49 protein-coding genes and 1 other annotated feature (1 of these 50 cut by a window edge) are annotated in these 57,671 nt (G+C 27.3%); of the genes, 39 read left to right on the top strand and 10 right to left on the bottom strand.

All coding sequences use genetic code 11. The features are described 5' to 3' along the window. Positions 1–749, top strand: the 3' portion of a protein-coding gene (locus NG904_RS01365) for an iron-containing alcohol dehydrogenase (protein ID WP_252229274.1). 415 nt of this gene lie to the left of the window's left edge; the window shows 749 of its 1,164 coding nt (coding positions 416–1,164); its start codon lies off the left edge, out of view; the stop codon is at positions 747–749. Between the two features lie 115 nt (positions 750–864). On the opposite strand, the gene NG904_RS01360 is transcribed toward NG904_RS01365, so the two are convergent. Beyond that, positions 865–1,263, bottom strand: a complete 399-nt coding sequence (locus NG904_RS01360) for a GtrA family protein (RefSeq protein ID WP_252213170.1) — start codon at positions 1,261–1,263, stop codon at positions 865–867. Positions 1,264–1,272: 9 nt separating this feature from the next. Next, positions 1,273–2,244, bottom strand: a complete 972-nt coding sequence (locus NG904_RS01355; protein WP_252213171.1) for a glycosyltransferase family 2 protein — start codon at positions 2,242–2,244, stop codon at positions 1,273–1,275. A gap of 234 nt (positions 2,245–2,478) precedes the next feature. Here NG904_RS01355 and NG904_RS01350 point away from each other — a divergent pair, with 234 nt between their 5' ends. From NG904_RS01350 to NG904_RS01325, 6 genes are all read left to right on the top strand, one after another. Then, positions 2,479–3,339 carry a S66 family peptidase gene (locus NG904_RS01350; protein WP_252229271.1) on the top strand — a complete coding sequence of 287 codons (861 nt, stop codon included), beginning with the start codon at positions 2,479–2,481 and terminating at the stop codon, positions 3,337–3,339. 211 nt (positions 3,340–3,550) lie between these two features. Beyond that, positions 3,551–3,907, top strand: coding sequence for a nucleotidyltransferase family protein (locus tag NG904_RS01345; protein WP_252213173.1), 357 nt, complete (start codon positions 3,551–3,553; stop codon positions 3,905–3,907). Between the two features lie 575 nt (positions 3,908–4,482). Beyond that, the gene (locus NG904_RS01340; protein WP_252229269.1) at positions 4,483–7,125 is read left to right on the top strand and encodes a valine--tRNA ligase; all 2,643 of its coding nucleotides are present in this window, start codon (positions 4,483–4,485) and stop codon (positions 7,123–7,125) included. Between the two features lie 364 nt (positions 7,126–7,489). Beyond that, entirely contained in the window at positions 7,490–7,810 is a 321-nt protein-coding gene (locus tag NG904_RS01335; protein ID WP_252213175.1) for a putative heavy metal-binding protein, read from the top strand. Between the two features lie 156 nt (positions 7,811–7,966). Next, complete coding sequence (locus tag NG904_RS01330; RefSeq protein ID WP_252229267.1) at positions 7,967–9,280, top strand: bifunctional folylpolyglutamate synthase/dihydrofolate synthase; 1,314 nt, start codon at positions 7,967–7,969, stop codon at positions 9,278–9,280. Positions 9,281–9,327: 47 nt separating this feature from the next. Beyond that, complete coding sequence (locus tag NG904_RS01325) at positions 9,328–11,292, top strand: HIRAN domain-containing protein (protein ID WP_252229265.1); 1,965 nt, start codon at positions 9,328–9,330, stop codon at positions 11,290–11,292. Positions 11,293–11,333: 41 nt separating this feature from the next. On the opposite strand, the gene NG904_RS01320 is transcribed toward NG904_RS01325, so the two are convergent. Next, complete coding sequence (locus NG904_RS01320) at positions 11,334–11,582, bottom strand: TIGR03905 family TSCPD domain-containing protein (RefSeq protein ID WP_252229263.1); 249 nt, start codon at positions 11,580–11,582, stop codon at positions 11,334–11,336. A gap of 164 nt (positions 11,583–11,746) precedes the next feature. Between NG904_RS01320 and NG904_RS01315 the strand changes: the two genes are divergently transcribed. After that, positions 11,747–12,640 carry a YncE family protein gene (locus NG904_RS01315; RefSeq protein ID WP_252229261.1) on the top strand — a complete coding sequence of 298 codons (894 nt, stop codon included), beginning with the start codon at positions 11,747–11,749 and terminating at the stop codon, positions 12,638–12,640. Here NG904_RS01315 and NG904_RS01310 read toward each other — a convergent pair. Continuing rightward, entirely contained in the window at positions 12,624–13,157 is a 534-nt protein-coding gene (locus NG904_RS01310; protein ID WP_252213180.1) for a DUF4364 family protein, read from the bottom strand. The two genes, NG904_RS01315 and NG904_RS01310, sit on opposite strands and share 17 nt — an antisense overlap. A 128-nt stretch (positions 13,158–13,285) precedes the next feature. Here NG904_RS01310 and NG904_RS01305 point away from each other — a divergent pair, with 128 nt between their 5' ends. After that, a complete protein-coding gene (locus NG904_RS01305) occupies positions 13,286–14,047 on the top strand; it encodes a polysaccharide deacetylase family protein (protein WP_252213181.1) in 762 nt (253 codons plus the stop codon). A 98-nt stretch (positions 14,048–14,145) separates the two neighbouring features. Continuing rightward, on the top strand, positions 14,146–14,796 hold the full coding sequence (locus NG904_RS01300) for a single-stranded DNA-binding protein (protein ID WP_252213182.1): 651 nt from the start codon (positions 14,146–14,148) through the stop codon (positions 14,794–14,796). 61 nt (positions 14,797–14,857) lie between these two features. On the opposite strand, the gene dapD is transcribed toward NG904_RS01300, so the two are convergent. Further along, on the bottom strand, positions 14,858–15,568 hold the full coding sequence (gene dapD / locus NG904_RS01295) for a 2,3,4,5-tetrahydropyridine-2,6-dicarboxylate N-acetyltransferase (protein ID WP_252213183.1): 711 nt from the start codon (positions 15,566–15,568) through the stop codon (positions 14,858–14,860). A gap of 239 nt (positions 15,569–15,807) precedes the next feature. On the opposite strand from dapD, the gene NG904_RS01290 reads away from it, so the two are divergent. The 7 genes from NG904_RS01290 (at position 15,808) to NG904_RS01260 (ending at position 25,332) form a co-directional block, all read left to right on the top strand. Then, positions 15,808–16,947 carry a pyridoxal phosphate-dependent aminotransferase gene (locus tag NG904_RS01290; RefSeq protein WP_252229259.1) on the top strand — a complete coding sequence of 380 codons (1,140 nt, stop codon included), beginning with the start codon at positions 15,808–15,810 and terminating at the stop codon, positions 16,945–16,947. Between the two features lie 426 nt (positions 16,948–17,373). Further along, on the top strand, positions 17,374–19,047 hold the full coding sequence (locus tag NG904_RS01285; protein ID WP_252229258.1) for a peptide ABC transporter substrate-binding protein: 1,674 nt from the start codon (positions 17,374–17,376) through the stop codon (positions 19,045–19,047). 553 nt (positions 19,048–19,600) lie between these two features. Then, positions 19,601–20,527, top strand: a complete 927-nt coding sequence (locus NG904_RS01280; protein WP_012424500.1) for an ABC transporter permease — start codon at positions 19,601–19,603, stop codon at positions 20,525–20,527. Positions 20,528–20,547: 20 nt separating this feature from the next. Further along, positions 20,548–21,492 carry an ABC transporter permease gene (locus NG904_RS01275; RefSeq protein WP_252213186.1) on the top strand — a complete coding sequence of 315 codons (945 nt, stop codon included), beginning with the start codon at positions 20,548–20,550 and terminating at the stop codon, positions 21,490–21,492. A gap of 12 nt (positions 21,493–21,504) precedes the next feature. After that, positions 21,505–22,515, top strand: coding sequence for an ABC transporter ATP-binding protein (locus NG904_RS01270; protein WP_252213187.1), 1,011 nt, complete (start codon positions 21,505–21,507; stop codon positions 22,513–22,515). Next, on the top strand, positions 22,515–23,495 hold the full coding sequence (locus NG904_RS01265) for an ABC transporter ATP-binding protein (protein ID WP_252229256.1): 981 nt from the start codon (positions 22,515–22,517) through the stop codon (positions 23,493–23,495). The genes NG904_RS01270 and NG904_RS01265 overlap by 1 nt, the downstream gene beginning before the upstream one ends. Before the next feature lie 193 nt (positions 23,496–23,688). Continuing rightward, positions 23,689–25,332: a peptide ABC transporter substrate-binding protein gene (locus NG904_RS01260; protein ID WP_252229254.1), complete on the top strand. Its 1,644-nt coding sequence runs from the start codon at positions 23,689–23,691 to the stop codon at positions 25,330–25,332. A 66-nt stretch (positions 25,333–25,398) separates the two neighbouring features. Here NG904_RS01260 and dapB read toward each other — a convergent pair whose 3' ends face one another. Genes dapB through NG904_RS01245 form a run of 3 tightly spaced genes read right to left on the bottom strand, consistent with a single transcriptional unit; the run spans position 25,399 to position 28,054 of the window. Continuing rightward, complete coding sequence (dapB, locus tag NG904_RS01255; RefSeq protein WP_252229252.1) at positions 25,399–26,157, bottom strand: 4-hydroxy-tetrahydrodipicolinate reductase; 759 nt, start codon at positions 26,155–26,157, stop codon at positions 25,399–25,401. 9 nt (positions 26,158–26,166) lie between these two features. Beyond that, positions 26,167–27,045 (bottom strand): 4-hydroxy-tetrahydrodipicolinate synthase, encoded by an 879-nt coding sequence (dapA, locus tag NG904_RS01250; protein ID WP_252229250.1) that lies wholly within the window; start codon positions 27,043–27,045, stop codon positions 26,167–26,169. A gap of 16 nt (positions 27,046–27,061) precedes the next feature. Next, positions 27,062–28,054, bottom strand: coding sequence for an aspartate-semialdehyde dehydrogenase (locus NG904_RS01245; RefSeq protein WP_252229248.1), 993 nt, complete (start codon positions 28,052–28,054; stop codon positions 27,062–27,064). Between the two features lie 272 nt (positions 28,055–28,326). Between NG904_RS01245 and NG904_RS01240 the strand changes: the two genes are divergently transcribed. From NG904_RS01240 to hslO, 3 genes are all read left to right on the top strand, one after another. Beyond that, entirely contained in the window at positions 28,327–28,596 is a 270-nt protein-coding gene (locus NG904_RS01240; protein WP_252229246.1) for an alpha/beta-type small acid-soluble spore protein, read from the top strand. Between the two features lie 161 nt (positions 28,597–28,757). After that, entirely contained in the window at positions 28,758–29,495 is a 738-nt protein-coding gene (locus NG904_RS01235; protein ID WP_252213196.1) for a class I SAM-dependent DNA methyltransferase, read from the top strand. 17 nt (positions 29,496–29,512) lie between these two features. Next, positions 29,513–30,397, top strand: a complete 885-nt coding sequence (gene hslO / locus NG904_RS01230) for an Hsp33 family molecular chaperone HslO (protein ID WP_252229244.1) — start codon at positions 29,513–29,515, stop codon at positions 30,395–30,397. Positions 30,398–30,564: 167 nt separating this feature from the next. Here hslO and NG904_RS01225 read toward each other — a convergent pair whose 3' ends face one another. Next, positions 30,565–31,269, bottom strand: coding sequence for a DUF6873 family GME fold protein (locus tag NG904_RS01225; RefSeq protein ID WP_252229242.1), 705 nt, complete (start codon positions 31,267–31,269; stop codon positions 30,565–30,567). Between the two features lie 152 nt (positions 31,270–31,421). Between NG904_RS01225 and ytxC the strand changes: the two genes are divergently transcribed. The 12 genes from ytxC (at position 31,422) to NG904_RS01165 (ending at position 44,702) form a co-directional block, all read left to right on the top strand. Further along, entirely contained in the window at positions 31,422–32,330 is a 909-nt protein-coding gene (gene ytxC / locus NG904_RS01220) for a putative sporulation protein YtxC (protein WP_252213201.1), read from the top strand. 156 nt (positions 32,331–32,486) lie between these two features. Continuing rightward, on the top strand, positions 32,487–33,008 hold the full coding sequence (gene infC, locus NG904_RS01215; protein ID WP_252213202.1) for a translation initiation factor IF-3: 522 nt from the start codon (positions 32,487–32,489) through the stop codon (positions 33,006–33,008). Positions 33,009–33,029: 21 nt separating this feature from the next. After that, positions 33,030–33,227 carry a 50S ribosomal protein L35 gene (gene rpmI, locus NG904_RS01210; RefSeq protein WP_003373773.1) on the top strand — a complete coding sequence of 66 codons (198 nt, stop codon included), beginning with the start codon at positions 33,030–33,032 and terminating at the stop codon, positions 33,225–33,227. A 28-nt stretch (positions 33,228–33,255) separates the two neighbouring features. Continuing rightward, a complete protein-coding gene (rplT, locus tag NG904_RS01205; protein WP_003369926.1) occupies positions 33,256–33,615 on the top strand; it encodes a 50S ribosomal protein L20 in 360 nt (119 codons plus the stop codon). A 148-nt stretch (positions 33,616–33,763) separates the two neighbouring features. Further along, positions 33,764–35,113, top strand: coding sequence for a TrkH family potassium uptake protein (locus tag NG904_RS01200; RefSeq protein ID WP_252229240.1), 1,350 nt, complete (start codon positions 33,764–33,766; stop codon positions 35,111–35,113). 13 nt (positions 35,114–35,126) lie between these two features. Beyond that, positions 35,127–35,795 carry a potassium channel family protein gene (locus NG904_RS01195; protein WP_252213204.1) on the top strand — a complete coding sequence of 223 codons (669 nt, stop codon included), beginning with the start codon at positions 35,127–35,129 and terminating at the stop codon, positions 35,793–35,795. Positions 35,796–35,838: 43 nt separating this feature from the next. After that, positions 35,839–36,618, top strand: coding sequence for a TrmH family RNA methyltransferase (locus tag NG904_RS01190; protein ID WP_252229237.1), 780 nt, complete (start codon positions 35,839–35,841; stop codon positions 36,616–36,618). Between the two features lie 56 nt (positions 36,619–36,674). After that, positions 36,675–36,897: a binding site (T-box leader), on the top strand. 52 nt (positions 36,898–36,949) lie between these two features. After that, the gene (gene pheS, locus NG904_RS01185; RefSeq protein ID WP_252229235.1) at positions 36,950–37,969 is read left to right on the top strand and encodes a phenylalanine--tRNA ligase subunit alpha; all 1,020 of its coding nucleotides are present in this window, start codon (positions 36,950–36,952) and stop codon (positions 37,967–37,969) included. 34 nt (positions 37,970–38,003) lie between these two features. Beyond that, the gene (gene pheT, locus NG904_RS01180; protein WP_252229233.1) at positions 38,004–40,379 is read left to right on the top strand and encodes a phenylalanine--tRNA ligase subunit beta; all 2,376 of its coding nucleotides are present in this window, start codon (positions 38,004–38,006) and stop codon (positions 40,377–40,379) included. A gap of 127 nt (positions 40,380–40,506) precedes the next feature. Beyond that, positions 40,507–41,424 (top strand): S66 peptidase family protein, encoded by a 918-nt coding sequence (locus NG904_RS01175; RefSeq protein ID WP_252213208.1) that lies wholly within the window; start codon positions 40,507–40,509, stop codon positions 41,422–41,424. 301 nt (positions 41,425–41,725) lie between these two features. After that, complete coding sequence (locus tag NG904_RS01170) at positions 41,726–42,667, top strand: ComEC/Rec2 family competence protein (RefSeq protein WP_252213209.1); 942 nt, start codon at positions 41,726–41,728, stop codon at positions 42,665–42,667. 340 nt (positions 42,668–43,007) lie between these two features. Beyond that, positions 43,008–44,702, top strand: a complete 1,695-nt coding sequence (locus NG904_RS01165) for a putative bifunctional diguanylate cyclase/phosphodiesterase (protein ID WP_252213210.1) — start codon at positions 43,008–43,010, stop codon at positions 44,700–44,702. 201 nt (positions 44,703–44,903) lie between these two features. Here NG904_RS01165 and NG904_RS01160 read toward each other — a convergent pair whose 3' ends face one another. Further along, positions 44,904–46,139 (bottom strand): MFS transporter, encoded by a 1,236-nt coding sequence (locus tag NG904_RS01160; protein ID WP_252229231.1) that lies wholly within the window; start codon positions 46,137–46,139, stop codon positions 44,904–44,906. A 213-nt stretch (positions 46,140–46,352) separates the two neighbouring features. On the opposite strand from NG904_RS01160, the gene NG904_RS01155 reads away from it, so the two are divergent. The 7 genes from NG904_RS01155 to NG904_RS01125 all read left to right on the top strand — a co-directional run bounded on the left by NG904_RS01155 (position 46,353) and on the right by NG904_RS01125 (position 57,484). Beyond that, a complete protein-coding gene (locus NG904_RS01155; RefSeq protein ID WP_252213212.1) occupies positions 46,353–46,499 on the top strand; it encodes a hypothetical protein in 147 nt (48 codons plus the stop codon). 303 nt (positions 46,500–46,802) lie between these two features. After that, positions 46,803–48,419 carry a cell division protein ZapA gene (gene zapA, locus NG904_RS01150; protein ID WP_252229228.1) on the top strand — a complete coding sequence of 539 codons (1,617 nt, stop codon included), beginning with the start codon at positions 46,803–46,805 and terminating at the stop codon, positions 48,417–48,419. Between the two features lie 154 nt (positions 48,420–48,573). Beyond that, a complete protein-coding gene (locus NG904_RS01145; RefSeq protein ID WP_252229226.1) occupies positions 48,574–50,919 on the top strand; it encodes a U32 family peptidase in 2,346 nt (781 codons plus the stop codon). Positions 50,920–50,932: 13 nt separating this feature from the next. Then, the gene (locus NG904_RS01140; protein ID WP_252229224.1) at positions 50,933–53,290 is read left to right on the top strand and encodes an endonuclease MutS2; all 2,358 of its coding nucleotides are present in this window, start codon (positions 50,933–50,935) and stop codon (positions 53,288–53,290) included. A gap of 374 nt (positions 53,291–53,664) precedes the next feature. Then, positions 53,665–54,402 (top strand): 2-thiouracil desulfurase family protein, encoded by a 738-nt coding sequence (locus tag NG904_RS01135; RefSeq protein ID WP_252229222.1) that lies wholly within the window; start codon positions 53,665–53,667, stop codon positions 54,400–54,402. A 166-nt stretch (positions 54,403–54,568) separates the two neighbouring features. Beyond that, complete coding sequence (locus tag NG904_RS01130) at positions 54,569–56,296, top strand: phospho-sugar mutase (protein WP_252229220.1); 1,728 nt, start codon at positions 54,569–54,571, stop codon at positions 56,294–56,296. Positions 56,297–56,395: 99 nt separating this feature from the next. Next, entirely contained in the window at positions 56,396–57,484 is a 1,089-nt protein-coding gene (locus tag NG904_RS01125) for a tetratricopeptide repeat protein (RefSeq protein WP_252213223.1), read from the top strand. Positions 57,485–57,671: the final 187 nt, after the last annotated feature.

Below are 57,671 nucleotides of genomic sequence, written 5' to 3'. Positions count from 1 at the left end.
TATCAGCAACAGGTTCAGAAATGGATCCATATGCAGTTATATCTGATATGAGCAAAAACCAAAAAATAGGTACAGGTCATGATAAGATGAAACCTAAAGTATCAATATTAGATCCAGAGTATACTTACTCTGTTCCTAAAAATCAAACAGCAGCAGGAACTGCAGACATTATGAGTCATATATTTGAAAATTATTTTAATAATACTAAAGGAGCATTTATCCAAGCAAGAACTGCGGAGGGACTACTTAAAGCATGTATGAAATATGGAAAAATAGCAATACAAGAGCCTAATAATTATGAAGCAAGAGCAAATTTAATGTGGGCATCTAGTTTGGCTATTAATGGTTTAATATCATATGGAACAGCTGGAGCATGGTCAGTACATCCAATGGAACATGAACTAAGCGCATTTTATGATATAACTCATGGAGTTGGTTTAGCGATTTTAACACCTCATTGGATGAGATATGTTTTAAATGATGATACGTTATATAAATTCGTTGAGTATGGAGTTAATGTGTGGAATATAGATGAGAGTTTAGATAAATATACTATAGCTAATACTGCAATAGATAAGACTGCAGAATTCTTTAAAGAATTAGGAATTCCATCAACATTAAGAGAAGTCGGAATTGGAGAAGAAAATTTTGAAATTATGGCACAAAAAGCAGTAAAATCAGGATTAGAATATGGATTTAAACCGCTTACGCCAAAAGATGTAGCGAACATTTATAAAGCTGCATTATAAATATTTATTTAAAACTTGCGTTAATAATTAAAAATAAAAAGACTGGTGTACAATGAATAAAAATTTATTGTACACCAGTCTTTTTGCATAATTTATATAAAAAAGATTTATATTATTAATGCTTAAATGCAAAAAATTTCATTAATACAAATGTTACAGGAACTCCGATTATAGCTGCTAAAACATAAGCTATAAGCTTGTGTAATCCCATCATGTTAAATACTATAAGAACAACTATATTTTGTATAATAAAATTTGGTATATATGAAATTGCAAATTTTATAAATTTATTAAAATCTAAAGCTTCTTTAAATGTAAAGAAACTGTTCAATAAATAAGATATAAATAATCCACAAATATATCCTACCACAAAAGCTATGTTCTCATTTAAAAAGCTTGAAAATATATATGAAAATACAACCCCAATAAATGTGTTTATAAGTCCTATAGTTACAAAAATAAAAAATTGTTTTGTAAAAAATGTATTTTTAAATTTTAGTATAAGCTTATCCAATATAGTCACCTACATATCAGTTTTATTTTCATCAGTTTTTATTAATTTATCAGCGATAATAAAACGAGGTCTTTGTTTTGTTTCATTATATATTTTCCCTATATATTCTCCAATTACTCCTAAAGATAAAAGTTGTATTCCACCAAGCATCCAAATAGATAAAGTTAATGAAGTCCAACCTGTAACTGTTTCACCTAAGAATTTAACTATAAGAGAATAAATTAAAGCTATAAAACTAACAAAAAATATAAAGAATCCTAATCCAGTAATTATTCTTATTGGTTTTATACTAAAAGATGTAATACCATCTAATGCAAAAGCAAGCATCTTTTTTAAAGGATATTTTGATTCGCCAGCAAATCTTTCATGACGTTCATATTCTACAATAGAGTATTTGTATCCGATTAAAGGAACAATACCTCTCAAGAATAAATTCACTTCTTTAAATTGACTTAATCCATCTAAAGCTCGTTTACTCATAAGTCTATAATCAGCATGATTGTACATAACATCTACACCAAGAGCATTCATAAATTTATAAAATCCTAAAGCAGTTGTTCTTTTAAAGAAAGTATCTGTTTGTCTAGATGATCTAACACCATAAACAACATCACTGCCTGAATAATATTCTTCAACAAATTTATCAATTACTTCAATATCATCTTGGAGATCAGCATCTAGTGATATTGTTATATCAGCATAATCTTTAGCAGTCATTAATCCAGCTAATAAAGCATTTTGATGTCCTTTATTTCTAGATAAATTTACTCCACTGAAAATTGGATTTTGAGCATGAAGCTCTTCAATTATATCCCATGTCTTATCTTTTGAACCATCATTAACAAATAAAATTTTACTATCATTTGATATAAAATCTTTATCTATCATGGAATTCATTTTTACTAATAATCTCTTTGCTGTTTCGTGTAATACAGCTTCTTCATTATAACAAGGAATTACCAAGTATAGGCAACCTTTCATATTATACTACCTCCAAATTGTCAATATATACGTTATGAAATATATGTACCAATGTTTCATAACGTATAAAAATACAAAAATCATTATAATCCATAATATTCAAATTGTAAACAAAACTCTGAGTTAAAGCAAGTGTATATAGGAAAAAACTTATCATTGACCATTAATAAATGAAAAAATATAATTAATTTAGATAAAGTATGTAACTTAAGAAAATATTAAAAGGAGAATTTTATGAAGTTATTAGATAAAGGTGATAAAGTTGGAATTATAGCATGTTCTAATGGGATTGATAAAAGCATGAAATTAAAGATTAACGAATTGGAAAGAATTTTAAAATCTATTGCTTTAAATGTTGTTTTTTCTAATACAATATATAAAAAATATTCTGTATTTAATGGAAGTGGAAAAGAGAGAGCTGATGAACTTATGAAATTTTTTGAAAATAGTGGCATAAAAGCTGTTTTTGATATTTCAGGTGGAGATTTAGCTAACGGAATCTTAGAATATTTAGATTTTAACACTATAAAGAAAAATCCTAAATTATTTTTTGGTTATAGTGATTTATCAGTAGTTATAAATGCATTGTATACTAAAAGTGATATAAAAACGTATCTTTATCAAATAAGAAATCTAATTGGAGATAATTCTGAAATTCAAATTAAGAACTTTAAAGAAACATTTATGGAAGGTAAAAAGAGTCTTTTTGATTTTAAATATGAATGGATACAAGGAAAATCTATTGAAGGAATAGTGGTAGGTGGAAATATACGTTGTTTTTTAAAACTTGCTGGAACAGATTATATGCCTAAATTTAAAGATAAAATTTTGTTATTAGAGAGTTTCAGTGGTGATGTGGCAAAGATGACTACATATTTAACTCATTACAAGCATTTAGGAGCATTTAAAGAGATAAAAGGCATAATACTAGGCAATTTTACAGAGATGGAAAATAATCAGTATAGACCTAGTATAATTGAATTAGTAAAAGAAATAGTAAGTGATGAGAATATGCCTATAATAAAAACAAGTGAAATTGGTCATGGCTCAGACTCAAAATGTGTTATTATAGGAAAGAATATATTATTAAAGTAATTAATATATTATTATTTGATTTAATGATAATTGTAGCTGCATTTAAGAATTTTAAGGTATTAGATTTTATGTAATGAATATAAGGAGAGAGGATTAAAATATTTGAAAATATTTACGCTTTATAATATTACAGGACTTGTTTTATTTACAATAGTCATTAAGTTGTTATAAAATAGTATAATAATTCAGAATTAAGATGGGATGAATTTAAATGAGAAATGATGTTGATTATTCACTAGATGAGAATTTAAGAAGCAGTATAATTAAAGCTAGAGATGTTATTTTAGATAAATTATATAATGCTAATGTATATCTTTTTGGTTCAATATCTAAAGGGAGATATTCAAAACAAAGTGACATAGATTTACTTGTTATAATTGACGAAAATAAATCAACTAAAGAATTAAGGTTATTAAGACATGAAATTGAAGATGCAATAGATGACATTAAGTTAGAAAAGGATGTAGATATTAAGTTATATAGTAAGATAAGGTATGATAAGCTTTGCAAAACACCATGTTTTGAGCAAGCAATACTTGAAGATTTAGTTAACATAGGAGGCTGGTAAAATGGTAAATAAGGATATGTTTTATTTTGCTGATATCGATGAACGCTTTATTATGGAATAAAATTTCATTAAACTACGATTATTGACAAAACATGACCATTAATATATTATAAAATAAAGAAAATACAAATTAATAATAAAGGCAATGAAAAAGAGGAGTAAAAACTGAAAGTATTATAAGGAAACTCGTTTTTATAAGATGAGAAGTACGGTTCTTTTAAGCTAAACTGTAGATTTAGAAAGAACAAAAAAGAGAGAGGGAATAGGTGAAAGCCCTTATATGGAAGGTTTTGAAGGTAGCTTTTGAGCTTCTTTGGTGAAATAACAGTAGCTAAAGACGGTTTTTCTAAATCGTTAACTAATTAAGAGTCCATTAAAGCATTATATGTGCTTATGTGGAAATAAAGGTGGTACCGCGAGTCTTCGTCCTTTTATGGATTGAGGGCTTTTTTTATTGCAGAAAAACAATAATTAATTAGCTTTAAATAATAGCTCTGTTTTAAATATATCAACACCATATTAAAACATAGTCTACAAACAACAAGAGCTAATTTAAATAATAGGGAGGAAAACAAATGTCAGAAACAAAAAATATTGCAACAACTTATGATCCAAAAGAATTTGAAGACAGAATTTATAAGACATGGGAGGAAAAAGGTTATTTTACTCCTGTAGTAGATAAAAATAAGAAGCCATTTACAATAATAATGCCACCACCAAACATAACTGGTGAATTACATTTAGGTCATGCATTTGATGATACTCTTCAAGATATGCTTATAAGATTTAAAAGAATGCAAGGTTATGCAGCACTATGGTTACCAGGTGAAGATCATGCATCTATAGCAACAGAAGTTAAAGTTGCTAATGAACTTGCTAAGCAAGGTTACAATAAAAAAGAAATGGGAAGAGAAGCATTCCTTGAAAAAGTTTGGGAATGGAGTGACGATTATAGAGCAAGAATAAGAAATCAAGTTAAAAAACTTGGAGTTTCTGCTGACTTTACAAGAGAAGCATTTACAATGGATGAAAATTTAAGTGCAGCTGTAAAGCATGTATTTGTTAAGCTTTATAATGAAGGTCTTATTTATCAAGGAAATAGAATAACTAACTGGTGTACTCATTGTCAAACAGCACTTTCTGATGCAGAAATTGAATATGAAGAACAAGCAGGTCACTTCTGGCACATCAACTATCCATTAGCTGATGGAAGTGGAGTTTTAGAAATTGCAACAACAAGACCTGAAACATTACTTGGAGATAGTGGTGTAGCTGTTAACCCTAACGATGAAAGATATAAACACCTTATTGGTAAAACTGTAATATTACCACTTGTAAATAGAGAAATTCCTATAGTTGGGGATGACTATGTTGATTTGGAATTTGGAACTGGTGCAGTTAAGATGACTCCAGCTCATGACCCTAATGACTTTGAAGTAGGAAAGAGACACAACCTTGAAATCATAAGAGTTATGGATGATAAAGGTATTATCAATGAAAAAGGTGGAAAATATAAAGGCTTAGATAGATACGAAGCTAGAAAATCTATAGTTAAAGATTTAGAGGAAGCAGGACTTCTAGTTAAAATTAAAGATCACTCTCATAATGTTGGTACGCATGACAGATGTGGTACTACAGTAGAACCAATAATATCTAAGCAATGGTATGTTAAGATGGAAGATTTAGCAAAACCTGCTATAGAAGTAATTAAGACTGGAAAAACTAAATTTGTTCCAGAAAGATTTGATAAGACATATTTCAACTGGATGGAAAACATTCAAGATTGGTGTATTTCAAGACAATTATGGTGGGGACATAGAATACCAGTTTACTACTGTAAAGATTGTGGTGAAATGATGGTACTTGAAGAAGCACCAACTAAATGCTGCAAATGTGGATCTACTAATATAGAACAAGATAATGATGTACTTGATACATGGTTTAGTTCAGCATTATGGCCTTTCTCAACATTAGGTTGGCCAAATAAAACAGAAGACTTAGAATATTTCTATCCAAACAATGTTTTAGTTACTGGACATGATATAATCTTCTTCTGGGTTGCTAGAATGATCTTCTCAGGACTTCATTGTATGGGAGAGACTCCATTTAATACTGTATTAATACATGGACTTATAAGAGATTCTCAAGGTAGAAAGATGAGTAAATCTTTAGGAAATGGTGTTAATCCATTAGATGTAATAAGTGAATATGGTGCGGATGCATTAAGATTTATGATTGCAACTGGTAATGCTCCAGGAAATGATATGAGATACTATCCTGAAAGAGTTGAAGCTTCAAGAAACTTTGCTAATAAGATTTGGAATGCTTCAAGATTTGTTATGATGAACCTTGATAAGGAAATCATGAATAAATACAAAGATTGCAAAGAATATTCATTAGCTGATAAATGGATATTATCAAAAATGAATACATTAGTTAAAGAAGTTACAGAAAATATGGATAAATATGAACTTGGAATTGCAATGCAAAAAGTTTATGATTTCATGTGGACTGAATTCTGTGATTGGTATATAGAACTTGTTAAACCAGTATTCTATGGTGAAGATGAAAAAGCTAAGGGAGTGGCATACAATGTATTAAATACTGTATTAGTTACAGGATTAAAATTATTACATCCAGCTATGCCATTTATAACAGAAGAAATCTTTACTCACTTAACAGATGAAGAAACAATTACAACATCTGTTTGGCCTGTATTTCATGAAGCTCTAGTAAATGCAGAATCTGAAAATGATATGGCATACATTATTGAAGCTATTAAGGGATTAAGAAATGTAAGAGCTGAAATGAATGTACCACCATCAAGAAAAGCTAAGGTTATTTGTTATATTGCAGAAGATGCAAAACAAGCATTTACAGCAGGTAAAGCTTACATGGAAAAATTAGCATCAGCTTCAGAAGTTGAATTCATAGCTGATAAATCAATTGTTCCAGAAAATGCAGTTTCATTAGTAGTTAAGGGTGGAGAATTATTCATACCATTACTTGATTTAGTAGATAAAGATAAAGAGCTTGAAAGACTAAATAAAGAACTTAAGAAACTAGAAGGCGAAATCGAAAGAATAGATAAGAAATTAGGAAATGCAGGATTCGTTGCTAAAGCTCCAGCCGCTGTTGTAGATGGAGAAAAAGCAAAGAGAGAAAAGTATGTTGAAATGCTTGATGCTGTTAAATTAAGAATTGAATCTTTAAATTAATTATATAATTAAGATGTGATTTTAATGAGAATTGTACACATATTTGAATGTGTGTACAATTCTTTTATTATATATGGAAAAGTATAGAATTTTTAAAGCATGAAAAGCAAATAAAATATAGTGAAAAGCAAATAAAAGGTGAGAATTAAAAGTTAAGAAAAAAATCATTGATGGAAGTTTTAGTGTCTAAAAAGTAGAAACAAGTAGATTTCACTAAAGGGGTAAAATAATAACTTTGTTATTTTAATCTTAAAATAATTTAAAAACATGGTTTAAGGTTAAATTATATATTATAATCATTTTAATAATAAATAGATAAAAGTTAATAATTACAAATAAAATTAAGTATAAAGGAGAGTTTTATATGATTATAACAACAACACCATCTATAGAAGGTAAAAATATTTTAGAATATAAAGGAGTTGTATTTGGAGAAGTAATCTCAGGTGTGAATTTTATAAAAGATTTTGCAGCTGGATTATCTAATTTCTTTGGGGGACGCTCTAACACTTATGAAGGTGAATTAATTGAGGCAAGAGAAAAGGCTATGAAGGAAATGGAAAATAGAGCTATACAAATGGGAGCTAATGCAGTAGTTGGAGTAGATATTGATTATGAAGTACTAGGAGCAGATAATGGAATGCTTATGGTAACAGCATCAGGTACTGCTGTTTATTGTGAATAATATTAGAAATTTTTAATATCACTAATATATATAAGTAAAGAGTAATTAAATAATTTAATATAATAAGTATATATTAAAAAAAGTAAAATAAATATTAATACAGTTGGTTATATAAGCTAAATAAGCAAATTTTACAGATAATTAAAGGGGAAGCAAATGAAAATGAATTATGAAGAAGCAATGAATTATATAAGTAGTGTAGGTAGGTTTGGATCTAATTATGGCTTAAAGAGAACTTATAGATTATTAGAGATATTAGGAAATCCTCAAAAAAAATTAAAATTAATTCATATAGCAGGAACTAATGGCAAGGGTTCTACAACTTCAATGATAACTTCAATTTTAATTGGCATGGGATATAAAGTTGGAATGTATACATCACCTTTTTTAGAAGAGTTTGAAGAAAGAATTCAAATTAATGGTGAAAATATACCTAAAGAGAAATTAACTTATTCAATTAATATAGTAAAAAAAGCTGTAGATAAAGTTATAGAAGAAGGATATGATCATCCAACTGAATTTGAAATTTTAACAACAGTTATGTACCTATACTATTATAATGAAAAAGTTGATTATGCTGTAATTGAAGTAGGACTTGGAGGCGAGTTAGACTCTACAAATGTAATAACTCCAATTGTTAGTGTCATTACATCAATTAGTTTTGATCATATGAATATTTTAGGGAATTCTTTATATGAAATTGCTATGCAAAAGGCTGGAATAATAAAGAAAGATATTCCAGTAGTAGTTTATCCTCAAAGTAATGAAGCTATGAAAGCGATAAAAGAAAAAGCTGAAATAGAAAAGAGTAAGGTTTATGAGATAGATAGTAAGAGTGGAACACTTTTAAAGATAACTTTTAATGAAAATTTATATCAAGAAGTTAAAATTAAGACTAGAAATAATTTATATGAAGTTAAATTACCATTAATGGGTGAACATCAAATTTTAAATTTAAGTGTGGCTTTAAATACAATAGAGGTATTATGTGAAAGAGAGGGATTAATAATTAATAAAGAGATAATGGAAAAATCTATTGAATCTGTAAAGTGGAAAGGTAGATTGGAAGTATTAAATAAAAATCCTTTAATTATAATTGATGGTGCTCATAATATAGAAGGCATAAAGATGCTAAGGAATAATATAGAAAAATACTTTAGATATAATAAGATTTATCTATTATTAGGAATTTTAGCAGATAAGCAAGTAGAAGATATGGTTAAAGAGATAACTAAAATAGCACATAAAATATATGCATTGACGCCTCATAGTGATAGAGCAGAACTGAATACAGAATTAAAAAGTGAGATATTAAAATATAATAAAAATACTATAGCTTTAGATAGTTATGAGCAAGCAATTAAGCAAGCATTGAACGAAGCAAAATCAGAAGATTTAATATTGATAAGTGGGTCATTATATATGATAGGGGATATGAGAAAAATAATAACACAAAAAATAAAGATATAGAAAAAGTTTTTATATGTTTTTTGTACTTAGAAGGGAATGAGAATTTAATGTTTGATTTTACTAATAAATGTGAAAAAACAACAATATATGAGGAATTAAATAAGTTTTATAGTAAAACCCCAGATTTACCATATAGTTATCAGGATTTTGAAATAACAGGATTAAGAGAGTTTAAGGTTTTATATAATAAAATAAAGCCATTAAAAAAAAATCAAAGAGTAAAATTAGCTAATGAGCTTATTGAGTTATTGGTAGATTATACAAAGGAAGATAAAGAAGAGATTTTTGAAAATATAAGAGGATATATGGCCCTTAATCCAATAAGTGATTATTATGAAGAATTTATAAAAAATTTTAGAGCATTTATAGAAGCTTTTATAGAATATAAAGAAGACTTAACTAATCTTTTGAAAAAATTAATACTAGAAAGTAATTCTCATGATGAAATAAAGCTTGGACTTATGATGTTATGTGTTCTAAAAATTGATGATATAGAGAAAGTATTGAAAGTATTATCAATCAATAATGAATATATTTTTTATGTAATACAAGTATATGAAACTATGAAAAATTCTAATGAAAGAGTATTTAATTTAGCTAAGCATTCTATAGGATATGGGAAAGCAATATGTATACATGAATTACAGCCTGTAAGTGATGAAATAATTGAATGGTTAATATTAGATGGATTAGAACAAAATTTTGGCTATTTGGAGTCATTAGAGTATACAATGTTATCAGTAAATCTTCTTAAGTTTTTAAAATCAGGGAGAATAAATAAAGATAATATTAAACTACTATCTAAGTCATTTGGTGAACTATTTTCAGAGTATACAATTAATAACATAGATAATGGTTTTAATGTATGCTTTGAATACTTTAAATTAGTTGATAAGTATGGATATGATATATATAGTTTATATGGGGTTATAAGTGGAATATATTCTATAGATACTTTTATATTTGAAGAATATGGTGATGATAGAGTCGATAGGATAACATCTTTAATACCACAGTATGAAAAACTTTCTAATTTTGCTGATGAAATATATATAAAAGATATTTGGAAAGATGTTATTTTAAAAGAGTTAAGTAATATAGATTTAGAAATTGAAGTTTTGATAGATGCAATGGAAAAAACCGAGTTTCAGATTTCTAACGAAGAATTTATAGGACTTATAGAAAGAGATCATATGAATCCAGCATTATATAGATATGGACTTGAAAAAGGAAATAAAGAATTAAAAGAATGTATATATAATATAGCATATGATAAACTTCCAATTATAAAAATTTTAAATAGAAATAAAGAAATTATAGATTTAGATGATCTTATAATTAAGCCAATGTATCATCTATGTTTCTATTTTTTAGTTAAGGGAATTAAATATAATGAATTTCCTGAAGAATATAAGAAAATAAATTTTGATGCTTTAAATGCTAGTTTGGTAGAAACTCGTAATAAAGCTATTAACAATCTTATGTTAATTAAAAATGAGTTTTCAGATGATGATAAAAAAATAATAGAACAGCAATTAATGGAAGAAACTTTAAAAAAATCATTAACATCTTTATTAGACAATTTGCCTAATAAAAAGAAAGAATATTTAGAATTAAATAAAGAGGAAATAATACCTCATGTTAAGGATATATATGTTATGTCAACATATATTGCAGATACTAAATATAGAGATTTAAGTGTTATAGATAATAATTACTTAGAAGATCAAATACTATATTTAATTAGAGAAAAAGATAGTAAATATGATGAAAATGCTATAAATATAGTTACAGGTAAGGGGTATGTATTAGGATATGTACCTAAATCGGATAGTTTAATGTTGAAAAATATGATTGATAATGGAAAATATTTTTATGGAGTAATTGAAAAGATAAGTGAAAATTTTGATAGAATTGATATTATGATTTATATGAGTTATAAAGATGTTATAGACGAAGTAACCAACACAATATCATTATTATATAATAAGAACGGAAAGTATTTACAATAGAAAAAAGGTGTATCGAATTTTTTACGATACACCTTTTCTTTTTAACAACTTACTTTCCATTCTATTAAGGCCTTAGCTAATTGATCAGGGCAAGAAGTTTCTTTAATTCCGCATTTAATTCCTCTTAATTTTTTAATTGCCATATCAACATCCATATTTTTAACTAATGCACCAATACCTAAAAGATTTCCTGCACAGCCACCAATGAAATTTACAGATTGTATTTTATTATCTTCAATTTCAATATTTATAGTAGTGGAACAAACACCTTGAGTTTTATATGAAAACATATTAACTTTCACTCTCCTTATTATTAATAAAAATAAACTAATGTTTTTATTATAGTAGTATTTTGTCAAGAAATAAAGATATTAGAAAAAAATAGTAGTACCATTAATATCTTTTGAGAATATATTATAAATACAAGAATGATTATCCAAGGGGGGAGAAAGAGATGAAAAAATCAATTATTATATGTAATACAGGATCAAATACATTAAGTAAAATTGATGTTGAAAATTTAGGGATTGAAACTTTGAATTTATCTCTAGAAGGGAAAGAGATAGGACCTCATGGATTGTCATTATACGATAAAAAAATCTTAGTAGCCAACAATTATAGTAATACTATATCATTAATAGATGCAGATAAATTTAAAGAAGAAGAAAATATATATATAGGAGCACATCCAAATGATTTAGCAATTTACAATAATAAGCTATATGTCTTATGCGGTGAAGCAAATTCTCTTATAATATATGACTTATTTAAAAGAGATATTGATTTAGAACTACCAATGGGAGTATTTCCTCATAGTATAGTATTTTTTCATGAAAAAAATAGAGCATTTATAAGTAATATGGGTGATGACACTATATCAATAATTGATTGTATTGAAAATAAAGAGATAAAAAGAATAAAGTGTAATAAATATCCGACTAAAATAGTCATATCTAATAACAGAAAGCATTTATATATATGTGAAAGTTATATAGGTTATGCTACAAGCGGAAGTATATCTATAATATCCTTAGAAGACTTATCTTTAAAAGCAACTATAAAAGTAGGGAATGGTCCAGTTGATTTTTGGGAAGAAGAAGGATATATTTATGTTTCTAATTTTGTAGAAGGATCCATTAGTGTTATTAATGTAAATAAATTAAAAGAAGAAAGTAAAATATTTATTTCAGGTATGCCAAGAGGAATTATTAAAGTTAATGAAAAAATTTTTGTTGGAGATTATCTAAATGGAAAATTGAAGGTTATTGATTTAAAAGGTAGGATGATAAAAAACATAGCAATAGGAAAAGAACCTAATGCTATGCTTTTAGTTAAGAATCTTCACTAAATAACATATTTATTATATTATTATAAATATTTGATGGATTATCTTTCCATTTATTGCAAAGGAGAATAGCTTGTTTTTTCGTTGGAACTGTTAGTTTTAATTCCATAAGCACACCTTCATTTTCTATAGCTTTTAGGTGTACTAAAAAATTATCATTATTATCAAGTGTATAATCACTATGTATAGTAAGCTCTTTTTTTATAAGTTCTAATTTTTCTGTTATATATTGTTGTACAATTGAAATCTTTGAAGGGGATATTCTATCTTTAAATAAAGTTAGAACAGTATCTCCTTTTTTTGTTAAGCATAATAATTTCTTATCATTATTCTCTTTGTAAACAACAAAATCAGCACTTTCTAATTCAGATAAATATTGTTGAAGTGTGAAGTAATTAATAAAATTATTTTGAAGTACTATTTCTGTTAACTGAGTATTAGATATCGGGTCTTTTATTGCTTTTAATACATAGAGTATTAATAATTTATTCTCCGCTAATTCTGCTGAACTTTCGTACATAAACTAAACCCCCATGATCGTTTAAATAATATATATATTATATCATAAAATATGATTTATTGAATATAGTTAATATTAATAATAATTAAGTAGAATGAAAAATTATAAAATATAAGGAGAGTTTAGGGATGAAATGGAGAAAAACACGGATATTTTTGGATTTAATTTTAATAATTATAGTAATTTTCATATCAATAGAGTCTAATAAAAATGTAAATGCTATTTGTGTAAATCTATATGAACATCCTATATATTCTGTTGATATAGAAGAAAAAGCAATTAGTCTAACTTTTGATATAAATTGGGCGGAAAAGGATAATCTTCAAAGCATATTACAAATATTAAATAAATACAATGTAAAAGGAACATTTTTTATAATGGGGGGATGGGTTGATTATAGTAGTGAAAACGTTGAAAAGTTAAAGAAAATTAAAGAAGGGGGGCATGAAATAGGTAATCATAGTTATAAACATCCTGATTTTGCAAAGATAAGTGAATTAAAAATAGAAGAACAGCTTAAAAAGACAGATGAAACTATAGAAAATAACATAGGAGAAAAAACTAAACTTTTTAGGTTTCCTAGTGGGTCATACAATAAACAAGCAATTCAAAAAGTAAAAAGTTTAGGGTATATTCCAATTCAATGGAATGCGGATTCTGTTGATTGGAAAGAATTAGGACAAGAAAGTGAGTATAATAGAGTTATGAAAGGGGTAGCGCCAGGAGCAATAGTACTTTTTCATAATAATGCAAAATATACTCCAAACAATTTGGAGAGAATTATAAAAGAGTTAAAAACTCAAGGATATGAATTTAAAACAGTAGGAAATCTAATATATTCTGATGAATATTATATAGACGAAAATGGTATTCAGCACAAAAATAAATAATAAAGATTGAAAATAAACCAGGATTTGTATTATAATGGTAATAAGTGCTAGTGGGAGTACTGTTTACCAAATTATTAACAGTAGAGAGAGGGGTAACAATGGATAATTTAATGTTAAATAACAAGATTTATCTAGAAGGTAAAATAGCATCTGGATTAGAATATAGCCATGAAATGTATGGGGAGGGTTTTTATACTTTTAATTTAGATGTTATGAGATTAAGTGATTCGGTTGATAGGTTAAATATAACTATATCAGAAAGATTAATTGCAAATATTGATTTAAGTATTGGAACAGAAGTTATTGTTGATGGTCAATTAAGATCATACAATAAATTTATAGATGGATCTAATAAACTTATACTTACTGTTTTTGCAAGAAATATAGAGCCATGTTTAGAAAGAAGTAAAAACCCAAATGAAATATTCTTAGATGGTTATATTTGCAAAGAACCAGTTTACAGAACAACACCTTTTGGCCGAGAAATTGCAGATGTATTACTTGCTGTAAATAGAGCATATAATAAATCTGATTATATTCCAACAATTGCATGGGGAAGAAACTCAAGATTTTGTCAAAGCTTAAATGTTGGAGATAATATAAGAGTATGGGGTAGAGTTCAAAGCAGAGAGTATCAAAAGAAAGTTTCTGATACTGAAACTATAAAGAAAATTGCTTATGAAGTATCTATATCAAAAATGGAAAAAGTAGAGGGTGACAATTCTTCAAACGAAGAAGGAGCAGTTTAAAATAATTAATATATAAATAAAAAGGGGATTTCTTAAATTAGAAATCCTCTTTTTATATGTATTATTTTCTTAAATCCTCTAATAATTGAGTTTTACCTTTTGTTTTATCATCAACTGATTTAATTATTTTTGCAGGAGAACCAGCAACAACAACGCCTTCAGGAACATCTTCTGCAACAACAGAACCAGCTGCAACAACAGAACCAGCACCAATTTTAACTCCTTCTAAAATAACAGAGTTAGCACCAATTAAAACATTGTCTCCTATTGTACAAGGCTCTTTACTTGGTGGTTCTAGGACACCAGCAACAACAGCGCCAGCACCAAGATGGACATTTTTACCTAGCTTACCACGAGCACCAATTACAGCGTTCATATCTACCATAGTACCATCACCTATCTCAGCACCAATGTTTATTACGGCACCCATCATTACTACAGCATTTTTTCCTATAGTTACTTTATCTCTAATAATAGCACCAGGCTCTATTCTAGCTTCCACTTCAAGTAAATCAAGCATAGGAATTGCGGAGTTTCTTCTATCATTTTCTAATCTAAAATGTTTTATAAGATGTTTATTATCTAATATGATTTTTGCTACTAAATCAGATTCTCCTATTAATATGTAAAAGCCATTTGCTCCATACCATTCAATATCATCCATTAAAGCATTGCTTAAATCTCCATTAACATATACTTTAACAGGAGTAGATTTTTTTGATTCTTTAATAAATCTAGCAATTTCATAAGGATCTGTTAAATTATAAGACAAGTATATCACCCTTTCATTAATTACAATTACTTTAATTATAATAAAAAAACAAGATAAATGAAAGAGAAACATTGAAAATAGAAAAGTTTGAATACTATTATTTAATAATGTAGAATGATTTATAAGAAAATAATAGATATACTATGTTATAGTATCAATATTTTAATAAATAATAATGTTAATATCAATGTTCATTTAAAACAGATCATAAAATAAAAGTAAAAAAAAGGAGAATAATGATGAATAATAGGGTAGAAAAAATACAAATTTCGGGAATAAGAAGATTTTATGAAAAAGTTCAAAAAGTTGAAGGTGCAATATCTTTAACAATAGGGCAACCGGATTTTAATGTTCCAATTGATATAAAAAAGGCAATGATAACTGCAATAGAAGAAGATAAAACTACATATACTTCTAATTCTGGTATTGAATCTTTAAGAGTGGAAATAAGCAAGTATTTAAAGAAGTTTAATATTAATTATAATAAGGAAGAAATATGTATAACAGTTGGTGGTAGCGAAGGGTTATATTCAGTATTATCTGCAGTTATTAATGAAGGTGATAAAATATTAATACCATCTCCTGCATATCCAGCTTATGAAAGCATATCTAATATAATAGGAGCTGATGTAGTAAATTATTCTTTAAATGATGATTTTACATTAAATATAGATGAAATTAAAAAAAATATAAAAGAACAAAATATTAAATACTTATTAATCTCATTTCCATCTAATCCCACTGGAGCAATACTATCTAAAGAAAACAGAGATGAATTAATAAAACTTATAAAAGAAACTAATATTACTGTAATAACAGATGAAATGTATTCAGCTATAATATTTGATGAATATTATTCTGTTGCTCAAGATGATGAAATATTAGAACAAGTTATATATGTAAGTGGATTTTCAAAAATATTTTCAATGACAGGACTTAGAATAGGATATTTTGCATGCAAAAGTGAATTTATGAAAGAAATAATAAAAGTACATCAATATGCTGTTTCTTGTGCTCCATCTATAGTACAATGGGGTGCTTTAGAAGGATTAAAAAAATCACTTGATGATGTAGAGAGGATGAGGAAATCTTTTGAACTAAGAAAAAAATATTGTATTAAAAGATTAAATGATATGGGGATAGAAGTTGTTGAACCTAAAGGAGCATTTTATATATTTCCATCAATTAAGAAATTTAATATGACATCAGAAGAATTCTGTACTAGACTTTTAAATGAAGAAAAGTTAGCTTGTGTTCCAGGAACGGCTTTTGGAAAATTAGGTGAAGGATATATGAGAATATCTTATTGCTATAGTAATGAAATTTTGTCACAAGCTTTTGACAGATTAGAAAAGTTTATAAAAAAGTTGTCTAAATGATTATCAACTATAGAATTTTTATGTTTATCGATAAGAAGAATAAATCTTAGTTTTATATATAGTTACTTATATATTTTGCTTGTAATTAAAAGCTTTAATAGAAATTGAAAAAATAGTTAAAAATATTCTAACGTCAAATATTCATTTAAAATATTTGACGTTTTTTCAAAATATACTAAATTATCAAAAAAAACTAAAAGAAATATCAAATATAAGTAAAAAAAAAATTAACAATATGATTTATTAATAAATTCGTATTATTAATGTGTTAATTAATAGCCTTGAAAAGAGAGTATTGTTTGACAAAAACATAAAATATTATATAATTTAATAAATATTAATAAATAAAAATTAAAAAATGATATTAGTGTGTTGCAATAAGTACGCTATTATGTCGTTTATAAAAATAAGGGGGATAATATAATTATGAAAAAGAACAAACTTAAAAAGTTATTTGCTGTAACTTTAGCTTTAACTTTAGGGATATCAGTTTTGGCAGGTTGTGGCAAATCATCTACGAATACAGCAAAAGCAGATGAACAAGTTATGACTTATAACTTGAATGCAGATCCTAAAACTTTAGACCCAGCATTAAATAATTCACTTGATGGGGGAATAATGCTAGTAAATACATTTGAAGGTCTATGTAAATTAGATGAAAATAATAAAGCTATTCCAGGAGTGGCAGAAAAATGGGATGTTTCAGATGATGGAACAGTATATACATTTCATTTAAGAGATAGTAAATGGTCAAATGGGGAACCTGTTACAGCTCAAGACTTTGAATATGCATGGAAGAGAGTATTAAATCCAAAGACAGCAGCTCTATATGCATATCAAATGAGCTATTTAAAAAATTCTGATGAATTTAATCAAAATAAAGATCTTAATAAAGATGGAAAAATATCAACAGCAGATGATGTTGGTGTTAAAGCTATTGACGATAAAACATTGCAAGTAACTTTACATGAGGCATGTCCGTACTTTTTAGAGTTAACATCATTTCCATGTTACTTCCCAGTTAATAAAGCATTAGTTGAATCAAATCCAACTTGGGCAAATACGGCTGAAACATATGTATCAAATGGTCCTTTTAAAATGACTAAATATGCTATAAAAGATGAAATAGTATTAGAAAAGAATGAAAATTATTATGATACAAAGGACGTTAAACTTGACAAGCTTAATGTGAAATTAGTTACAGAAGAAACTTCTGCTTGGGCAAGTTATCAATCAGGTGAGTTTGATATGGTAGATATTGTTCCATTATCTGAGGTTCAAACTGCTGTTCAAGATGGTAGTGCTAAAATATTTGAACAATTAGGAACTTATTTCTATTGTATCAATGTGTCTGAAAAAGCTAAAACTGTAAATCCAGAAGCAGCAAAAGCATTATCAGACGCAAAGGTAAGAAAAGCTTTAGCGTTAGCCATAGATAGACCTTCATTAGTTAAAAATGTAACTAAAGGAGAACAAATACCAGCTTATAGTTTTGTACCAGAAGGTATTTTAGATAAAGATGGAAAAGATTTTGCAAGTAAAGAGTATTTCAAACCAGAAGGTAATGTTGAAGAAGCTAAAAAATTATTAGCTGAAGCAGGATATCCAAATGGTGAAGGATTCCCAGCGATAGTATTGACATTTAATCCAGAAAAAGGAAATGGAACTACTGCTCAAGCTGTACAAGATATGTGGAAAAATAATTTAGGTATAAATGTAGAGCTTCAAAGTCAAGAATGGAAAGTATTCCAAACAACTAGAGATAATAAAGATTATTTAATTGCTAGACATGGATGGGTTGGAGACTATGTTGATCCTATGACATTCTTAGAAATGTGGATTAGTACTTCAGGACAAAATAATGCTGGATACAATAATCCTAAATACGATGAATTAATAAAGTCATCAAAGACAGAAAAAGATTCTGCTAAGAGATTAGAAATATTACATCAAGCAGAAAATATATTAATGGAAGATATGCCAATAATTCCAGTTTATTATGAAACTCAACCAAAGGGTGTAAAAGACTATGTGAAAGATGTTAGAGTTTCACCATTAGGATTTATATATTTTGATAAAGCTTATATAGACGGAAAGTAGTTTTATTATTGAAATTGCTTCAAATGTATATGGATTCTAATCTATATACATTCTGAAGCAATTTTTAATTCTTTAGGAGATTATAAAAATCTTAAATATAAAGATATCGTACATAATTTTTATTTGTTTATATATATTTGAGAAAAATAGTAGTTTATTATTTAACAATGTCGTTTTTATATAATTGCAATCTATTTTATTTTATATAATATCAATATTTTTAATGGAAATTAATTAGCAAAAAGCAATATTATTAACGATATATCAGTGAAAAACTATATATATTAATATAAAAATAAAAAAACAAGAAAATAAAATTACATTAATAAAAAAATATGTAAAAAAATATGTAATCAACATTTAAAAATACAAGTGTTTTTGAACGAAATACAGGCTTAGAGGAGGATAGAATATATGGAAAATATATATTAAATTATTAATTAATCAATAGAAATGGTTCTAATTTATTGACAAAAATTAATATTATTATATAATTATTAAATAAATTGATATGATTATAAATATCGAATTTTGTAAAAAGGGAGAGGGAAAAATGCTAAAATACATTGGAAAAAGATTATTAGCAAGTATATTAACAATATGGGTTGTCATAACTTTAACATTCTTCCTTATGAGACTTATGCCAGGTGGGCCTTTTGATAGTGAAAAATTAACACCTGAAATTAAAGCTAATATGGAAGCAAAATATGGAATGGACAAACCATTAGGAGAGCAATATGCATTGTATATGAAAAACCTAGTTAAAGGGGATCTTGGTGAATCAATGGTATTTAAAGGAAGAAGAGTATCAGAAACAATATCATATTCATTCCCAGCATCTGCAAAAATTGGTTTAGTGAGTGTGGCTTCATCAGTTCTTGTAGGAGTAGGATTAGGGATAGTAGCAGCATTAAAAAAAGGTACATGGGCAGATTCACTTATCATGCTCTTAGTTACTTTAGGAATTACTATACCAAGTTTTGTAATAGGAGCTGTATTAATTTATTTCTTAACTGTTGAGCTTAGATTATTACCAGCAACAGGATTTAGTAGTTGGAAGCACTATATAATGCCAGTAATAGCATTATCACTAGGATCAATGGCTTTTATTACAAGACTTACAAGAAACAAATTATTGGATGTGTTAAAATCTGATTATATAAGAACAGCAAAAGCTAAAGGATTAAGTAAAAGAAAAGTTATATTAAAACATGCACTTAGAAATTCATTAATACCAATAGTAACTTATGTTGGACCATTAATAGCAAGTATTTTAACTGGTAGTTTCGTTGTAGAAAAAATATTTGCAATTCCTGGATTAGGTAATGAATTTGTTCAATCAGTTACAAATAGAGATTACACTATGTTACTTGGAGTTACAGTATTTTTTTGTACTTTACTTATAATGTTCAACTTTATAGTTGATATTATGTATGTAGTAATTGATCCAAGAATAAAATTAGAAGATGCAGAAGTTTAGTAGGGAGGAGAAAAAAAGTTATGGAACAAGAAGTTAATTTAGAAAAGGACTTATTTACTCCTCTAACTGAAGAAGAAAAAAAGATAGAGGTTATTGTAAGACCAAGTATTGGTTATTGGAAAGACGCATGGAACAGACTTAAGAAGAATAAAATGGCTATAATATCTTTAATTGGAATAATAATTATTACAGCAGCAGCAATTTTAGTTCCTATGACATCACAATATACTTATGATTCAAATTCTTTATCTGCTGTTAATTTAAAACCATCAGCAGAACATTGGTTTGGAACAGATCAATTAGGTAGAGATATATTTGTAAGAGTATTTTTTGGTGCTAGATATTCATTAATGATAGGTGTAGCAGCAGCATTTATTAATTTATTTATAGGTGTATTATATGGTGGTATAGCAGGATTTTGCGGTGGAAAAATAGATAATTTAATGATGAGAATCGTTGATGTATTATATTCAATCCCATTAATAATATATGTAATCATTTTAATGACTATATTAAATAAACCAGGAAGTGGTGGTAGTGGTCTTTCAACTATTATATTAGCACTTTCAATATCTTATTGGATTGGAATGGCAAGAATAGTAAGAGGAGATGTTTTACAATTAAAACAACAAGAATTTGTTCTTGCAGCAAAAGCTTTAGGAGCATCTAATACTAGAATACTTATAAGACATTTAATACCAAACTGTATTGGATCAATAATGGTTACATTGACTTTGCTTATACCACAAGCGATATTTACAGAAGCATTTTTAAGCTTCATAGGATTAGGACTTGTTCCTCCTAAAGCATCTTTAGGAACTTTAGCTAATGAAGCAATGAAAGCAATATATCAATATCCTTATCAATTGCTATTCCCAGCATTAGCAATTTGCTTAATAATATTAGCATTTAATCTTTTCGGAGATGGATTAAGTGAAGCACTAGATCCTAAGAATAAGAGATAGGAGGAAGATATAATGGAAAGACTATTAGAAGTAAAAGATTTAAAAACTTCCTTTAAAACTAATGTAGGAGAAGTGCATGCAGTAAGAGGTGTTTCTTTTTACTTAGATAAAGGAGAAGCTTTAGGTATAGTTGGAGAATCAGGTTGTGGTAAAAGTGTTACTATGATGTCAATTATGAGATTACTTGCTGACAATGGAAAATTAGCAGGTGGAGAAATTGAATTTGATGGTAAAGATTTATCAAACATAAAAGAATCAGAAATGGAAAGTATAAGAGGAAATGATATTGGAATGATATTCCAAGATCCTATGACATCATTAAATCCTGTTTATACTATAGGAGATCAATTAACAGAACCATTAATGAAACATACTGGTATGAGTAGATCAGAAGCTAAACAAGAAGCTATAAAAATGCTTAAATTAGTAGGAATACCGAGCCCAGAAAAAAGAATAAAACAATATCCACATGAATTTTCAGGTGGTATGAGACAAAGAGCTATGATTGCAATGAGTTTAATTTGTGAACCAAAACTTATAATTGCTGATGAACCAACAACAGCATTAGATGTTACAATTCAAGCACAAATTTTAGATTTAATGAAGGAGTTAAAAGAAAAACTTAATACTTCTATTATATTAATTACTCATGATTTAGGAGTTGTTGCTGATCTTTGTTCAAGAATTAATGTAATGTATGGTGGAATTGTAGTTGAAACAGGTACTACAGAAGATATATTTTATAGAGGAAAACATCCTTATACTTGGGGTCTTTTACGAAGTGTACCAAATCCTAAGGAAAACTCTAAGGAAAAACTTAGACCAATTGAAGGACAACCACCAGATTTATTAAAACCACCAGTAGGATGTCCTTTTGCAGCTAGATGTGAATATGCAATGAAGGTTTGTCTTCAAAAACAACCTCCACAATTTGAAATAGGAGAAAATCATAAGGTATCATGCTGGCTATGCCATGAAAATGCTCCTAAAGTAGAGTCACCTATAAAGAGGAGGGAAGAATAATGGAAAAAGATAAAGAAGTAATTTTAGAAGTAAAAGATTTATGTAAATACTTCCCTGCTAGCAAAGGTTTATTCAGAGGAAAAAGTTATGTTAAAGCTGTTGATAGAGTTTCTTTTACAATAAATAAAGGGGAAACTTTAGGACTAGTAGGAGAATCAGGTTGTGGTAAAACAACTACAGGAAGAACAATATTAAAATTATACAATCCAACAGCAGGAAAGATAATTTTTAAAGGAAAAGATATTACTGATTACTCAGTAAAAGATATGATATCTTTAAGAAAAGATATGCAAATGATTTTCCAAGATCCATATGCATCATTAGATCCAAGAATGACAGTAGGGGATATTATAGGAGAAGCTATTGATATTCATGGATTATATAAAGGTGAAGAAAGAACTAATAGAATAAGAAGTCTTTTAACTAAAGTAGGTCTTGCTAGTGATCATATAAACAGATATCCACATGAATTTTCAGGTGGACAAAGGCAAAGAATAGGTATTGCTAGAGCATTGGCAGTTCAACCATCTTTAATTATATGTGATGAACCAATATCTGCACTTGATGTTTCAATTCAGGCTCAAGTTATAAATATGCTTGAAGAGCTTCAAGAAGAGTTAGGATTAACTTATCTTTTTATAGCACATGACCTTTCAATGGTTAAACATATATCAACTCATATTGGAGTTATGTATTTAGGTAGAATGGTTGAAAAAGGAGAAAGTAATGCAGTATACTCGGAGTCAATGCATCCATATACTCAAGCACTTCTTTCAGCAGTGCCAATACCTGACCCTGATGAAGCTAAGAATAATCAAAGAATAATATTAGAAGGAGATATACCATCTCCAATTGATCCACCTCCAGGATGTAGATTCCAAGGTAGATGTAGATATGCTAAACCAATTTGTAGTGAAATTGATCCTGAATTAAAAGAAGTTAAACCAGGACATTTTGTAGCATGTCATTTATATGATTAATAAATATCTTTAATTAGATAGTTATAATAAAATAGGATTATAAGTTTTCAGGTGAAGTTAAAAAGCTTCATCTGAAACTTAAAGTCCTTATCTAGGGTGCTGCAATCGTTATCTTTTTGCTTATTATGGAAATAAATAATGATTGTTAGTTTGCAAGATAAATTTGACAGAATTGTTAAGGGGGAAATTTTTAATGAAAACTAGTAAAATTAAAAAGTTGTGTGCAATAACATTGGCATTAACTTTAGGTTTTTCAACTTTAGTAGGCTGTGGCGGAGGAGCTAGTAATGATGCAAATGCTCAAGTTATGACTTATAACTTAAATGCAGATCCTAAAACTTTAGATCCAGCATTAAGTGAAGCTGTAGATAGTGGAACTATTATAGTTAATGCATTTGAAGGATTGTACAAATTAGATGAGAATAACAAGGCTATTCCTGGAATTGCCGACGGTTATGATGTCAAGGATGGAACAGTATATACTTTTCACTTAAGAGATGGTGTTAAATGGTCTAATGGTGAACCACTTACAGCACAAGATTTTGAATATTCTTGGAAAAGAGTGCTAAATCCAGAAACAGCTTCAGCATATGCATTCCAAATGCTATATATTAAAGGCGCAGAAGCTTACAATAAAGGAAAGGGAAGCGCAGAAGAAGTTGGGATTAAAGCAATTGATGATAAGACTTTAGAAGTAACATTAGCTGCTCCATGTTCATACTTTTTAGAATTAACAGCATTCCCTACTTATGCACCAGTAAATAAGGCCATAGTTGAAGCTAATAAAGATAGCTGGGCACTTAATGCTGAAACATATGTTTCAAATGGACCTTTTAAGATGACTAAATATGCAATGAAAGATGAAATTGTATTAGAAAAGAATGAAAATTATTATGATGCTGGAAATATAAAACTTGATAAATTAAATGTGAAATTAGTTACTGAAGATACATCTTCTTGGGCTAGTTTTAAAACAGGAGATTTTGATATGGTAGATATTGTACCAACAGCAGAAGTAGAAGGAGCCTTAGCAGATGGAAGTGCAAAAGGTTTTCCAATTTTAGCAACAGGATTTTATGTTATAAATGTTTCAGATTCAGTAAAATCAATAGATCCAAATGCTGCAAAGGCACTGCAAGATAAGAGAGTTAGAAAAGCTTTAAATCTTGCTATAGATAGAACTTCAATAGTTAAAAATATACAAAAAGTAGGATCTCCAGCAACTGGATTTATACCAGTAGGAATTAAAAATCCAGATGGATCAGATTTTGCAAGCAAAGAATATTTTAAAGCAGAAGGTAATGTAGAAGAAGCTAAGAAATTATTAGCAGAAGCTGGATATCCAAATGGTGAAGGTTTCCCTAATCTTGTAATGCTTATAAATCAAACTAATCCAAATGGTGATATTGCTCAAGCTATGCAAGACATGTGGAAGACTAATTTAGGAATTAATGTTGAACTTCAAAGTCAAGAATGGAAAGTATTCCAAACTACAAGAAATGCAAAACAATATGAACTTGGTTTCCATTCATGGAGTGGTGATTATGTAGATCCAATGACATTCTTAGATATGTGGGAAAGTACATCAGGACAAAACTGTGCAGGATATAATAATCCAGAATACGATAAGTTGATAAGAGATGCAAAAGTTGAACAAGATCAAACTAAGAGATTTGAAATGTTACACAAAGCAGAAGATATGTTAATGGAAGATATGTTTGTAATACCTTTAAATTATCAAGTTAAAGCTAAAGGTATAAAAGACTATGTAAAAGGTGTTAATGTTACACCACTAGGATTCATATACTTTGATAAGGCATATGTAGAAGGAAAATAAAATTTAAATAAAAAAGAGGAGATTTTCTAAAATCTCCTCTTTTTTTGAATTTAAATATCCAAAAAATTATTTAGTTATACCTATAACATCATCCATAGTGTATAAACCTGGATTTGATATATTACCCATGTATTCACAAGCTTTTAAAGCTCCGATAGCAAATACTTCTCTAGAAATCGCTTTATGAGATAATTCTATTACCTCTCCAACTCCAGCAAAGATTACATCGTGATCTCCAACTATAGAGCCACCTCTAATAGCATGAATTCCTATTTCATTCTCTTCTCTTTTAGATGCTCCAGAACGTCCATAAACGAATTTTGTTTCATCATTTATAGATTCCTTTATTGTATCTGCAAGTAAAACTGCAGTACCACTAGGAGAATCTACCTTTTGATTATGATGTTTTTCTATGATTTCAATATCATAATTACCATAAAGAAGAGGTGTTACTTTTCTTAATAGAGAATTTATTAAATTTATTCCAAGAGACATATTAGCAGAACGGAATAATGGAAGAGTTTTACTCTTTTCCTCTATTAAAGTTAAATCTTCATTAGAAAATCCAGTTGAACAGATTACTAAAGGTTTCTTAGTTTTTTCAGTTAGATTTAATAATCCTTTTAAAGCACCAGCTCTTGAGAAATCTAATAGTACATCATAATCTAGATCTAAGTCTTCAGGCGTTTCAAATATAGGATAAGATGTTTCATGAGGGAACTTATCTATACCAGCAATAATTTTTAAATTATTAAATTTGCTAGCACATTCAGTTATGACTTTACCCATTTTGCCACAGCAACCGTTTAATACTATTTTTATCATTTAATCACCTTATATTAATTTATTTTCCTTTAAAATAGTCTTTAATGTTTCTAAATTACTATCTTCCATTTCGCATAGTGGAAGTCTTAAAGAGCCAACTTCAAATCCCATAAGATTCATAGCTGTTTTTACAGGAATAGGATTTGTTTCTATAAATAAAGCATTTGTTAATTTCAATCTGTTTAATTGAATGTCTAAAGCTTCATTAAATTTTCCTTCTAAACACTTTTTGGTAAGTGTGTGAACTTCATTTGGTATAACATTAGCTAAAACTGATATAACGCCTTTGCCTCCAAGAGACATTATTGGAACTATTTGATCATCATTACCAGAATAAATATCTATTTTATCTTTACATAATGATTTCATTTCCATAATTTGGCTTATATTACCGCTTGCTTCTTTTATAGCAACTACATTATTTAACTCTGCTATTTGTACTAAAGATTTAGGTGTTATATTTACACCAGTTCTACTTGGTACATTATAAAGAATTATAGGAGTATTTACAGAATCATTTACTGCCTTAAAATGCTTAAATAATCCTTTTTGAGAAGTTTTATTGTAATAAGGAGTAATTACAAGTATAGCATCAACTCCAACACTTTCAGCATATTTACTCATTTCAATAGCAGAAACAGTGTTGTTTGAACCAGTACCAGCAATTACTGGTATCCTTTTATTTATTGTATCAACTGCAAATTTGATCACAGCTTTTTTTTCGTTTTCTGTCATAGTAGTTGCTTCACCAGTAGTTCCACAAATAATTATAGAATCTGTTCCTTCTTTAACGTGCCATTCTAATAAATCCTGTAATTTATCATAATCTATTCCGTTATCATTAAAAGGAGTAACAAGTGCTACACCAGAACCTTCAAATACTGACATTAAAATTCCTCCATTTTTAATTGTTAGATTGGATAATTATTTCAGCAATTTGAATAGCATTAAGAGCTGCTCCTTTTCTTATATTGTCTCCAACAACCCATAGGTTTAAGCCATTATCAATACTAAAGTCCCTTCTGATTCTACCAACATAAACATCATCTTTTCCTGATACCATAAGAGGGGTAGGATATTTTAATTCTCTTACATCATCATATACAGTTACACCATTAGTGTTTCTAAATAATTCAAAAATATCTTCCACTTCAAATGGAGAATTTAATTCTACATTTATACTTTCACTATGCCCATTTAATACAGGAACTCTAGCTGTAGTAGCTGTTATTCTTAAATCAGGACAATTAAGTATTTTTCTTGTTTCATTAATCATTTTTTCTTCTTCTTTAGTGTACCCATTATCTAAAAAGACATCTATATGAGGTAAAACATTACCTGCTATAGGATAAGGGAATTTTTTTGGTGCAATTCCTTTAACGCCATCTTCTAAGTCTTTTATGGCTTGAATTCCGGCACCTGATACGGCTTGATAAGTTGAATATACTATTCTTTTGATTCCATATTTATCATTTAATGCTTTCACTATAGGCATAGCCTGTATAGTAGAGCAGTTTGGATTAGCAATTATTCCTTTATGAAGTTTTATATCTTCAGGATTTACCTCTGGTACTATTAAAGGTACCTCAGGGTCCATTCTCCAAGCACTACTATTATCAATCACTACAGCTCCATATGAAGCAAATATAGGTGCAAATTCTTTACTAGCATCTCCACCTGCTGAAAAAAGTGCATAGTCTATTTTTTTACTTTTTATATTTTTTTCACATGTTTCTTCAACAATAAAATCCTTTCCTTTAAACTTTAAAGTTTTTCCTTCGGATCTTTTAGATGCAAAAAGATATAAATTTTTTACTGGAAAATCTCTTTCTTCTAGAATTTCTAAAAATTTTCTTCCTACATTTCCAGTAGCCCCAACTATTGCGACATTATACACATTAATCCCTCCTAATTATTTTTATAAGTATAATTTATTTTAAAAAATTATCTAATATACAAATACTATAGTTAAATATAATGAAAATATCAAGTACATGTATAAAATAAGTGAAAATTTTTCATATAATAGCTATGTTTTATACATACTAATAGTATATTCAGAACATATTATTAGTGAATAATGATATAAAACAAATTAAGAAAATAATATACACTTTATTAGATATTATATAGTCTTAATAATTTGTTTTTTGAAAGGAGTGCATAACTGTGAGTGGTACACCATTAAAAAAAATAATAAAATCCAAAATAAAATCTAATAAAGAACTTACTGAAGCAGAAAAAATGAGGGAAAAATTAAAATATGAAATTGCAGAAGAACTTGGATTAAGTGATAAAGTTGATAAAGAAGGTTGGGGTGGACTTTCTGCAGAAGAGACAGGGCGAATAGGAGGCATGATGACTAAAAGGAAGAAGATACTTAATATGCCAACTAATAATCAAATATTACAAAATCTAAATTATAATAAGAAAATATAATTTAAAGTATAAAATCTATATGGCTATAGTCTAATATTTATATGTAGTAAAGGAAATATATATGTAATGTGATTATATTGTATTAAAGTTGACGAATTACTTATTAAGATATAATATAATTGTTGGAAATATATATGATATTTTAAGGATGGGTAATATTTATGGCTTATGGCGAATTTGCAAATATTTATGATAAGTTAATATATGAAGATATAAATTACGACTTAGTAGGCAATAGAATTATAGAACTATGTAAAGAAAATAATATAAAATATGAAGACTACTTAGATTTAGCATGTGGGACAGGTAATGTATCAATAAATGTAGCTACATATTTTAAAAATACATATGCTGTTGATTTGTCAGATGATATGTTAAATATAGCATTTGATAAATTCAAAAAAAATAAAATTAAAGCAAAAATAATATGTCAAGATATGTGTGAGCTATCATTAAATCATAAATTTGATTTAATAACATCTGTTCTTGACTCTACAAATTATTTAACAGAATATGATGAGTTAATAAGTTATTTTAATAGAGTACATGAACATTTAAAAGATGACGGAATATTTATATTCGATATAAATTCTTATTACAAATTATCAACTATATTAGGTAATAATATTTATACATATAATTCAGATGATGTATTTTATACATGGGAAAACGTATTTGAAGAAGAAGTACTTAATATGTTTTTAACTTTTTTTGTTAAAAGTAAAGAAGAATTATACGAGAAATTTGAAGAGCAACACATAGAAAGAGCTTATAAAGAGGTTGAATTAGAAAAAGCTTTAAAAGACTGTGGTTTTAAATTAGTAGGTAAGTTCGATAGTTACAGTAATAAATCTGTATTTAAAGAAAGTGAAAGAATAGTTTATGTTGTAAGTAAATAATGGAGGGCGATATTTATATGAAAGATAAAATAGTTAGAGCAACGGCTAAAAATGGGATGGTTAGAATAATAGGAGGAATCACTACAAACTTAGTTGATGAGGGTAGTAAGATTCACGAATGTACTCCAGTTGCAGCAGCAGCGTTAGGAAGAATGCTTACTGCAGGAACTTTAATGGGAACTACATTAAAAAGTGAAAAAGAGTCTTTAACTTTAAAGATAAATGGTGGAGGAGAAGCAAAAGGAATAACAGTTACTGCACATAATGATGCAAGTGTGAAGGGTTTTATAGGGAATCCATATGTTACTAGGGAATTAAACGCTAAAGGAAAGTTAGATGTTGGTGGTGCTATAGGTAAGGATGGACTTTTATATGTAATTAAAGACTTAGGTTTAAAAGAACCATATGTAGGTCAAGTTCCAATATATAGTGGGGAAATAGCAGAAGACTTTGCTTATTATTTTACAGTATCTGAACAAACACCATCAGCAGTATCTTTAGGAGTGCTAGTGGATAAAGATATATCTATAAAAGCAGCAGGAGGATTTATAGTTCAAATGATGCCTGATGCAGATGAACTTTTAGCTGATTTAGTAACATATAGATTAGAAGAGATACCACCTATAACTACACTTATAGCAGAAGGAAAAAGTATAGAAGAAATATTAGAATTTATATTTGAGGGCATGGATTTAAATATACTAGATTCTATTGAACCTAAATATAGATGTGATTGTTCAAGAGATAAAGTAGAGAAAGCATTAGCATCTATAGGTAAGAAAGAGTTGCAAGAAATATATGATGATGGTAAAAATGAAGAAATAGTATGTAATTTTTGTAACACTAAATATGCATTTACAACTAAAGATATTGGTGAGTTATTAAATTCTACAAAAAAATAATAGTAAAATTTACAATTAAATTATAATCTTAAGCAGTAAGTAATAAAAATGTACTTTGACTTTTAAGTTAAAGTACATTTTTTATATTAGAAAAATATTAATATAGGAACAGAAAAAAAATAAAATCATATTATTAATAGTGGATGTGATAAATTTACAAATTAGGTTTAAAGCACAAGTAAGCTACCTCTATCTATTAATTTACCTTTTCTTAAATAAATAGGAGAAACATCATATTTATATAAAAACTTATTCACTTCATTTCCCCACGTATAATGACTTAATTCACCAAAGAAAGCTATCTTATTATCAGAAATTAGCCCTCCAGTACCTCCAATAAATCCATAATTTAAATTTGGAAGAAGTATATCACCCGGAGGAAGCAAAAGGACATCAAAATCATAATTTATTAGTGTGGAATAAATTCCTACATCACTTGTTATAAGTGCTTTGTTTCTAACAGGTAGTACAGAGCATTTTGTATATCCTTGAGATACATTGATATTTAACTTAGATGATTGAGAATTTAAGAGAGTATTGTCACTATATTTTAAGTTGTGAATAAAATAATCATCTAAAATTAAAGAATTTAAAATAATATCTTTAGGGTATGTATTAGACAAGTTAGAATTTGAAAGAATATATTTTATATTCTTACTATCCAATAGTTTTATAAATTCTAAAGGGATATCTTTATGAATAATAATTTGATTTTCAGAAGAATTTTTTAAGATATTCATTTGAATATCAGGATGACCATTTATTGCTTCATATACATTATTAGATTTAGGAACTAAAATGGGTTCAATATTAAGTTTTTGTAAATTATTAATTTCTTCTTTTGTTGATCTGTAGTCAATAAAACAATACATAGAAATACTCCTTTAATATAGTAATTTATAATAAGAAACTACTACAATATTAAAAAAAAAACAATAGGATATGAAAATCTAAAATTTAGTATTTTTATAAGTATAAGAGCTTTAAGTTTATTACATACTAATGTAAGAAGGGAGTGAAATCCATGCTTGTTTTGAAATTAGCTTATAATGATGAATTAGATTTTGTTGGTGAATTACAAGATCTAAGAGAATTGCTAAAGAAAAAAAATATAATAATAGGATTAGTAGAAAGCATAGAAGATAAGACTCATATTATAAAAATTATTTGTGAAGAAGAACATTATAATGAAAAGGTAAAAGATATTATTAATTTATATGTAAGTAATATTTTATATAAAGTTGTTATTGAAAATTATAGACAAAAAGAAATGTTTGAATTTTTAACAGAAAATTATTTTTTCTTAAAACAAGATGAAATATTAGAAATAGAAGATGATATTGTTAAAGTATTAGAATGTGAAAGTGGATTAAAAGATGGTAACTCTATTTATTATTTAAATAAGATGAACGGAATTATTGAAGAGATAAAAGATTGCATAAAAGAAAAGCAAGAAATTAATATAAATGGATTCATAACATTTAGAATGAAGAAACTTAGAGGAGATATAGAAAAAATAATACAAAAAGTAGTTGAAAATTATATTGTTGAAAAGGAGTATAAGGAATTTGTTAAGTTATTAAAGTATTTTGTTGATATACAAGATTGCAAGATAGAACTGATAGATATATCTATAGAAGAAAATGGTAACTATATAGTAACTGATAATTATGGAACAGATTTATTAAAAACATTTAAGGAAGAATTCTCGGATTGTAAGAAAATGAGCGATGTTAGTACAGAAGATATATTAATAAGTGGATTAATTACAAACACTCCTAAAAAAATAATAATTCATAATAAAGAGAATTCTATTAATAGAGAATTTTTAGATACTATTAACAATGTGTTTGAAGAGAGGGTCGAATATTGCACAGGGTGCATGAAATGTGAAAATAAAAAAATAATAATAAAAAGTATTGACACATTATGAAATGCTTGATATAATTTAGTTCGTAAAGAAGAAACATAGCCGTTTCTCACCATACAGTTGTGAAGTACTAGTGTGGTTATATCTCTAGATTTTATCAATAGTGATAGTGTAAGACGGCTTATGGCCGTCTTTTATTATGTATAAAATTCCTCGGAGGTGAAAAGTATTAGTAAAGATTATTTTATTAATGAAGAGATAAGACAAAAAGAATTAAGAGTAGTTGCAAATGATGGAGAACAATTAGGTGTAATTTCGTCAAGAGAAGCTATGAGAATAGCAGAAGAACAAGAGTTAGATTTAGTTATGATTTCACCAAATGCAAACCCTCCAGTGTGTAAAATAATGGACTTTGGTAAGTTCATATATGAACAATCTAAAAAAGAAAAAGAAGCTAAGAAGAAACAAAAGGTTGTAAGTGTTAAAGAAGTAAGAGTAAGTCTTACAATAGAAGAACATGACATTGCTATAAAAGCAAAGAATGCCAGAAAATTCTTATTAGACGGAGATAAAGTTAAAATCACTGTTAGATTTAGAGGTAGAGAGATGGAATTGACTCATATTGGAGCAAGAATTCTTGATAACTTCGCAAAGAAATTGGAAGATGTCTGCCAAATAGAAAAGCATCCAAAAAAAGAAGGCAGAAACATGACAATGGTTTTAGGCCCTAAAAAGGGATAACTTGAGAGGAGGATTTTATTTATGCCAAAAATGAAAAGCCACAGAGGTGCAGCAAAGAGATTTAAGAAAACAGGTACAGGAAAGCTTAAGAGAGCGAAAGCATTCAAAAGCCATATATTAACAAAGAAGAGTCCTAAAACTAAGAGAAATCTTAGAAAAGGTGGATACGTATCAAAATCAGAAGAAAAAGTAATGAAAAAATTATTACCATATCTATAATTTGAAGAGGTTACAGGAGGTTTAAAGCATGGCAAGAGTAAAGAGAGCAAAAAACGCTCGTAAGAATCATAAAAAGGTTTTAAAACTTGCAAAAGGATACTACGGTGGAAAGAGTAAGTTATTTAAAACAGCTAACGAATCAGTAATTAGAGCATTAAGAAATTCTTATGTTGGAAGAAAGAATAAAAAGAGAGATTACAGAAGATTATGGATTGCTAGAATAAATGCAGCAACAAGAATCAATGGTCTTTCATATTCAAAATTCATGAACGGAATTAAATTAGCTGGTATCGATATAAACAGAAAAATGTTATCAGAAATCGCTATAAATGATGCAAAAGCATTTGCTGATTTAGTAGAAGTAGCTAAAAAACAATTAAACGCTTAATAAAATGCGACTTAGGTCGCATTTTTATTATATATTGAAAAATATTATAATTTTAAAATTATTTATATATTTTTAGTTTACATAAAATTTATATTAAATAGGTAAAATAAAATGAAGTAATTTTAAATTAACCTTTTGAGGTGAGTATATGGGAAAAGTTCTGACAAAAAAATCAAGACTTAATGCAGTTCAAGTGCTATCTATAGGTTTTGCTATAGTTGTTTTAATAGGAGCACTTATATTAACTTTACCTATTTCTTCTGTCAGCGGTGAAAGTACAAATTTTATAGATGCCATTTTTACATCTACATCAGCAGTATGTGTTACTGGGTTAGTTACATTAGACACAGGAACTCACTGGAGTACTTTTGGTCAAGTTATAATTATAATGTTAATAGAAATTGGTGGAATGGGCTTCATGTCTTTTACTACATTTATTGCAATACTATTAGGAAAAAAGATAACTTTAAGGGATAGATTATTAATGCAGGAAGCCATGAACACTTTCAATATTGAAGGTTTAGTAAGAATGGTTCAATATGTTTTTGCATTAACATTTTCAGTTCAGTTTTTTGGCGCCTTATTATTATCAACTCAGTTCATACCGCAGCTTGGATTTTCAAAGGGATTATTTTATAGTATATTTCATTCTATTTCAGCATTTTGTAATGCAGGGTTTGATTTATTTGGAAATTTTAATAGTTTAACTGGTTATTCTAGTAATATAGTAGTAATATTAAGCATAAGTGCTTTAATAATAATTGGTGGTTTAGGTTTTACAGTATGGCTTGAAATATATAATTATAATAAAAGTTCTAAAAGATTATCTCTTAATTCTAAGGTGGTATTATTAGTTACTATATTTTTAATTATTTTTGGATTTATATGTATATTTTTATTTGAATATAAGAATATACAAACTATAGGTGGGATGTCTTTTAAAGACAAGATATTAAATTCATTTTTTGCATCTGTATCTCCAAGAACAGCAGGATTTAATAGTATTTCTACTGATGATATGACGATGTCTGGTAAATTAATTACTATAATATTAATGTTTATAGGAGGATCATCGGGTTCAACAGCAGGTGGTTTAAAAACTGCTACATTTGGTGTTCTGATTTTAACAGTAATTTCTGTTTTAAAAGGAAGAGAAGATACTGAAGCATTTGAAAAAAGATTTTCAAAAGATTTAGTATATAAAGCATTTACTTTATTTTTTATTGCAATGATGCTTGTGATGATAGTGACAATGATTCTTACCATAGTGGAACCAAATCAATCTTTTATAAATTTACTTTATGAAGCAACTTCAGCTTTTGGTACAGTAGGATTAACTACTGGAGTAACGCAACAATTATCATTTACAGGAAAGATTGTAATAATGCTTACTATGTATTGTGGTAGAGTTGGTCCATTAACTGTAATTTTAGCATTGTTAAATAGAAAGAAAAAAAAGGGATATAGATATCCAGAAGGTAAGATATTGATAGGATAGGAGTGACTTAGTTTTGGTAAACAAACAATTTGTGGTGATTGGGTTAGGTCGATTTGGTGCTTCTGTTGCTAAGACTTTATATGACTTAGGAAATGATGTTTTAGTAATAGATAAAGACGAAGATATAATTCAAGATATTTCTGATAATGTAACTCATGCAGTTCAAATGGATTCTACTGATGAGAATGCATTAAGAACATTAGGACTTAGAAATTTTGATGTTGCAATTGTAACTATAGGATCTAATATACAAGCAAGCATTATGGCAACATTACTTGTTAAAGAATTAGGTGTTAAATATATAATTGCAAAAGCTAATAATAAGATACATTCTAAAGTTTTGTATAAAATTGGTGCTGATAGGGTAATATTACCAGAACAAGATATGGGGGTTAGAGTTGCTCATAATTTAGTTTCTTCTAGTATATTAGATTATATTGAATTATCTTCAGACTACAGTATAATGGAAATTGAAGCTTTAGATGAATGGGATGGAAAAAGTCTAAGGGAAATAAAATTAAGAAGTCAGTATGGAATAAATGTTATGGCAATTAAAGAAGGCGAAGATATAAATATATCACCTTCAGCTGATCACATTGTAAAAGCTAAAGATATAATAGTAGCTATTGGTTCAGCAGAAGATTTAAGTAAACTTGAGGGTATGATAGTAAGATTAAAATAATTGAGGGTATGATAGTAAGATTAAAATAATTGAGGTGTAGACTTTGATTTTTATTGAAAGTAAAGAAAATACTATATATAAAGAAGCTAAAAAACTCAAAGAGAGAAAAAATAGAAATAAAATTAATAAATATGTAATTGAAGGATTTAGACTTGTTAATGAAGCAATAAAAGCAAATTTAGATATAGATTATTTAATATTAACTGAAGTAGGGTATGAAAAATTAGATAATTATATAGATAAAAACAATATAGAAAATAAAAAGGTTTATTGTATTGCTGATAATTTATTTAAAGATTTAACATCAACAGAAAATCCTCAAGGAATAATTGCTATAGTTAAAATGGAGAATAAAAATCTAGATTTTCAAGGGGATTTTTATTTGTTTTGCGATAAAGTACAAGATCCAGGAAATCTAGGAACTATAATAAGAACTGCTCATGCAGCAGGTGTAAATGGAATAATATTATCTAAAGGAACTGTAGACATATATAATGAAAAAACAATAAGATCAACAATGGGATCATCGTTTTATATGCCTATATATTATGATGATGATTTTTCATTAATAAAATCATTGAAAAAAGATGGATTTAAATTAATAGTTACGTCATTAGAAAGTAGTAAAGATTTTTTTAAAGAAGATTTAAAAGGAAAGACTATACTTACAGTTGGCAATGAAGGAAATGGTGTATCTGATGAAGTGTTAGACTTAGCCGATAGAAGAGTTAAAATACCCATGCCAGGTGGAGCAGAATCTTTAAATGTAGCTATAGCGACATCCATTATAATTTATGAAAAAGTAAGACAAAATTTTAATTGAATTTTTAGTATTGAATTTTAATTAGTTTATTTGTATAATTATAGGGAATTAAATAATTATAAACTGTGAATGAGAGAGTAGATATTAGAAAGTTTTTAGGGAGAATAAGTCATAGACTGGAAGCTTATTTAAATGAAATAATGTTGAAGTTCACTCAGGAGTTCTAGCTGTGAAATTAAGTAGTAGCTAGCGGTCAATGCCGTTAAATTTTAAGTTGGATTCTTATAATATTTTTATAAGTTTCAATTAGGGTGGTAACGCGGATAATTCGTCCCTTTTATAGGGGGACGATTTTTTATTGTACATAAAAATGTTTGAAAGGAGAAAAAACATGAAAGAAAAACTTAAAGAATTGCAAGAACTTGCATTAAAGCAAATTGAAAATTCAATGAAAAGTAATGAATTAGAAGAAATTAGAGTTAAGTTCTTAGGAAAAAAAGGGGAACTTACTACAATATTAAGAGGTATGGGGGCATTATCTGCAGAAGAAAGACCTTTAGTAGGAAAGCTAGTTAATGAAGCTAAAGCTAAAGTAGAAGAAAAATTAGAGACAGCAATAAAGAAAATAAAAGATAAAGAGAAAACAGAAAAACTTGCTAGTGAAACTATAGATATTTCACTTCCAGGTAAAAAGAAGGTTATAGGAAAGAGACATCCATTAGAATTAACACTTCAAAATATGGAAGATATATTTGTATCAATGGGATTTACAATTGAAGAAGGTCCAGAAGTTGAATATGATCACTATAATTTTGAAGCATTAAATATACCTAAAAATCATCCGGCTAGAAGTGAACAAGATACATTATATATAAATGATAATATAGTTCTTAGAACTCAAACTTCACCAGTTCAAGTTAGAACTATGGAAAATCAAAAGCCACCAATTAAGATGATTTCACCAGGTAAAGTTTATAGATCAGATTCAGTGGATGCAACACATTCACCTATATTCTATCAAATGGAGGGTTTGGTTATAGATAAAGGAGTTACTTTTGCAGATTTAAAAGGAACTTTAGAATTATTTGCTAAGAAGATGTTTGGCGATAAAGTTCAAACTAAGTTTAGACCACATCACTTCCCATTTACAGAACCATCAGCTGAAATGGATGCAACTTGTTTTGTATGTGGAGGAGAAGGCTGTAGAGTATGTAAAAATAGTGGATGGATAGAACTTTTAGGTTGTGGTATGGTTCATCCAAATGTACTTAGAAATTGTGGAATAGATCCAGAAGTATATAGTGGATTCGCTTTCGGATTTGGTGTTGATAGAATGGTAATGCTTAAGTATGGTATAGATGATATAAGATTACTATACGAAAGTGACATGAGATTCTTAAATCAATTTTAATAAAGAATTTAAAGGTAAATGAGGAGGAAAAAATATGAAAGTACCATTTAGTTGGTTACAAGATTATGTTGATATAAATGTTAGTCCTAAAGAATTAGGAGATAAATTAACTTTAACAGGATCACAATTAGAAGAATTAATAATTCAAGGTGATGTTATAGATAAGGTTGTTACGGGAAAAATTACTGAAATAGAAAAACATCCAGATGCTGACAAACTAAGTATTTGTCAAGTTGATATTGGAACTGAAACTATTCAAATAGTTACAGCTGCAACAAACATGAAAGAGCAAGATGTAGTACCAGTAGCGTTACATGGTTCAACATTAGCAGATGGAACTAAAATTAAAAAAGGTAAGCTTAGAGGTGTACCATCAAATGGTATGTTCTGTTCTGAAGAAGAACTTGGAATTGCAGGAGATGAACCAGTTCATGGATTAATGATATTACCTACTGACACTAAATTAGGTGTTGAACTTAAAGAATTATTAAAGTTAAATAAGGCTATATTAGATTTTGAAATAACTTCTAATAGACCTGATTGTTTAAGTATAGTTGGTATGGCTAGAGAAACAGCAGCTGCACTTAGAACTACTTATAAGATGCCTAATTTAGAGTATAAAGTTTCTGGAAATGGAAATGTAGAATCAGAATTAAATGTTGAAGTTAAAGATGATTTATGTTTAAGATATATGGCTAGAAAAGTTAAAAATGTAAAAGTAAAACCATCACCAGGCTGGATGCAAGAAAGACTTCTTGAAGCAGGAATAAGACCTATAGACAATATAGTTGATATTACAAATTTTGTAATGCTTGAATTAGGTCAACCAATGCATGCTTATGATGCTAGAGAAATATCTACTAATAAGATAGTTGTTGAAAGAGCTGAAAGTGGAGAAAAATTCATTACTTTAGATGAAGTTGAAAGAGAATTAGATGACTCTATGCTTTGCATAAAGGATGACAATAAGATTGTTGGGTTAGCTGGAATAATGGGTGGATTAAATTCAGAAATAAAAGAAGATACAACTGAAGTTATTTTTGAATCTGCAAATTTTGATGGTACTAATATAAGAGTTAACTCTAAGAAGTTAAACTTAAGAAGTGAAGCTTCTGGAAGATTTGAAAAAGATATAGATCCTAACTTAGCTAAACTTGCAATTGATAGAGCATGTGCTTTAATTTGTGAATTAGGTGCTGGCGAAGTTGTAGAAGGTACAATAGATATTTATAATAAAAAGAAAGAAGAAGGAAAAGTAATTGTTGATTCTAACTGGGTTAATAAATTCCTTGGAACAGATCTTTCTAAAGAAGAAATGAAAAAATGTTTAGATAGCGTTGATTTATTTACAGAAATTGATGGAGATAATTTAAATGTAACAGCTCCAACATTTAGAATAGATATTGCTATTAAAGAAGATATAGCAGAAGAAATAGCTAGAATACACGGATATGATGTTATTCCTGCTACAATCTTTAGTGTTGCTACATCAAGAGAACCTAAATACAGAAAGAGATTATTAGATGATAAAGTAGTAATGCTTGCTACAGGAAGTGGATTAAATCAATCTATAAGTTACTCATTTGTATCTCCAAAAGTATTTGATAAAATTAATGTACCAGAAGATAGCGAGCTTAGAAATGTAGTTAGAATAAAAAATCCTTTAGGTGAAGATTATAGTGTAATGAGAACTACAACTATACCTTCAATGATGGAATGTTTAGGAAGAAACTATTCAAGAAATAATGATTATGTTAGACTATTTGAAATGGCTAAGATATACATTAAAAATGAAGATGAAACTAAGATTCCAACTGAAAGAAATATATTAACTATTGGTATGTATGGCGATTGTGATTATTTAGATCTTAAAGGAGCCGTTGAAAATATAGTAGAAGGCTTAGGAATAAAGAATTCTAAGTATGAAAGAGAAAGTGAAAATGTAAGTTATCATCCAGGAAAAACTGCAAAACTTGTTATAGGCAAAAATGTAGTTGGTACTTTAGGTGAAGTTCATTTAGATGTAACTGAAAATTATGGAATTGATGTACCTTGCTTTATTGCAGAACTTAATTTAGATGCATTATATGAAAGTGCTGATATGGATAGAAAGTATAAAGCATTACCTAAATTCCCAGCTGTTACAAGAGATATTGCATTACTTGTAGAAGATAGTATATTAGTTCAAGAAATTGAAGAATGCATAAGAAAAGCTGGCGGAAATTTAGTTGAAAAAGTAGAATTATTCGATATATACAAAGGAAAACAAATTCCTGATGGTAAGAAGAGTATAGCTTATGCTATTTGCTATAGAGCGGATAAAACATTAACAGATAAAGAAGTTAATAAAGTACATGATAAGATATTAAGATCTTTAGAATATAAATTAGGTGCTACTTTAAGAGACTAATTAAATTGAAATTAAAAATGACTGGATTTTATAATTTAAAATCTAGTCATTTTTTTATACTTTAAGGATAAATAAGTTTAAGTTTAAATATATTGATATTAAAGTAATTATAGAGGATGGAAATATATTGAGAAGACCTAAACCATTAAAAAAAGGAGATAAAATAGCTCTTGTAGGATTATCTAGTCCAACAACTGAAGAAAGATTAGAATTATCTATTAAAGCAATGAGAGAATTAGGATTTGAAGTTGTAGTTGGTGAAAGTTGTAAAGCTCATTATGGTTATTTATCTGGAAGTGATGATATGAGAGCTAATGATTTAAATACTATGTTTTCTGATAAATCAATATCTGGAATTTTTGCAATAAGGGGAGGGTATGGATCAACAAGGATTTTAGATAAGCTAGATTATAATATGATAAAAAAGAATGCTAAAGTATTTTCAGGATATAGTGATGTTACAGCTATTCATAATGTAATAAATAAGAGGTGTAATTTTATTACATTTCATGCACCTATGCCAGCAACAGAAATGTATAAGGGACTAGATAAGTACACTGAGTATTATTTTAAAAAGAGTATATTTACATTAAAGCCTTTAGGAAAATTAAGAAATATAGAGAGCACAGAAATTAAAACTTTATTTGAAGGAGAAGCAGAAGGAAGATTAGTTGGAGGAAATCTTTCAGTAATTTGTTCAACACTAGGAACAGATTATGAAATAGATACTAAAGGAAAAATATTATTTTTAGAAGAGATTGATGAATATCCATACAAAATTGATAGAATGATTATGCAATTAAAACAATGCAATAAATTAAAGGATGCAAGTGGGATAATTTTAGGGAAATGGACTGATTGTTTACCACCAAAGGGTAGAGAAAGCTTGTCATTAATGCAAATATTTGAAGAGTTAATAGCATCAGAGGGGAAACCTGCATTATATGATGTTTATTGTGGACATTGTTTACCAACACTTACCCTTCCTTTAGGTGCTAAAATAAAAATTAATGCAGATAATCAAGAGATAAATATATTAGAATAAAGAAATTAAGCAATAAAGTTCAATTACAATGCCCTTTACCTATTGCATATTTAAAATATAGACATAAATAATATGATTTAGATAAAGTTATCAAATAAAGGTCTTTATTTGATAACTTTATTAGTTTATACTATAAATTAGCGAACATATGTTTTGAATGATAGTTTATATTTTAGTAGCGTGTGGACATATCCAATTTTCCTATTGAATATATCAATACATATTTAAAACATAGTCTTAGTTAAAAGCAGTTTAACTAAGAGATGAAAAGAATTTTAATTATTAAGATGGAGGAAATAATTTGAGTAATAATAATGACAAACTAAAAAAAGCTTTTAAAAAGAGTATGAAAAAAAATAAAGGTAATAAAAAGGCGCAATTCATAACAATAATACTTTTTGCTATTATAGGACTTATGAGCTTTGTTTTTGGAAATGATTTTAATTCTAATACCCCAGAAAATTTAGGAAATGTAAGTGGGAACTTAGAAGTTTCTTATTTGGATGTTGGACAAGGTGATGCTGCATATATAAGAGTTAATGATTTTGATATATTAATAGATGCAGGTCCAAGAAGTGAAGCAGATCATTTATTAAAGCAATTAGAAGAAAAAAATATAGATGATTTTGAAATGGTAATTGCGACTCATCCACATGAAGATCATATAGGTGGAATGACAAAAATATTTCAAAAGTATAAAGTAGAAAATTTTTATATGCCTAAAGTTACTCATACAACAAAAACATTTGAAAATATGTTAAATGCAGTTTCAAATGAAGGGATTAAGATTCAAACGATAAAAGAAGGTATGAAATTTGATTTAGGTTCTGGTGCTAAAATAGATGTATATTCTCCAATAAAAGAAAGTTATGAGGAGTTTAATAATTACTCACCTATAATGAAATTAACATTTGGTGATAAAAAGTTAATGTTTACTGGGGATGCAGAAACACTTGTAGAACAAGAAGTTTTGTCTAAATATTCAAAAGATCTTAAAGCAGATGTATTAAAGTTTGGTCATCATGGGTCAAGCACATCTTCAAGTAATGAATTTATACAAGCTGTATCACCACAATATGGGATAATAAGTTGTGGCACAGATAATAGTTATGGTCATCCTCATAAAGAAACCATGAGTAAGATTTCTAAAAATGGAATAGAAACTTATAGAACAGACTTACAAGGTGAAATAACAGTAACATCTAATGGAAAGACTATATCAGTTAAAACAAAAAAGAGTTAAATATAACCATTTTAAGAGAAAAAACAATAAATAATTATAAGTAAAAAATAACAGAAATTATCTTAACCCTAGTAAGTGGTTCTGGTAGGTTCTGTTTTTTTTATTAGTTGCTTTTTAAAATAGAAGTTTTATAAAAATAATACGAATATATAAGTAGATAATTGTTAAATTTGTAATTTACTTAATTGTGGTTTATATATATTCTATTAACAAAAATAGATATTTTTTGACAAATTTATATAAAAGTATTCCATAACATGATATAATATGTTTAAAATTATTATTTTGTTATAAAAGTGTTTATAATTTAAGTTTAATATTCTAGAAAGAAGTGATATAGGTGAAGCATAAGTATAATTCGAAAATTATAAATTTTGAACAAGCTTCCACAATATACAAGTTAATAGATAACAGTACTGATGATTATGTATTTATTTGGGATGTTAATAGCAATGTATTTAAAATATCATCATCTATTTTATGTGATTTTGATTTAGATGGTACAACAACTAGTGACATAGAAGAATATTGGTCTAAAATTATATATAATGATGATAAAGATATATTTTTGCATGGAATAAATAAAATAAAATCAGGACTTTCAAATATTAATATTTTTCAATGCCGTCTTGTAAATAAAAAAGGTGAAGTGATATGGATTTCTTTTCGTGGAAGTTTATTAAAAGATGAAAATGAAAACGCTATAATTGTATTTGGACATATAACTGATATGAATAAAGATACAAAAATAGATTTTATAACAGGAGTGCTAAATAGAAGTAAATTTCAAGAAGATATGATGAATTTTCTTGATAATAAATCTGAAATTGTTTCTGCAGTTATAGTTATGGGAATTGATAATTTTAAAAACATAAATGAGAAACATGGTTATTTATTTGGTGACATGGTTATTAGAGATGTGGCTCAAAAAATCACTTTAATGCTACCTAAGAATATGAATATATATAGAATTGATGGAGATAAATTTGCAATTTTTTATAAGGACGCAAATTATAAAAAAGTAGAAGTATTATTTAATAACATTAAGGACTATATGAATGTACAACATGAAATTGATGATAAAAAATATTTTTGCACTTTATCATGTGGAGTAGCATTATATCCTAATGATGCACTTTCATGTATGGAACTATTTCAAAGGGCTAATAGTGCCATGGAATTTGCCAAAATAAGTGGAAAAAATAGATTAGAATTTTTTTCAGAAGAATTATATAATAAGAAAATACGTTTCCTAACACTTCAAGAGCAATTAAGAGAAAGTATAAGAAATAATTTTGATGGATTTGAATTGTATTATCAACCACAAGTTAAGGCGTCTAATCATGAATTAAAGGGTGCAGAAGCACTACTTAGATGGAATTCACCTGAACTAGGAGAAATATCTCCTTTAGAATTTATTCCGTTTTTAGAAGAGAGTGGTTTAATTGTAAAGGTTGGTAAATGGGTTATTAGGGAAGCATTAAAAATGTGTATGAATTGGCAAAGTATAATCGAAGATTTTAAAATGAGCATAAATGTTTCATATATTCAATTAAAGGAAGATAATTTTAATGTGTATTTAGATGAATGTATAAAAGAATTCGGAATAAATAAAAATTCTGTTATACTAGAATTAACAGAAAGTTGTTGGGCACCAGATTTTAAATTTTTAATTAAAAAATTTGCTGATTTTGAGGAATATGGCATAAATATGGCTATAGATGATTTTGGAACAGGATATTCTTCATTAAATTATCTTAGAAATTTACCAGTAAATATTGTAAAGATAGATCGTTCTTTTGTAAGACATCTTACGGAAAAAAGTTATAATTTTACATTTATAGAGTATGTAATAAAACTTATGCATAGCATTAATATTAAAGTATGTATTGAAGGTATTGAAACTGTAGAAGAATTTGAAATTATAAATAAAGTAAACCCAGATTATATTCAAGGATATCTATTTGGAAAACCTGAGAGCACAGACATGTTTTATCGAAAGTTTATAGATGCTAAAGAACAATTATTAGTATAAGTTTAGAATATATATTGAAATCTACTAATTTGTATTATTTAAAAGGCAGACAACAAAAATTAATATATTGATACAATAGAAATAATAAATCTAGAAGATATAAAAATGTACAAGTTTAAAAATTCAATTAGTGCATATATATACATATATTTAAAACAGAGATATTTTTAAAAATTAAGAAGTAGTAAGAATACAGTATTACTACTTCTTATTATATGAAGATATATTAATATAATTAAGAAGATACATTAACATTCCACCTATTCCAACGATTAAGCTAACAATTAACCAAGCCTGTCTTATTCCAACTACAGAAATCATTCTACCCATGATTATTGGTCCAATACCATTACCAGTTCCATATAGTAAAGGCAAAATTGAATTTATTCTTCCTCTATGGGAAGAAGGGCTTAAATTAGCTATAAAAGTTTGAGCATTTGTAGCAATTGATATTTCGCCTATAGTCATTATAGCAACAATAATAAAAAATGAAAAAATATTAGAGGCAAAGCTACAAAGGCCAAAGGCCAATGAATACAGAAGTCCTCCAACTGAAATGATAGAAAGTATTCTATATTTCTTTGTTAGAACTGTTATTATTGGAGTAAATAAAATTACAATTAACCCATTTAAACTACTCAAAACCCCAAAGTATCTAGCACCATTAGTGCTAAATATATCATTTAATTGTATTGGTACTGCAAATCCCCACTGAGAATAAGCAAAATTAAATGTTAACATTAGTAAGGAATAGTAAATTAAAATAGGTCGTTTAACAAGTACTTTAAATACTGAACAATGCTGAGATTTTTCTAGAGAATTTATATTTTCTTGAATTGAGTTAGGTTTAATATCCTTTATAAAACATCCTATTAATATAAGATAAATAAATGTGGTAATACCATCACCTATAAAAATTAAATTTAAATAATTATTAAAAAGCAAGCCACCTAATAGTGGTCCTATTGCAAATCCTAAATTCAATCCTATATATATAAGTGAAAAAGAAGTTTTTCTATTTTCAGGAGTTGTAATATCTGAAACTAGTGCATCATAAGCAGGCAAAGATACCGATGAAAAACAAGATGCTAATAGTATAAAGTTAGTTAATGTATTAGATAAAGGTAAAAAACCACAAATTATAAATGTACAAGCTGACAATCCTTGAAAAACAAGTATTACTTTTTTTCTTCCTATAGAGTCAACTAGTTTACCTCCTATTAATACACAGGGGGCTTGAAGAATAGCTAAAAAGGTTACAAATTCACCAGCTTGGCTTATAGATAGACCTATTTTTTGAATAAGTATTAGTGATAACAATGGATAAATAAAAGATCCTATGCAATTTATTATTTTACCTAGAAAAAGTATATAAATTTCTTTAGGGAGTCCTGAATATGGGGAAAATATAAGTATCAATTTATTTTTTAATTTCATCTTAAATCTCCTTTTATTAATATTTAAAACAGAGCTAAATATAAAAATAATTATTAAATTATACCCTTAAATACTAAAAAATTCAATTTATTTCAAATAAATGAATTTGAAATTTGTGAATTGATAAAAAAATATAAATATTATTTATAATATTTATATTTTTACACAAACTTATAAGTGTATAAATTTATTTTTGAAAGGAGAAAATGTATCATGGAAAAATTTGGAGAAGAAATAAAAGATACTGCTAGAAAAATGAAGACAGAAATAAAAGAAACTGCAAGGGAAATAAAAGGTAAGATGACAGAACAAGGTGAAATTATAAAGGAACATGCTAATAATTTAAAACATAAGTTATAATGTTTTGTATTAAATAAAGATTATAAGAACCAAGAAGTGAATTATTTGAATTTATCTCTTGGTTCTTATAATTTTTATATAGCATAAATATTACTAATATTAAAAACTCAGAATTTAGTATCAATTATTCGACTACAAAAATTATTAAATTTTAATGTTAGATATAAAGAGACTTTTAATATTAAAAAAAGTAAGAAAAAAGTAAATATTTTTATATCATAAGTATGTATCAATATAATTGTGTTATGAGTGAATATAGAATATAATTAAACAATGAGAAAGAAATTTTAAGAGGTGTAATTTATGATTAAGGTAACAGTTAATATAAATGGTATGGATTACAACTTAAAAGGTGATAAAAATGAACAATACTTAGTTGATTTAGCTGATTTTGTTGATAGTAAAGTAAAAGAGATAATGAGTAAAAATTCTAGATTAAGCACGAGTGCTGCAACAGTACTTGCGGCAGTAAATATAGCAGATGAACTTTACGAATGTGATTCTAATTTAAGAAATGCCATTAATAAGAAGAAAAATATAGAAACTGAAAAAAGTGAATTGATTCAAAAAGTAGACAAGTTAAATGAAGATTTAAAAACAACATTAGTAGAGAAAACAAAACTTCAAGAACAATTAGTAAATGGTGAGCAATCTTTAAAAGAAAAATATTTAGAAATAGAAGAGACACTTACTAATTTAAAAGAAGAGGCAACTAATCTAGAAAAAGAAAAGGGCCTATTATTAGAGAAGAATAATAAGTTGGAAAATAATTTAAAAGAAATTAGTAATTTAAATGAAGTATTAAACAAAGAAGTTGTAGAAATAAAAGAGAAAAATAAGTTCCTTTATAAAAAAGTAGATGAATCTAAAGGAAAAGAAGTAGAGTTAAGAAATAAATTACAAGTTTCAAGTGGAAATATTAAAGAATTAGAAAATAAAGTTTCTTTTTTAGAAAACAAATGTACTAACTTAGGTAAAAAGTTTGATGATTTAAATACTTTAAATACAGAAAATTCATTAGAACTTGAAAGAATGATTAAAGTTAGAGCTAGTTTAGAAGAAGAAAATTCTATCTTGATTGAAAAAAGTAAGTCTTTAGAAGACAATTGCTTAACTTTACAAAGTAAGATAGAAGAATTAACATTATTAATATCAAATGAAAAGAGCAATAAACGAGTTCTTCAAGAAGAATATACTAAATGTAAAGAAGAGCTTGAAAATATCAGTGATCTTTATTATGAAACTGATAAAGAAGTTACAATTTTCAAACAAAAAATTGAAGAAGTCAATAGAGAAAATGAAAAATTAAATTCTAAAATAAACATGGAAATAAAAAATAAAAAAGTATTAGAAGATAATATTCAAAAATTAAATAATAATATTAATTCAATAAATAATGAAAAAAATAAAATAAAACAAGAGAATTTAAAAGTAAATGAGGAACTTACAAGCTTAAGGGATAAGTATTCTAAGTTAATTGTCAATGAAGATAATAGTAAAAAGACAATAAATATAAAACATAAAGAAATAGAAGAATTAAGAGATGATTTAAGCAATAAAGATAAATCATTAATAGATATAAAAAATATCTTAGAGTGCAAAGAAAAGTCATTAGAAAAATTAAAAGATAACTTAGATGAAAAAGAGAAAAACTTAGAGGTATTAAAAAATACTTTAAGTAAAAAGGATGCTTCTGTAGTAGAATTAGAAAATAAAGTTGAAGAATTAAATAAGCATAAGAGTAAACTTATGGAAAGAAGCAAAACTGTAAATAATAATCTTAGAACATCGAAGTATAAAGTTATGGAATTAAAGGATAAACTATTAAATGTAGAAATAGAATTAGCAGCGCTAAAAAGTCAACAATTTTTAAATAGTAAAACAAAAAAAGTTATAGCTCCACTTTCACATAAAAAGTAGGATAATATAATAGAATTATAACAATTTTAAAAACTGCTATTTTTAATAGCAGTTTTTAAAGGTTTTTAAGAATAATAAAGTAAGATATTTTGTTTTAATACAGAATTATTATCTATAAAAAACAAGGTTGATTAAAACACTCAGGAGGAAGTTAATGAAAAAAATAGAATTATTAGCACCGGCAGGTAGTATGGAAAGTCTAGTAGCAGCTATAAATAGAGGGGCTGATGCTATTTATTTAGGTGGAAATAAGTTTTCAGCAAGAGCATATGCATCAAATTTTGATAATGAAATGATGATGAAGGCAGTAGATTATGCACATAGCTATGGGGCTCGGGTATATGTTACTATAAATACTTTATTAAAAGAAAATGAAATAAAAGAAGCTCTAAAATATGCAGGATATCTTTATGATATAGGGGTAGATGCTTTAATTATACAAGATACAGGGCTTATTAATTTAATACAAAAAACATATACAGATTTTGAATTACATGCATCAACTCAAATGACAGTACATAATGGTGAAGGGGCAATGTATTTTACTGAAAGAGGATTATCTAGAATAGTTTTATCTAGAGAACTTTCTTTAAATGAAATTAAATACATATCAAAAGATTTAGGAATAGAAACAGAAATATTTGTACATGGAGCACTTTGTGTATGCTATTCAGGTCAATGTTTAATGAGTTCTATGATAGGTGGAAGAAGTGGGAATAGAGGAAGATGTGCTCAACCTTGTAGAATGGAATATACAATAAAAGGTGAAAATACTGCACCTAAAAAGGCGTATTTACTTAGCCCAAAAGATATGTGTTTAATTGATGATGTAGAAGAATTAATAAAAAGTGGAACATCATCTTTAAAAGTAGAAGGGCGAATGAAGAGACCTGAGTATGTATCAGGTGTAGTAGATACATATAGAAGAGCAATTGATAAGGTTATTGATAAACAAAAATTTGATTTAAAAAAGGGAAGAACTCAATTAGCACAGTTATTTAATAGAGAAGGATTTTCTAAAGCATATTTATATAAAAATACAGGAAAAGATATGATGAGTTATAATTTCCCTAAAAACACTGGTATTCCTATAGGTAAAGCTGTTGATAAAAATGAAATTATATTAGATGGAAATATAAGCCTTGGAGATGGAATAAGATACAGGGATGAAGGATTTGTATTAGGTAAAATATTACTTAATGGTAAAGAAGTAAAGGAAGCTTTTAAAGGTGATAAAGTTAAATTAACACCTAGTGGCTATAAAAAAGGTGATTTAATATACAGAATGTCTGATAAAAAATTATATGATGAATTAAAGGACTATGTAAAGCCATATAAAAGAAAAATATTATTACAAGGTGAATTAGAATTTAAAGTTGGATTTCCTTTAAAACTTAAAACTAAATTTAATGGAAAAGAATATGAAGTTTTAGGTGATACAGTTGAGGTAGCGGAAAGATCACCATTAGATATAAAAAGAGTAGAAGAATGTTTGATGAAATCTGGAGAAATACCATATAAGTTTGAAAAAGTATTATTTAATGTTTTTGAAGATGGATTTATAAGAATATCTTCCTTAAACAATTTAAGAAGAGAGTTATTTGAAAAGATATTAAAAGAAGAAACATCTTCTTATAGACGAAGAAGATTTAAAAGTGATATTATAGAGAAAAATTTAAAGATTGGTAAAAAACTAGGTTATATTTATAGCTGTATAAATAAAGAACAATTAAAAGCTTTATTAGAAGATGATTCTGTTAAAAATATAGCATTAGATATATCATATACTAAGCATAAGGGTGCATTAAATATAAGCGATTTTAAGAATGTAGAAAATAAAAACTTATATTTTATGACTCCTAATATAATAAAAGAAGAATTTAAAAATGTAGTTAAACAAATAGATGAAGTTATTCCATATATAAAAGGATTAATAACTTCAAATGTAGGAATACTTAATTTATATAAAGATAAATTATTTATAATAGGTGATTATAAATTAAATCTGTTTAATAAGGAAGCTTTAGATTTTTATAGGAAAGATATTGAGATTCCAACATTAAGCTTAGAATTAAACAGAAAAGAAATTAAAGAAATAATGAAAAGTGTTAATTATAATGTTGCAGTTGGTGTTTATGGAAAAACAGAATTAATGGTTAGTGAGTACTGTCCAATAGGAAGTACATTTGGAAATAAATCTACTTCTAAAGAGTGTAATGGAGTTTGTATGAGAGATGAATTCACATTAGTAGATAGAAAAAATGAAACATTTAAAGTATTAGGTGATAATAGCTGTAGAAGTCATATATTAAATTCACTTGCTTTAAATTTAATAGAAGAAATTGAAGAGTTAAAAACATTTAATATATCTACGTTTAGATTTGACTTTAAAGATGAAACTTATAATGAAGTTAAAGTGATATTAGAAGAAGTGAAAAAACTTAAAAAAAGTGAAAATAGAATCTATACTAAAGGTCATTATAAACGTGGTGTAGAATAGAGGGGAACTATAAATGAACAAGAGATCTTTAAGAGTTTTAGAATTTAATAAAGTAAAGGAAATACTTAAAAAGTATGCATATAGCAGTTCTGCTAAGAAATTAGTAGATGAACTTGTACCTTATGACAATACATATGAAATAAACAATGGATTAGAAGAATCTAATGAGGCACTTGAAATATTAATGAAGAAGGGTAATCCTCCAATAGAAGGTCTTTGTGATATAGGAGATATACTTCAAAGAGCGAAAAAAGGAGGTACATTAACGCCAGAACAATTATTAAAGGTATTAGGAATGCTTACAGCAACTAGAAGAATGCAGGAATTTTTTAAAAGAGAAGAACAAGAAGTATCTTTTCCTAAGTTAGAAGATTTAGCGTATATATTAGCACCTATTAATGACTTGGAAAAAGAAATTGAGAGATCTATTTTATCAGAAGATGAAGTTAGTGATAATGCTAGCACTACTTTATATAATATAAGAAGAAGTTTAAAAGAAAAGAATTCTTCAGTAAGAGAAAAAATAAATTCAATAGTTAGAAGTAATTCAAAGTATTTACAAGACTCTTTATATACAATAAGAGGTGATAGATATGTAATTCCAGTAAAGGCTGAATATAAGAGTTCAGTGCCAGGGCTTGTACATGATCAAAGTTCAACAGGAGCTACTCTTTTTATAGAACCTATGGGGTTAGTTAATTTAAATAATGAAATAAAAGAACTTATGTTAAAAGAAAAGGCTGAAATAGATAGGATACTTTCAGCATTGTCATTAAAAGTAAAAATGAATGCAGAACACTGCGAGAGTAATTTTAAAATACTTACTAATTTAGATTTTATTTTTTCAAAGGGTAAATATGCATGTGAATTAAATGCAATAAAACCTATGGTAAGGGAAGATGGGATATTTAACATAATGTCTGGGAGACATCCTTTAATTGAAAAAGATAAAGTTGTACCTTTAGATGTAAATTTAGGTGATGAATTTGATACTTTAATGATAACTGGACCTAATACAGGGGGTAAAACTGTTACATTAAAAACAGTGGGATTGCTTCATATAATGGCACTTAGTGGACTGCTTATACCTGCAAGTTCTAATTCATCAGTATCATTCTTTAAGGAAGTATTTGCTGATATAGGAGATGAGCAAAGTATTGAGCAGAGTTTATCAACTTTCTCATCTCATTTAACTAATATAGTAAATATCATGGAATATGATAATAGACAATCACTTATTCTATTTGATGAATTGGGTGGAGGAACTGATCCAGCAGAAGGTGCAGCACTTGCAATAGCTATTATAGAAAATTTAAGTAGTAAAGGTGCAAAATTAATAGCAACAACTCACTATAGTGAATTAAAGGCATATGCATTAAATAAAGAGAGAGTTGAAAATGCATCTGTAGAGTTTGATATTAATACATTAAGACCTACATATAGATTGTTAATTGGAGTTCCAGGAAAATCCAATGCATTTGAGATTTCTATAAGAATAGGACTTGGAAAAGAAGTTATAGATTGTGCAAAAAATTATATGTCTAAAGAAAATTTAGAGTTTGAAGGTTTAATAAGAAATCTTCAAGAAAAGAGTATTATAGCTAAAAAAGATGCAAGAGATGCAAAAGTCATTAAAGATCAAGCGGAAGAATTAAAGAATAAATATGAACAAAAGCTTGAAAGACTTGAAAAAGTTAAAGATAAGGCTTATATGGAAGCAAGAGAAGAGGCTAAAAAGATAGTATCTAATGCAAAAGACGAAGCAGATGATATATTAAAAGCTATGAGAGAACTTGAAAAACTTGGTATTTCAAGTGGTGGAAGACAAAGACTAGAAGAAGAACGTAAAAAACTTAAAGATAGTTTAGAAGAAAAAGAAAAGAATTTATATAAAATGAAAGAAAATGATGGTGAAGTACTTGAAAAAGTAACATTAGGTATGGAAGCGTTTTTGCCATCTTTCAATCAAAATGTGATAGTGATTTCTATGCCTGATAATAAAGGGGAAGTACAAGTTGAAGCTGGGATTATGAAAATTTCAGTTAAGTTAAAGGATCTTAGAAAAACTAAACAATCTAAAGTTGAAAAGGTAAAGAAAAAGAGAGAATTAAAATTACATTTTAGTAAAGTTGAAAATCGTATAGATTTAAGAGGATTAGATGCAGAAGAAGCTTGTTATAGAGTAGATAAGTATTTAGATGATGCTTATATGGGCAATCTTGGAGAAGTAACAATAGTTCATGGAAAAGGTACTGGAATTCTTAGAAAAGCAATAAATGACATGCTTAAGAGACATATACATGTTAAAAATTATAGATTAGGTGGATATGGTGAAGGTGGAGATGGTGCAACAATAGTTGAACTAAAATAAGATGATGTTTTGAAATATTGATCTTTTGTATAAAGCTCGTGGACAGAGAAATTTGCTTTAAGAACTCTAAAATAAAGATTAGTCCAATTAATGCATGCTCCCAATGAAACATTGTACTGTGTGAAAGTTCGTGTTTCCAAATATGAAATTTGGACACTTACTTTTGACAAGCAATTAATTGTAAGGCTAAAAGGAAACTCAACTCAAGTACATTCGCTGAGTAAGTAAGAGTAGCAAAATATAAAATTTTGACTCTTACTTAAGAGTTCTAGAAAAGTAAATTTCAATGCCACTTCGCCTTTATAACAAAAGATCAACATATTTAAAATAGGGTAGAATAAGAAATAAATATGAAGAAATTTTGAGGTGAGTGCATGTATATTATAAGTGCATGTTTATGTGGAGTTAACTGTAAATATAGTGGGGAAAATAATTTAAATGAAAAGTGTGTTGAGTTATTTAGAAGAGGAAAAGCTATTTTGGTATGTCCTGAACAACTTGGAGGATTAAGTACTCCTAGAACTTCAGTAGAATTAAAAGATTCTGCTCAGGATATACTAGAAGGGCATGGAAGAGCAATTACAAAAGATGGCATAGATGTTACAAATCAATTTGTAAAAGGTGCATATGAAACATTAAAGATAGCTAAAGAAGTGAATGCTACAAAGGCTATTTTAAAAGAAAAAAGTCCATCGTGTGGTGTTAGTAAAGTATATGATGGAAGCTTTCAAGGAAACAAAATAGATGGAATGGGAATTACTGCATACTTATTGCAAAAAGAAGGAATAGAAGTATTTTCTGAAGAAGATATAGAACCTAATAATGAAAAATTAATATATTTAAATGAATATTTTGAAAACAAATTAAAAAGAAAAAAAATTTTAAACTTAGAGGAAGATGATTTTGATTATAATTATGATGAGTCATTGGATTTGACAGAATGTTTAGATGAATTTTCTGATTTGCCAAGTCGAGTTAAGGATAATGTAAAAAGACTAATAATATCTTTAGCAGAAGATCTTATGGGATTTACTGAAATAGATGAAATATCAGAAGCTACAGGGCTAACAATAGATGAAATTAAAACTATAAAGAATGAACATGAAAAATAAAATATGTTAGTAATTGGAAAAATTTATTGCTAAATACTATAAAATATTAAAAAAACTATTTTTTATTATGGATAAGTATTGTATAATAATAGAAGTATTAAGTAAAATTTTGTTAAGTTAGTATAAATGTTTAACAAAGGATTTATACAAATGGGAGGGAACATATATGGATTATAAAGAAAAATATAACTCATGGCTTAATTCTGAGAGTATAAATGAAGAAACAAAGAATGAATTAAAAGCTATATGTGATGAAAAAGAAATAGAAGATAGATTTTATAAAGATTTAGAGTTTGGTACAGGTGGATTAAGAGGTGTAATTGGTGCAGGAAGCAACAGAATGAATGTATATAGTGTTTCAAAAGCCACTCAAGGTTTTGCTAATTACTTAAATGAAAACTTTAACAAACCAGCAGTTGCAATTGCATACGATTCTAGAAATATGTCAAAGGAATTTGCTAAGGCAGCAGCACTTACATTATGCGCTAACAATGTAAAAGTATACTTATATGAAAGTTTAAGACCAACACCAGTGTTATCTTTTGCTACAAGAGAATTAAAATGTAGTGGTGGAATAGTTGTAACCGCTTCACATAATCCAAAACAATATAATGGATATAAGGTTTATGATGAATTTGGAGGACAAGTTACAGATGATAAAGCTAACAAAATAATAACTTGTGTTAACCAAATTGAAGATTTTTCACAAATTAAAATTATAGATGAAAAAGATGCTTTAGAAAAAGGTTTACTTGAATATGTAGGTGAAGAATTAGATAAAGTTTATATGGAAAAAGTAAAATCTTTAACTATTAGAAAAGAATTAGTTAGTGAAAAAGCTAATACTTTAAATGTTATATATACTCCAATTCATGGATCAGGTAATGTTCCAGTTAGAAGAGTATTAAAAGAATTAGGATATACAAATGTAGAAGTTGTAAAAGAACAAGAAGCTCCAGATGGAAACTTTCCAACAGCATCTTATCCTAATCCAGAAAATCCAGATGTATTTAAATTAGCTTTAAATATGGCACAAAGCACAAATCCAGATATCATATTTGGAACAGATCCTGATTGTGATAGAATTGGTGTTGTTGTAAAAGACAGCAAAGGTGAATACAAAGTTTTAACTGGTAACCAAACTGGATTATTATTAACTCATTATATGTTAAGTTCATTAAAAGAAACGAATAAGTTACCTGAAAATGGAGTAGTTATTAAGACAATAGTAACTACAGAAGGTGCTAAAGCAATTGCTGATGATTTTAATATAGAAATATTAGATGTACTAACTGGATTTAAATATATAGGAGAAAAGATAAGAGAATTTAAAGAATCAGGAGAACATACTTACTTATTTGGATTTGAAGAAAGTTATGGATATCTTGCAGGAGACTTTGTTCGTGATAAAGATGCAGTAATAGCTTCAATGTTAATATGTGAAATGTGTTTATATTATAAAGAACATGGAAAGAGTTTATATGATGCTTTAATAGAATTATATGAAAAATATGGATACTTTAAAGAAACCCTTGTATCTTTAGAATTAGCAGGAAAAGAAGGTCAAGAAAAAATAGCTTCTTGTATAGATGCTATGAGAAATAGTAAAGTAAGTGAAATTAATAATGTAAAAGTAGTCAGAAAATTAGATTATAAATTAAGTATGGATGAAGATGTAGAAAACGGAAGTAAGGTAGCAATTGATTTACCAAAATCAAATGTATTAAAATTTATACTTGAAGATGATTCTTATTTTGTAGTGAGACCGTCAGGAACTGAACCCAAAATGAAAGTTTATTTATCTATTAAGGGAAATAGCTTGACTGATGCTGAAAAGCAAATATTAGAATTCAAAGAAAATGTCATGAAATTAATTAATGAAAAATTAAACTAAATTAATTCTACAAATAAGCTGTTTTAAGTGATATAATAATCATTTGAGACAGCTTTTGTTCTTAAATACTATCAAGATAAAATTAGGTGGTGTAACATAATGGATTATAAAACAATGTTGAAGGAAAAATTAAGTAAGATATTATTTTTAGAAATGGATATAGAGGGATTTAAAAAGACTGTAAATATTCCGGAATATGTGACATTTAAAAATAAAGATTTATATATGCCTATAAGTTCAGAATATATAACATCTAATGTTAATGATGAAATAAAAATGAAGAACTTACCTATATATTATTTTATTGAAGGAATGTTTATATGTTTTGCATGTGATGAAAAATTAAGATTTAATGATGATTATGGAATCATTTTAACTTATATTGCTAATGCCGAAGAATCTATAAAAAGTCTTATAGCTAATAGAATTAAAGAAGAAAGATTAGAAGAAGCTTATATATTATTAAAAGGATTATATATATATAATAGAGAAGAAGAGGTTTTTAAAAATCTATTATTGACAGGGGAAGCCTTGAGAGAAAAGGATTCTAAATTCAAATCAATACTATTACAAGATATTGAAGAAGGAAAGATAAAGTTTAAAAATATGCCAGAACCTTACTTGTATAATGCACTTATATTAAGAGATGATGGAGACTTTATAAATGCTAAAGAAGAAATTAATAGCTACCTAAATAAAGGCGGAGTAAAGAGCGGAGAGATAGATCAAATAATCAACGATATTAACAATGTAAGTCAATATGAAAAAGCAATAGAGCTTTTAAATGAAAAGCCAGAAAAAGCAATAGAAATGTTATTGCCATTAGTTGACCAATTTGAAACAAATCCACTTTTATATTATTACTTAGCAGTTGGATATAGAAATTTAGAAAACTATGAAAAAGCTATATACTACTTAAATCAAAGTTTAAGTATTGAATCAGGTATATTAGAAGTAGTTAATGAACTTGGTATAAATTATGCTTGTCTTGGTAATTATGAAGAAGCAATAAAATACTTTAAAAAGGCTTTTGAAGCATCAAGAGATGTTGAAATTTGTACTAACATAATAATGTGTTATATGAATTTAGGCGATAATGAACAAGCAAAACTTCATTTAGAAATTGCTAAAAAATTAAAACCTGAAGATGAAATTGTAAGTCAATTAGAAAAAGCTTTAACTAAATAGTTAAGTTTGGTTTTAAAAGAAAGTTTATAATTTTAGTATAAAGCTCGTAGACAGGGAAATTTCCTTTAAGAACGCTATTTTTAAATAAAGGGTTTTATTTCAGCACTATCAAAATAGCATTAGATATTTTGTTAGTGCTTTTTATATATAGGAAAAGATATTTTAACATGTGTTGATATATGCATAA

This window comes from Clostridium sp. ZBS15, assembly GCF_023845705.1.
GTDB lineage: Bacteria > Bacillota > Clostridia > Clostridiales > Clostridiaceae > Clostridium > Clostridium aquiflavi.
The sequence above is the reverse complement of the archived record's forward strand: the minus strand, read 5'-3'. Positions and strand labels throughout refer to the sequence as shown.

Coding starts and splice junctions, on each gene's coding strand:
- NG904_RS01335 (WP_252213175.1), top strand. CDS start 7,490: ATGATTATAACAACAACACCATCTATAGAAGGTAAAAATATTTTAGAA.
- NG904_RS01125 (WP_252213223.1), top strand. CDS start 56,396: ATGGATTATAAAACAATGTTGAAGGAAAAATTAAGTAAGATATTATTT.
- ytxC (WP_252213201.1), top strand. CDS start 31,422: ATGCTTGTTTTGAAATTAGCTTATAATGATGAATTAGATTTTGTTGGT.
- NG904_RS01135 (WP_252229222.1), top strand. CDS start 53,665: ATGTATATTATAAGTGCATGTTTATGTGGAGTTAACTGTAAATATAGT.
- zapA (WP_252229228.1), top strand. CDS start 46,803: ATGATTAAGGTAACAGTTAATATAAATGGTATGGATTACAACTTAAAA.
- hslO (WP_252229244.1), top strand. CDS start 29,513: ATGAAAGATAAAATAGTTAGAGCAACGGCTAAAAATGGGATGGTTAGA.
- NG904_RS01340 (WP_252229269.1), top strand. CDS start 4,483: ATGTCAGAAACAAAAAATATTGCAACAACTTATGATCCAAAAGAATTT.
- NG904_RS01355 (WP_252213171.1), bottom strand. CDS start 2,244: ATGAAAGGTTGCCTATACTTGGTAATTCCTTGTTATAATGAAGAAGCT.
- NG904_RS01320 (WP_252229263.1), bottom strand. CDS start 11,582: ATGTTTTCATATAAAACTCAAGGTGTTTGTTCCACTACTATAAATATT.
- pheT (WP_252229233.1), top strand. CDS start 38,004: ATGAAAGTACCATTTAGTTGGTTACAAGATTATGTTGATATAAATGTT.
- NG904_RS01310 (WP_252213180.1), bottom strand. CDS start 13,157: ATGTACGAAAGTTCAGCAGAATTAGCGGAGAATAAATTATTAATACTC.
- NG904_RS01265 (WP_252229256.1), top strand. CDS start 22,515: ATGGAAAAAGATAAAGAAGTAATTTTAGAAGTAAAAGATTTATGTAAA.
- NG904_RS01330 (WP_252229267.1), top strand. CDS start 7,967: ATGAAAATGAATTATGAAGAAGCAATGAATTATATAAGTAGTGTAGGT.
- rplT (WP_003369926.1), top strand. CDS start 33,256: ATGGCAAGAGTAAAGAGAGCAAAAAACGCTCGTAAGAATCATAAAAAG.
- NG904_RS01345 (WP_252213173.1), top strand. CDS start 3,551: ATGAGAAATGATGTTGATTATTCACTAGATGAGAATTTAAGAAGCAGT.
- NG904_RS01275 (WP_252213186.1), top strand. CDS start 20,548: ATGGAACAAGAAGTTAATTTAGAAAAGGACTTATTTACTCCTCTAACT.
- pheS (WP_252229235.1), top strand. CDS start 36,950: ATGAAAGAAAAACTTAAAGAATTGCAAGAACTTGCATTAAAGCAAATT.
- NG904_RS01325 (WP_252229265.1), top strand. CDS start 9,328: ATGTTTGATTTTACTAATAAATGTGAAAAAACAACAATATATGAGGAA.
- NG904_RS01260 (WP_252229254.1), top strand. CDS start 23,689: ATGAAAACTAGTAAAATTAAAAAGTTGTGTGCAATAACATTGGCATTA.
- NG904_RS01315 (WP_252229261.1), top strand. CDS start 11,747: ATGAAAAAATCAATTATTATATGTAATACAGGATCAAATACATTAAGT.
- NG904_RS01305 (WP_252213181.1), top strand. CDS start 13,286: ATGAAATGGAGAAAAACACGGATATTTTTGGATTTAATTTTAATAATT.
- NG904_RS01225 (WP_252229242.1), bottom strand. CDS start 31,269: ATGTATTGTTTTATTGACTACAGATCAACAAAAGAAGAAATTAATAAT.
- NG904_RS01145 (WP_252229226.1), top strand. CDS start 48,574: ATGAAAAAAATAGAATTATTAGCACCGGCAGGTAGTATGGAAAGTCTA.
- NG904_RS01300 (WP_252213182.1), top strand. CDS start 14,146: ATGGATAATTTAATGTTAAATAACAAGATTTATCTAGAAGGTAAAATA.
- NG904_RS01280 (WP_012424500.1), top strand. CDS start 19,601: ATGCTAAAATACATTGGAAAAAGATTATTAGCAAGTATATTAACAATA.
- NG904_RS01270 (WP_252213187.1), top strand. CDS start 21,505: ATGGAAAGACTATTAGAAGTAAAAGATTTAAAAACTTCCTTTAAAACT.
- NG904_RS01130 (WP_252229220.1), top strand. CDS start 54,569: ATGGATTATAAAGAAAAATATAACTCATGGCTTAATTCTGAGAGTATA.
- NG904_RS01160 (WP_252229231.1), bottom strand. CDS start 46,139: ATGAAATTAAAAAATAAATTGATACTTATATTTTCCCCATATTCAGGA.
- NG904_RS01155 (WP_252213212.1), top strand. CDS start 46,353: ATGGAAAAATTTGGAGAAGAAATAAAAGATACTGCTAGAAAAATGAAG.
- dapA (WP_252229250.1), bottom strand. CDS start 27,045: ATGTCAGTATTTGAAGGTTCTGGTGTAGCACTTGTTACTCCTTTTAAT.
- NG904_RS01350 (WP_252229271.1), top strand. CDS start 2,479: ATGAAGTTATTAGATAAAGGTGATAAAGTTGGAATTATAGCATGTTCT.
- NG904_RS01200 (WP_252229240.1), top strand. CDS start 33,764: ATGGGAAAAGTTCTGACAAAAAAATCAAGACTTAATGCAGTTCAAGTG.
- NG904_RS01140 (WP_252229224.1), top strand. CDS start 50,933: ATGAACAAGAGATCTTTAAGAGTTTTAGAATTTAATAAAGTAAAGGAA.
- NG904_RS01290 (WP_252229259.1), top strand. CDS start 15,808: ATGAATAATAGGGTAGAAAAAATACAAATTTCGGGAATAAGAAGATTT.
- NG904_RS01285 (WP_252229258.1), top strand. CDS start 17,374: ATGAAAAAGAACAAACTTAAAAAGTTATTTGCTGTAACTTTAGCTTTA.
- rpmI (WP_003373773.1), top strand. CDS start 33,030: ATGCCAAAAATGAAAAGCCACAGAGGTGCAGCAAAGAGATTTAAGAAA.
- NG904_RS01235 (WP_252213196.1), top strand. CDS start 28,758: ATGGCTTATGGCGAATTTGCAAATATTTATGATAAGTTAATATATGAA.
- dapB (WP_252229252.1), bottom strand. CDS start 26,157: ATGATAAAAATAGTATTAAACGGTTGCTGTGGCAAAATGGGTAAAGTC.